At 49.8% G+C, this 48,861-nt stretch carries 48 protein-coding genes, 4 tRNA genes and 1 pseudogene; 45 read left to right on the plus strand and 8 right to left on the minus strand.

The genetic code is table 11. The annotated features are described in order from the left end of the window. Positions 1 to 225: 225 nt before the first annotated feature. Positions 226 to 3,006, minus strand: coding sequence for an AAA family ATPase (locus tag VGK02_00060; protein ID HEY3373448.1), 2,781 nt, complete (start codon positions 3,004 to 3,006; stop codon positions 226 to 228). Positions 3,007 to 3,243: 237 nt separating this feature from the next. Between VGK02_00060 and VGK02_00065 the strand changes: the two genes are divergently transcribed. From VGK02_00065 to VGK02_00135, 15 genes are all read left to right on the plus strand, one after another. Then, positions 3,244 to 4,362 carry a Nif3-like dinuclear metal center hexameric protein gene (locus tag VGK02_00065; protein HEY3373449.1) on the plus strand — a complete coding sequence of 373 codons (1,119 nt, stop codon included), beginning with the start codon at positions 3,244 to 3,246 and terminating at the stop codon, positions 4,360 to 4,362. A 3-nt stretch (positions 4,363 to 4,365) separates the two neighbouring features. Continuing rightward, positions 4,366 to 5,073: a C4-type zinc ribbon domain-containing protein gene (locus VGK02_00070; GenBank protein HEY3373450.1), complete on the plus strand. Its 708-nt coding sequence runs from the start codon at positions 4,366 to 4,368 to the stop codon at positions 5,071 to 5,073. A 16-nt stretch (positions 5,074 to 5,089) separates the two neighbouring features. Continuing rightward, positions 5,090 to 5,572 carry a ribonuclease HI family protein gene (locus VGK02_00075; GenBank protein ID HEY3373451.1) on the plus strand — a complete coding sequence of 161 codons (483 nt, stop codon included), beginning with the start codon at positions 5,090 to 5,092 and terminating at the stop codon, positions 5,570 to 5,572. A 542-nt stretch (positions 5,573 to 6,114) separates the two neighbouring features. Next, complete coding sequence (locus VGK02_00080) at positions 6,115 to 7,566, plus strand: menaquinone biosynthesis decarboxylase (protein HEY3373452.1); 1,452 nt, start codon at positions 6,115 to 6,117, stop codon at positions 7,564 to 7,566. Further along, positions 7,553 to 8,425, plus strand: a complete 873-nt coding sequence (locus tag VGK02_00085; protein ID HEY3373453.1) for a UbiA-like polyprenyltransferase — start codon at positions 7,553 to 7,555, stop codon at positions 8,423 to 8,425. The genes VGK02_00080 and VGK02_00085 overlap by 14 nt, the downstream gene beginning before the upstream one ends. Further along, positions 8,426 to 9,070 carry a flavin prenyltransferase UbiX gene (locus tag VGK02_00090; protein ID HEY3373454.1) on the plus strand — a complete coding sequence of 215 codons (645 nt, stop codon included), beginning with the start codon at positions 8,426 to 8,428 and terminating at the stop codon, positions 9,068 to 9,070. Positions 9,071 to 9,174: 104 nt separating this feature from the next. Then, positions 9,175 to 10,275 (plus strand): aminofutalosine synthase MqnE, encoded by a 1,101-nt coding sequence (mqnE, locus tag VGK02_00095; GenBank protein ID HEY3373455.1) that lies wholly within the window; start codon positions 9,175 to 9,177, stop codon positions 10,273 to 10,275. Between the two features lie 88 nt (positions 10,276 to 10,363). Continuing rightward, on the plus strand, positions 10,364 to 11,197 hold the full coding sequence (locus VGK02_00100; protein ID HEY3373456.1) for a menaquinone biosynthesis protein: 834 nt from the start codon (positions 10,364 to 10,366) through the stop codon (positions 11,195 to 11,197). 4 nt (positions 11,198 to 11,201) lie between these two features. Further along, positions 11,202 to 12,266 (plus strand): cyclic dehypoxanthinyl futalosine synthase, encoded by a 1,065-nt coding sequence (gene mqnC, locus VGK02_00105; protein HEY3373457.1) that lies wholly within the window; start codon positions 11,202 to 11,204, stop codon positions 12,264 to 12,266. After that, positions 12,266 to 13,090, plus strand: a complete 825-nt coding sequence (locus VGK02_00110; GenBank protein HEY3373458.1) for an MTAP family purine nucleoside phosphorylase — start codon at positions 12,266 to 12,268, stop codon at positions 13,088 to 13,090. Before mqnC ends, VGK02_00110 begins: the two co-directional genes overlap by 1 nt. Next, positions 13,091 to 14,365, plus strand: a complete 1,275-nt coding sequence (locus VGK02_00115; GenBank protein ID HEY3373459.1) for an amidohydrolase family protein — start codon at positions 13,091 to 13,093, stop codon at positions 14,363 to 14,365. 169 nt (positions 14,366 to 14,534) lie between these two features. Beyond that, entirely contained in the window at positions 14,535 to 15,311 is a 777-nt protein-coding gene (locus VGK02_00120; protein HEY3373460.1) for a hypothetical protein, read from the plus strand. A gap of 421 nt (positions 15,312 to 15,732) precedes the next feature. Then, on the plus strand, positions 15,733 to 16,404 hold the full coding sequence (locus VGK02_00125) for a BON domain-containing protein (GenBank protein HEY3373461.1): 672 nt from the start codon (positions 15,733 to 15,735) through the stop codon (positions 16,402 to 16,404). Positions 16,405 to 16,471: 67 nt separating this feature from the next. Beyond that, on the plus strand, positions 16,472 to 16,657 hold the full coding sequence (locus tag VGK02_00130) for a glutaredoxin family protein (protein HEY3373462.1): 186 nt from the start codon (positions 16,472 to 16,474) through the stop codon (positions 16,655 to 16,657). Between the two features lie 19 nt (positions 16,658 to 16,676). Beyond that, the gene (locus VGK02_00135; protein ID HEY3373463.1) at positions 16,677 to 17,588 is read left to right on the plus strand and encodes an FAD-dependent oxidoreductase; all 912 of its coding nucleotides are present in this window, start codon (positions 16,677 to 16,679) and stop codon (positions 17,586 to 17,588) included. Between the two features lie 59 nt (positions 17,589 to 17,647). On the opposite strand, the gene VGK02_00140 is transcribed toward VGK02_00135, so the two are convergent. Then, positions 17,648 to 17,773: a hypothetical protein gene (locus tag VGK02_00140; GenBank protein HEY3373464.1), complete on the minus strand. Its 126-nt coding sequence runs from the start codon at positions 17,771 to 17,773 to the stop codon at positions 17,648 to 17,650. Between the two features lie 228 nt (positions 17,774 to 18,001). Here VGK02_00140 and VGK02_00145 point away from each other — a divergent pair, with 228 nt between their 5' ends. The 4 genes from VGK02_00145 to VGK02_00160 all read left to right on the plus strand — a co-directional run bounded on the left by VGK02_00145 (position 18,002) and on the right by VGK02_00160 (position 22,294). Beyond that, on the plus strand, positions 18,002 to 18,280 hold the full coding sequence (locus tag VGK02_00145) for a J domain-containing protein (protein HEY3373465.1): 279 nt from the start codon (positions 18,002 to 18,004) through the stop codon (positions 18,278 to 18,280). Between the two features lie 68 nt (positions 18,281 to 18,348). Next, entirely contained in the window at positions 18,349 to 19,200 is an 852-nt protein-coding gene (locus tag VGK02_00150; GenBank protein ID HEY3373466.1) for a Cof-type HAD-IIB family hydrolase, read from the plus strand. A 162-nt stretch (positions 19,201 to 19,362) separates the two neighbouring features. Continuing rightward, on the plus strand, positions 19,363 to 19,629 hold the full coding sequence (locus tag VGK02_00155; protein ID HEY3373467.1) for a hypothetical protein: 267 nt from the start codon (positions 19,363 to 19,365) through the stop codon (positions 19,627 to 19,629). 328 nt (positions 19,630 to 19,957) lie between these two features. Beyond that, a complete protein-coding gene (locus VGK02_00160) occupies positions 19,958 to 22,294 on the plus strand; it encodes a SpoIIE family protein phosphatase (protein ID HEY3373468.1) in 2,337 nt (778 codons plus the stop codon). 126 nt (positions 22,295 to 22,420) lie between these two features. Here the strand turns inward: VGK02_00160 and VGK02_00165 are convergent, their stop codons facing one another. Together VGK02_00165 and VGK02_00170 are read right to left on the minus strand one after the other, a co-directional pair. Next, complete coding sequence (locus tag VGK02_00165; GenBank protein ID HEY3373469.1) at positions 22,421 to 23,305, minus strand: hypothetical protein; 885 nt, start codon at positions 23,303 to 23,305, stop codon at positions 22,421 to 22,423. 563 nt (positions 23,306 to 23,868) lie between these two features. After that, positions 23,869 to 23,952 (minus strand) — tRNA-Leu (locus VGK02_00170). 217 nt (positions 23,953 to 24,169) lie between these two features. Between VGK02_00170 and VGK02_00175 the strand changes: the two genes are divergently transcribed. From VGK02_00175 to VGK02_00190, 4 genes are all read left to right on the plus strand, one after another. Continuing rightward, positions 24,170 to 25,255: an N-acetylmuramoyl-L-alanine amidase gene (locus VGK02_00175; protein HEY3373470.1), complete on the plus strand. Its 1,086-nt coding sequence runs from the start codon at positions 24,170 to 24,172 to the stop codon at positions 25,253 to 25,255. Between the two features lie 100 nt (positions 25,256 to 25,355). Next, entirely contained in the window at positions 25,356 to 28,187 is a 2,832-nt protein-coding gene (locus VGK02_00180; protein ID HEY3373471.1) for a cation-transporting P-type ATPase, read from the plus strand. A 33-nt stretch (positions 28,188 to 28,220) separates the two neighbouring features. After that, on the plus strand, positions 28,221 to 28,883 hold the full coding sequence (locus VGK02_00185) for a TrkA family potassium uptake protein (GenBank protein HEY3373472.1): 663 nt from the start codon (positions 28,221 to 28,223) through the stop codon (positions 28,881 to 28,883). Between the two features lie 12 nt (positions 28,884 to 28,895). Further along, positions 28,896 to 29,552, plus strand: coding sequence for an NAD-binding protein (locus VGK02_00190; protein HEY3373473.1), 657 nt, complete (start codon positions 28,896 to 28,898; stop codon positions 29,550 to 29,552). 27 nt (positions 29,553 to 29,579) lie between these two features. Here VGK02_00190 and VGK02_00195 read toward each other — a convergent pair whose 3' ends face one another. Next, positions 29,580 to 30,236, minus strand: a complete 657-nt coding sequence (locus VGK02_00195) for a GDSL-type esterase/lipase family protein (GenBank protein HEY3373474.1) — start codon at positions 30,234 to 30,236, stop codon at positions 29,580 to 29,582. A 14-nt stretch (positions 30,237 to 30,250) separates the two neighbouring features. Next, positions 30,251 to 30,718 carry a hypothetical protein gene (locus VGK02_00200; protein ID HEY3373475.1) on the minus strand — a complete coding sequence of 156 codons (468 nt, stop codon included), beginning with the start codon at positions 30,716 to 30,718 and terminating at the stop codon, positions 30,251 to 30,253. Positions 30,719 to 31,067: 349 nt separating this feature from the next. On the opposite strand from VGK02_00200, the gene VGK02_00205 reads away from it, so the two are divergent. The 17 genes and pseudogenes from VGK02_00205 (at position 31,068) to VGK02_00285 (ending at position 40,551) form a co-directional block, all read left to right on the plus strand. Then, positions 31,068 to 31,301 carry a sulfite exporter TauE/SafE family protein gene (locus VGK02_00205; protein ID HEY3373476.1) on the plus strand — a complete coding sequence of 78 codons (234 nt, stop codon included), beginning with the start codon at positions 31,068 to 31,070 and terminating at the stop codon, positions 31,299 to 31,301. Between the two features lie 128 nt (positions 31,302 to 31,429). Further along, the gene (locus VGK02_00210; GenBank protein HEY3373477.1) at positions 31,430 to 32,245 is read left to right on the plus strand and encodes an energy-coupling factor ABC transporter permease; all 816 of its coding nucleotides are present in this window, start codon (positions 31,430 to 31,432) and stop codon (positions 32,243 to 32,245) included. After that, complete coding sequence (locus tag VGK02_00215) at positions 32,217 to 32,666, plus strand: hypothetical protein (GenBank protein ID HEY3373478.1); 450 nt, start codon at positions 32,217 to 32,219, stop codon at positions 32,664 to 32,666. The genes VGK02_00210 and VGK02_00215 overlap by 29 nt, the downstream gene beginning before the upstream one ends. Beyond that, a complete protein-coding gene (gene cbiQ / locus VGK02_00220) occupies positions 32,653 to 33,438 on the plus strand; it encodes a cobalt ECF transporter T component CbiQ (GenBank protein HEY3373479.1) in 786 nt (261 codons plus the stop codon). The genes VGK02_00215 and cbiQ overlap by 14 nt, the downstream gene beginning before the upstream one ends. A gap of 1 nt (position 33,439) precedes the next feature. After that, on the plus strand, positions 33,440 to 34,288 hold the full coding sequence (locus VGK02_00225; protein ID HEY3373480.1) for an ATP-binding cassette domain-containing protein: 849 nt from the start codon (positions 33,440 to 33,442) through the stop codon (positions 34,286 to 34,288). 143 nt (positions 34,289 to 34,431) lie between these two features. After that, on the plus strand, positions 34,432 to 34,893 hold the full coding sequence (locus VGK02_00230; protein HEY3373481.1) for a cytochrome c: 462 nt from the start codon (positions 34,432 to 34,434) through the stop codon (positions 34,891 to 34,893). Positions 34,894 to 35,089: 196 nt separating this feature from the next. Further along, the gene (locus VGK02_00235; GenBank protein HEY3373482.1) at positions 35,090 to 35,644 is read left to right on the plus strand and encodes a flavin reductase family protein; all 555 of its coding nucleotides are present in this window, start codon (positions 35,090 to 35,092) and stop codon (positions 35,642 to 35,644) included. 69 nt (positions 35,645 to 35,713) lie between these two features. Continuing rightward, positions 35,714 to 36,037, plus strand: a complete 324-nt coding sequence (gene trxA, locus VGK02_00240; GenBank protein ID HEY3373483.1) for a thioredoxin — start codon at positions 35,714 to 35,716, stop codon at positions 36,035 to 36,037. A 449-nt stretch (positions 36,038 to 36,486) separates the two neighbouring features. After that, on the plus strand, positions 36,487 to 36,729 hold the full coding sequence (locus VGK02_00245; GenBank protein HEY3373484.1) for a hypothetical protein: 243 nt from the start codon (positions 36,487 to 36,489) through the stop codon (positions 36,727 to 36,729). A 15-nt stretch (positions 36,730 to 36,744) separates the two neighbouring features. Further along, positions 36,745 to 36,975: pseudogene (locus VGK02_00250) on the plus strand (thioredoxin domain-containing protein). Positions 36,976 to 36,995: 20 nt separating this feature from the next. Then, positions 36,996 to 37,286 carry a metal-sensitive transcriptional regulator gene (locus tag VGK02_00255; GenBank protein HEY3373485.1) on the plus strand — a complete coding sequence of 97 codons (291 nt, stop codon included), beginning with the start codon at positions 36,996 to 36,998 and terminating at the stop codon, positions 37,284 to 37,286. Between the two features lie 58 nt (positions 37,287 to 37,344). Next, positions 37,345 to 37,420 (plus strand) — tRNA-Gly (locus VGK02_00260). Between the two features lie 54 nt (positions 37,421 to 37,474). Then, a tRNA-Cys gene (locus VGK02_00265) sits at positions 37,475 to 37,549 on the plus strand. A gap of 58 nt (positions 37,550 to 37,607) precedes the next feature. Further along, positions 37,608 to 38,831, plus strand: a complete 1,224-nt coding sequence (locus tag VGK02_00270; GenBank protein ID HEY3373486.1) for an MFS transporter — start codon at positions 37,608 to 37,610, stop codon at positions 38,829 to 38,831. Positions 38,832 to 38,969: 138 nt separating this feature from the next. After that, positions 38,970 to 39,044: transfer RNA gene (locus tag VGK02_00275), tRNA-Val, on the plus strand. A 387-nt stretch (positions 39,045 to 39,431) separates the two neighbouring features. Further along, entirely contained in the window at positions 39,432 to 40,064 is a 633-nt protein-coding gene (locus tag VGK02_00280) for a hypothetical protein (GenBank protein ID HEY3373487.1), read from the plus strand. A gap of 235 nt (positions 40,065 to 40,299) precedes the next feature. Beyond that, positions 40,300 to 40,551 carry a hypothetical protein gene (locus VGK02_00285; protein HEY3373488.1) on the plus strand — a complete coding sequence of 84 codons (252 nt, stop codon included), beginning with the start codon at positions 40,300 to 40,302 and terminating at the stop codon, positions 40,549 to 40,551. On the opposite strand, the gene VGK02_00290 is transcribed toward VGK02_00285, so the two are convergent. Then, positions 40,502 to 41,386, minus strand: coding sequence for a sugar phosphate isomerase/epimerase (locus VGK02_00290; GenBank protein ID HEY3373489.1), 885 nt, complete (start codon positions 41,384 to 41,386; stop codon positions 40,502 to 40,504). The two genes, VGK02_00285 and VGK02_00290, sit on opposite strands and share 50 nt — an antisense overlap. Positions 41,387 to 41,539: 153 nt before the next feature. Between VGK02_00290 and VGK02_00295 the strand changes: the two genes are divergently transcribed. From VGK02_00295 to VGK02_00305, 3 genes are all read left to right on the plus strand, one after another. Continuing rightward, a complete protein-coding gene (locus VGK02_00295) occupies positions 41,540 to 42,253 on the plus strand; it encodes a response regulator transcription factor (GenBank protein ID HEY3373490.1) in 714 nt (237 codons plus the stop codon). After that, complete coding sequence (locus tag VGK02_00300) at positions 42,234 to 43,625, plus strand: HAMP domain-containing sensor histidine kinase (GenBank protein ID HEY3373491.1); 1,392 nt, start codon at positions 42,234 to 42,236, stop codon at positions 43,623 to 43,625. Before VGK02_00295 ends, VGK02_00300 begins: the two co-directional genes overlap by 20 nt. A 70-nt stretch (positions 43,626 to 43,695) precedes the next feature. Continuing rightward, complete coding sequence (locus VGK02_00305; protein ID HEY3373492.1) at positions 43,696 to 43,980, plus strand: hypothetical protein; 285 nt, start codon at positions 43,696 to 43,698, stop codon at positions 43,978 to 43,980. Positions 43,981 to 44,006: 26 nt separating this feature from the next. On the opposite strand, the gene VGK02_00310 is transcribed toward VGK02_00305, so the two are convergent. Then, complete coding sequence (locus VGK02_00310) at positions 44,007 to 45,155, minus strand: DUF362 domain-containing protein (protein HEY3373493.1); 1,149 nt, start codon at positions 45,153 to 45,155, stop codon at positions 44,007 to 44,009. A gap of 471 nt (positions 45,156 to 45,626) precedes the next feature. On the opposite strand from VGK02_00310, the gene thrS reads away from it, so the two are divergent. Both thrS and VGK02_00320 read left to right on the plus strand, forming a co-directional pair. Beyond that, the gene (gene thrS, locus VGK02_00315) at positions 45,627 to 47,534 is read left to right on the plus strand and encodes a threonine--tRNA ligase (protein ID HEY3373494.1); all 1,908 of its coding nucleotides are present in this window, start codon (positions 45,627 to 45,629) and stop codon (positions 47,532 to 47,534) included. Between the two features lie 431 nt (positions 47,535 to 47,965). Beyond that, positions 47,966 to 48,358, plus strand: coding sequence for a LuxR C-terminal-related transcriptional regulator (locus VGK02_00320; GenBank protein ID HEY3373495.1), 393 nt, complete (start codon positions 47,966 to 47,968; stop codon positions 48,356 to 48,358). Positions 48,359 to 48,861 lie beyond the last annotated feature (503 nt).

The raw sequence follows: 48,861 nt of genomic DNA on the forward strand, positions 1-48,861 counted from the left end.
AAGCTCTTTTCCTCTAGCCAATCAGATCCATTCGTTGTAAGATGCAACATAAAAGCGTGCTCCTTTCGTTTGATTGGTCTCAAAAGGAAGGGTACGCTTTTTTGCTTAAAAAGCCAATCCACAACTTTTAGTTATAACTCAGCAGAAAAAAGAAACAAGTGAATAAAAAAGAGCGGAGAGAAAGCCTCTCCGCTCTTTACATTGCTAGTCGTTACGTATGGCCTGCTATTCAGGCGTGCCGCCGTCAGCGGCTTCTTCCGGGCCTGCTTCCTTCGGCCTAGGCTCCTGAGCCTTAGCCTCCTCGATGGCTTTTTCCAGCTCGCCGACAGGCGTTGTCGCAGTTGCCGTGACGCCTTCCAGTTTCTTGAACGCGATTTTGCCGTCCGTATCAACGTCGGCGACAATAACGTCGCCCTCGCCGTACGCACCGCGCAGCAACTTGGAAGCGAGCGGGTTTTCAATCCGTCGCTGGATGGTCCTGCGAAGCGGGCGCGCCCCGAGAAGCGGGTCAAAGCCTTCTTTCGCGAGCACGTCTTTCACCGCATCGGTAAGCCGCAGCGCAATCTGCTGGCCCTTAAGCTCCTGCTCGACACGGATCATCAAGATATCGACGATCTCTCGGATCTGAACCTCGGTCAGCGGGTGGAAGACGATAATCTCGTCGACACGGTTTAAGAATTCAGGCCTGAAGCTGCGCTCAAGGGCGCGCAGCACCTCGTCCTTGACGTTCTCGAACCGTTTTTCGTCTTCCGCCGCCGCCGGTCTAAACCCGAGCGCCGCGCCTTGCTTGATGAACTGACTGCCGATGTTCGAGGTCATGATAATCACGGTGTTCTTAAAGTTCACCGCGCGACCCTTCGAATCGGTGATGCGGCCGTCGTCCATAATTTGCAGCAGGACATTGAGCACGTCCGGGTGCGCTTTTTCGATCTCATCGAAAAGCACGACCGAATACGGGCGACGTCGTACAGGCTCCGTTAACTGGCCGGCTTCTTCGTAGCCCACATAACCGGGAGGCGCACCGATCAACCGTGAAACCGTATGCTTCTCCATGTACTCGCTCATGTCGATGCGAATCAGCGCTTCTTCTTCACCGAAGAGGTGTTCAGCAAGCGCACGGGCGAGCTCGGTTTTACCGACACCGGTCGGCCCGAGGAAGATAAAGCTTCCGATCGGGCGCTTTGGGTCTTTCAGGCCCGCGCGAGCCCTTCGAATCGCCTCCGAGACCGCAACAATTGCTTCTTGCTGCCCGACGACTCTATCATGTAATGCCGCTTCCATGGTGAGCAGCCGCTCGCGTTCTTCCTGGACGAGCTTCTGCGCGGGCACCCCGGTCCAGCTGGACACGATTTCGGCGATATCCTCGGTCGTAACCGTGGCATCGGCCATGCCCCGCACCCGAGCCCAATCGCGCGAAGCTTTATCGAGCTCATCTTGAAGCTCGCTTTCTTTTTCGCGAAGCTTCATGGCGCGCTCGTAATCCTCGGCTTTTACAGCGCTTTCTTTCTCGCGCTGAATTGCTTCGAGCTGCTCTTCGATACCCTTAACATCGACCGGTGGCACGGTCGATTGCAGCCGTACTTTCGCGCCGGCTTCATCGATCAGATCGATTGCCTTGTCGGGCAGGAACCTGTCGGTTATGTACATATCAGAAAGCTCGGCAGCCGCGAGAATAGCCTCATCGCTGATCTTCACGCGATGGTGCGCTTCGTAGCGATCACGCAAACCCTTAAGGATCTCTATCGTATCTTCAACGGACGGCTCGCTGACCATAATCGGCTGGAACCTGCGCTCTAGCGCCGGATCGTTCTCGATATGCTTGCGATACTCGTCAAGCGTTGTTGCGCCGACAACCTGCAACTCGCCACGGGCGAGCGCCGGTTTAATCATGTTCGCGGCATCGATTGCACCTTCGGCCGCACCCGCACCGGAGATTGTATGTAGCTCATCGATAAAGACGATGATCTGCCCGCTCTGCTGGCGGAGTTCGTCCATAATGCGTTTCAGGCGCTCTTCAAACTCACCACGGTACCGTGTACCGGCTACCATACCGGCAAGGTCGAGCGCTACGACTCTTTTATCCCTAAGGATATCCGGAACTTCACCGGCTTCGATTTTCTGGGCAAGCCCATCGGCGATTGCGGTCTTTCCAACACCCGCTTCACCGATCAACGCCGGGTTATTTTTTGTCCGGCGGCTTAAGATTCGGATAATGCGCTCGATCTCCTTATCGCGACCGATAATCGGGTCGAGCTTGCCCTCACGCGCAAGCCTGTTGAGATCGCGGCTGTACTGGTCGAGCACCGGCGTTTTACTGCGCGCTTGCGCGCCCGGTGCCGTCGGCGGCATTTCACCACCGGGGCGATTTGTACCGGCCATGCTTAAAACCACCTCGCGAACGCGGTCGATAGTAACACCGCGCCGCTTTAATACCTGTGCGCCGATTCCTTCGTCTTCGCGGATTAATCCGAGAAGCAAATGCTCGGGGCCGATAAACCGTTCACCCATGGAGCGTGCTTCATCGAGAGCCAGCTCTAGCGCACGCTTACTGCGCGGGCTGAGTGGAATCTCTTTTTCGGCGGCTCCTTTGCCTCTGCCGATAAGATCTTCGACCTCATAGCGCAGGTCACCAAGGTTAACACCAAGGTTCATCAATATTTTAGACCCGACCGATTCGCGGCTTAAGCCAAGAATCAAGTGCTCGGTGCCTACATAATCGAAATCAAGCCTAACTGCCTCGTTAGCGGCAAGGTTAAGCGCTTCTTGGGCGTTCGCCGACAGCATGTCCAGAATGTCCTGGCGATGCTGTTGTTTAAACAGCTCGGAGAACATATTGGTCATATCCGGCATTCCGAAAAGTCCGCCGAACGCGTCTGACGGCGGCGACGGGAGAATCCCTACCTCGCGAGCACACTGCTCGCAGACGTACGTAACATCTTTATGGTCGCCCTTGACCTGCGTGTACGTCACGCTGGCGGGGCGTTCTTTGCATCTTTGACACAGCAACGAATTCGACCTCCTTTGTCTCAATATAATTCTTCCCGTTCACTAAGATAAACATGAACGGGAAGGTCGTAAAATCCTATGTTGTTCTAATAATATTATATCAGACGTTGCAAGAACAATTAGGCAGTTGACCGGCAAGTAAGCATACGGGAGCACCTGTGTTTATACTGTTTATCGCGCCGATAATACAGCGGCACTTCTAAGGAAGCTTCCCATTATGATACGATGGGCGGGGTGATGAAAATGACGGTTGTCTCACAAATTATGGGTATAGTTGAAGATATAGCGCCTGCTTATTACAAATCCGAGCAGGATAAAATCGGTTTGCAGGTGGGAAACCCTGCCGCTGACGTTACAAAAGTTCTGGCTACTTTGGAAATCACCCCCGGCGTCATTCGGGAAGCCCGCGAAAAGGGCGCGCAACTCATATTTTCGCATCATCCGCTCATCTTTCAGAGTCTTGACCGCGTGCTTATAAACGACTATATCGGCGGCATGGTTACAACGCTTATCCAATCAGGTATTTCGGTTCTTGTTGCGCATACCAATCTTGACCGGGCGCGTGATGGTGTAAGCGATGTTTTGGCCGCGGCTCTTGGCCTGGAGGATATCCAGGTTATGCTGCCCGCGGGCGATATCCAGATATTCAAGCTCGTGGTATTTGTACCCGCAGAAAATATTAATGAGATGATAGCGGCAGTTGGAAATGCGGGCGGCGGAATTATCGGCGATTACAGCCATTGCACCTTTAGAGCGCAGGGAACAGGAACGTTTTATCCCATGGTGGGCGCACAGCCGTATCTTGGCAGCGTCGGTGAGCTTAATCAGGTTGATGAATATCGCCTTGAGGTCCTGATTGCGCCTAATAAGGTTGATCGTGTTGTGCAGGCCATGCTAAACACGCATTCTTATGAGGAGCCTGCATTCGATATTTATGAGGTAAAAACGCCGCCGTCGGGCGTCGGCTTTGGACGAATCGGAAATCTTGAGAAGCCGCACAGCTTACGCCAGTGTATAGAAAAGTGGAGCGTAGTGCTCGATAGCGAGCTTAAAGTCGCTGGTGATTGGAAAATAACTGTTAAGCGGGTAGCCGTGTGTGGCGGAAGCGGTGGTGAGCTTATGAGTGTTGCGAAAGCATCGGGCGCCGACGTATATGTGACCGGAGATATAAAACATCATGCCGCCCATGCCGCGCTCGGCATGGGCCTCGCCATTGTCGATGCGGGGCACGCCGAGACGGAGCGCTTGGTTATACCCGAAGTCGCCAAAGAAATTCAGCGCAAAATATATGAGGAGCGCCTTGACGTAAGTGTTATAGTTTCGGAAGTAAATACGATTCCGTGGAATAAAGGGTAGAGTATGGACGATCATCAGAAACTGCTTGAACTGCAGGAGATAGACACGAAGATTGACGCGCTTAATTACCGCGAGAAGAACCCCCCGGAGCGCGACCGTTTCGTATTGCTTTCCGAAGAGGCTAAAAAAATGGGGAGCCTTCATGCGGCATTTGAAAAGAAACTGCATGATGAAGCGGTGATACAAAAACGGCTCGAAGACCAGCTTACGAGTCTCAATGCAAAGATAAAAAAAGAGCAAAAGCTCCTATATGGCGGTACAATCAACAACCCGAAGGAGCTCGCGGGTGTCCAGCAAGAAGTTGAACATCTCACGGGGCATGCCGATGAAAAAGAGCTCGAGCTTCTCGAGCAAATTGACGTCGTTGATAAACTCAAACATGATGAAAAGATAGTTGCCGACCGGTTGAAAGCAAAAAAAGCCGAGGTTGAACAGGCAAAGGCCGCGTTAGATAAAGTACGCTCGGAGATAAATACCGAGCGTGACAAGTTAACAAGTGAGAGAGAGCCAATCGTTGCCGCACTAAGCGAAGATGTACGGGAACTTTACCTGAGAACGCGAACAAAGTATTCGCTTGCCGTGACCGTTATGGAGGAAGGGCTGTGCCGGGGATGCAGGGTTGAAGTCCCGAGTACGGATGCCGAGCGTATCGCCGCAAGCAGCAAGCTCGAAAAGTGCCCGAGTTGCGGTAGAATTATAGTAAAGAAATAGGAGACAAAAAGTACAAATGGCACGTTACGAAAAGATTATCATCTATAGCGATGGCGCGGCCCGGGGGAATCCTGGGCCTGCTGGCGCTGGGGGCCAAATACTGACCCCGTCCGGTAAAACAATAGCCGAAATATCCGAGTATCTTGGTGAAACCACAAATAATGTCGCAGAATATAGTGCGCTCATACTTGCTCTCGAAAAAGCCCGCGAATTTTACCCGAAAGAAATCGAGATTAGAGCTGACAGTGAGCTCATGGTAAAGCAGCTAAACGGCGAATACCGTGTAAAGAACGAGGGGCTAAAGCCGCTCTATGATCGTGTCCGGCAGTTGCTTGTGGGCGTTAAGAAGGTAAATGTGCGTCATATCTACCGAAGCGATAACAAACGTGCTGATGAGTTGGCAAACGAGGCGATAGATTCTCAAGAGCCTAGTGAAACGCGCTTTAATGCACATGAGCAGCCCCCCGGCAACCACCCGGGGCAAGGTATATTGTTTTAACAAAATAAAGACCCCAAGAAACCTTAAGTAATTCTCAGTACTCACGAATCATTCCCGTTTCGTTCCTCTTGGCGTATACCTTCTAATTTGGTCCCTAGACCATCCCATCTGGCACTCCGCCTCAAGGTCGCTACTGGTACATCTCGTTTTCTCGAGCCTTACGTCCAGCCCCTTGGGGTCTGGTTTTAGATTATCAAAATCTATAGATGATGTCAACAACATTTCCAAAATAATTCTGTTGGGATTCTCAGATACAGCAGGTAAGCAAGGGTATGGTTAACAAGCACATGCTATACAACCATACCATATAGTAATACTACATACGAAGCATTTTGTGTGCTGTAAAATTGGCCAAGATGGTTACGGCTTCTGGCCATAGACGTGACGCAGCAGGCCACACATCTGCACGTTTAATCCTTGCAAGGCTGTGCCACGTGTGGAATTGCCCAGCATATCTGACAATTGAATCTTTGCAGAAATTGCAACAATGTCATTCCAAACGATATAATGCGTGATAGTGAATTGAAAGGTGGATAATACTAGTGGCATTTCGCGACTTACGAGAATTTATCGCATTCCTAGAATCAAAAGGGCAACTTAAGCGTGTTGCGGCTGAGGTTGACCCGATCCTGGAGGTTACTGAGATTACGGATCGCATTAGCAAACAGTACGGTCCGGCGATCCTGTTTGAAAATCCCAAAGGGTCTAAAATGCCGATTCTAATGAATGCGTTTGGCACTTACGAGCGTATGAGTTGGGCTCTCGATGCAAATCATCTCGACGAGGTTCCGGAGCGGCTCATGCAGCTTCTTCCTGATGGCGAGCCCGGTACGTTCTGGGAGAAGCTGACTACAGTATTTAAGCTTAAGAACATTGCCGACTACAAACCCAAAGAAGTCAAGACAGCGCCGTGTCAGGAAGTTGTCCTGACCGATGGGTTTTCACTTCACGATATTCCCGTTCTCCAATGTTGGCCGCAGGATGGCGGTAGGTTCGTGACGCTGCCGCTTGTCATTACGAAAGATCCTGAGAGCGCCCGGCAAAACCTTGGCATGTACCGCATGCAGATCTTTGACGACACGACGACCGGTATGCACTGGCACGCCCACCACGACGGGGCAAGCAATCATCGCAAGCATCAAAAGGACGGTAAAAATATTGAGGTTGCGGTTGCGCTCGGCGGCGACCCCGTCACGATTTATTCGGCGACAGCGCCGCTTCCACCCAATGTTGAAGAACTCTTTTTTGCAGGCTTAATCCGCCGGCAAGCGGTCGAAGTTGTCAAGGCTAAGACTGTCGATCTCTTGGTGCCGGCGCATGCCGAGATCATCCTTGAAGGATACGTTGACCCGGAGGAGACCAGGTGGGAGGGACCATTTGGCGACCATACCGGCTATTATTCGTTGGCCGATTACTATCCGGTATTTCACGTGCAGTGTATAACGATGCGCAAGAACCCGATTTATCCGGCAACGATTGTTGGAAAGCCTCCGATGGAGGACTGCTACATGGGCAAAGCGACCGAACGGATTTTCCTTCCGGTGCTTAAAGCCGCACTGCCCGAGATAAAGGATATTAACTTGCCGCTCGAAGGGGTATTTCATAACTGTGCGATTGTTTCCATTAAAAAAAGCTACCCCGCGCACGCTTATAAAGTAATGAGCGCGCTCTGGGGTTTAGGCCAGATGATGTTTACGAAAATGATAATTATCGTTGACGAAACGGTTGATGCACAAAATATGTCTGAGGTACTGTGGAAGGTATTTAATAACGTCGATCCGGCCCGTGATATTATGGTTGTTAAGGGTCCTCTCGATGCACTCGATCACTCGTCCAATACACCAAAGTTTGGTTCCAAGATGGGGATCGACGCTACAAAGAAATGGCCCGAAGAAGGCCATACGCGAGAATGGCCGGATGATATAGAGATGGACGAGGATACAAAACGCATGGTAGATGCAAAATGGAAGGAATACGGTCTTGAGCAAGCTTAAAACCGTCCTCGAGATGATAAAATTTGAGCATTCTATATTTGCGCTGCCCTTTGCCTACATGGGCATGATGCTCGCGGCAAACGGTTTCCCGAGCGTTGCGCAAATAATTTGGATTACGATAGCGATGATCGGCGCCCGAAGCTTCGCGATGGCAGTCAACCGCTATATCGATCGCGAGATCGACGCGCGCAATCCGCGTACGGCCGAAAGGGCGATCCCGGCAGGTAAACTTACCTCTGGCTACGTTCTCGGATTTAGCGTAATTAGCTTGATCATATTCTTTGTCGCGACCTACCAGCTTGCGCCGCTCGCTCGAATTGTCTGGCCCGCAGTCGTTCTCCCGTTTATCATCTACTCGTACACTAAACGATTTACCTGGTTAAACCATGTTGTGCTTGGTATTTCACTCGGTTTAGCCCCCATTGGCGCTTGGGTAGCGATAACGAATGGTCTCAGCTGGCCTGTTGTTGTTCTTGGCGCGGCAGTTACGCTTTGGACGGCGGGCTTCGACATCATCTATGCTTGTCAGGACGTTGATGTTGATAAGCGCGATAAACTTTTTTCAATTCCGGCGACTTTCGGTGTTGAGCGGGCGCTGCTTGTAACCCGCGCGTTTCATGTGCTCACCGTTGCGCTCTTATTCACCGTGGGTGTGACCTTTAAGATGGGCGCGGTTTACTACTTCGGCGTTATGATAACCGCTTTGCTTCTCACGTACGAGAACAGGCTTGTCAAACACAATGATCTGTCGCGCGTAAATATGGCGTTCTTTACGGTAAATGGGCTTATCAGCCTGCAGATATTTGTCTTTACGGGCTTAGATTTTGCCGTCAGATATCTATTTAAGGGGCTGGCGTAATTGCCGCAGGTAGCGAAAAACAAAGAATTTGCGGTCGCCATTACCGGTGCAAGCGGCTCGATTTACGGCAAACGCCTTATCCAAGAACTCCTCAAAGCAGGCCATGATGTTTCCCTTATCATCTCTGATCCCGGCAAGCAGGTTATCGCCCACGAGCTCGGGTTTTCTTTTAGCGGTGACAACGCCGAGGCTGAACTTTTAAAGTGGCTGGGCGTTGATCCTAAGCAACAGTTTGACGCGACTGATACAGAAGGGCGGCTTACATATTATCGCGACGACGATCTAATGGCCCCGATTTGTAGCGGCTCGCATCTTACCGACGGAATGATTATAATCCCGTGCAGTATGGCGACGCTTGCCGCCGTCGCGAACGGCTTATCGTCGAGTTTGATCGAGCGTACCGCCGATGTTGCGCTCAAAGAGTCGCGGCGTCTCGTGCTGGTCCCGAGAGAAACGCCGTTTAATCGCATCCATTTGAAGAATATGCTCGCAGCGGAAGAAGCTGGGGCGAAAATCGTCCCCGCGATGCCCGGGTTTTATACAAATCCAACCATAATCGACCAAATGGTTGATTTTGTTGTCGGCAAAGCACTCGATCAATTAGGCGTAGGGCATAACCTGTTTGAACGCTGGCACGGAGAGTAACGAACATGCAATAGCGCTTATAGCTGTAGCAAGTAGCAAAGTAGCTAATATTTATATCTTTAGCTGCTTCGTTAGCTGTTATAGATCATGAGTTAGGGGGAACAATGGTACCAGCAATAACAAAGATAGATTTGAAAGAGATAGAAGAAAAAGTAATGGCCGGCGGGCGGCTTAGCCGCGAAGACGGTGTTGCATTATACGAGCTAAACGACCTCATCTTTTTAGGTGCTCTTGCACGGTGCGTAAAAGAGAAAAAGACCGGTAACTACACGTATTTTAATGTTAACCGGCATATCAATTTGACGAACGTATGTGTAAACGGCTGCAAGTTCTGCGCGTTTAATGCGAAGAAATCGACCGACCCGCATGCGTACACGATGACGCTCGAAGAGGTACTAAACCGGGCGCTCGAAGCTCCGGGTATCGGAGCAACCGAGCTGCATATAGTAAGCGGCTGTCATCCCGACCTGCCGTTCGATTACTACCTCGGGGCAGTTCGTGAGTGCAGGGAAGCACTGCCGGATATCCACATACAGGCCTTTACGGCTGTCGAGATCGATTATTTTACGCAATTGACCGGGATGTCGATTCGTGAAGTGCTGGAGACGCTTAAAGATGCCGGTCTCGGTTCGATGCCGGGCGGCGGCGCGGAGGTGTTCAGCCCGCGCGTTCGCGGCCAGGTTTGCGCCAACAAAGCAAATGCCGATCGCTGGCTGGAGATAATGAAAACAGCCCACGAGCTCGGCATCCGGTCGAATGCGACAATGCTGTACGGCCACGTCGAGACATATGAAGAGCGTATCGATCACATGATCAGGCTTCGCGAGCTTCAGGACGAGACCGGCGGGTTCCAGAGTTTTATCCCGCTTCCGTTTCTCCCCGACAATACCGAGCTTGAGAATATACAGAAGACGACAGCTTTCGACAACATGAAAACATATACAATTTCGCGTTTGGTGCTCGACAACTTCGATCATATTAAAGCGTTTTGGATCATGGTCGGAATGAAACTCGCCCAGCTCTCGCTCGATTTTGGCGTAGACGATCTCGACGGCACCGTCGTCGAGGAAAAAATTATGCATATGGCCGGCGCGACGACCGACGAGTCGGTTTCAAAAGAAGAGCTCATACATTTAATCAAAGATGCCGGTCGCACACCGGTTGAACGAGACACGCTATATAACGTTATTCGGGTGTTTGAGTAGAATAGAATTAAGTGGGTGCTTTTCGCATATACGGCTTGCGCGAAGGCGATATGCTGCCAGCGCCAAACTAAACATGGAGGGAACAACATTGCTACGACCACGAGTCGGTCATATCCAGTTCTTAAATTGCCTGCCGCTCTATTACGGTTTAGTGCAAAATAACGTTCTACTTGACGTGGAACTTATCAAAGGGACACCGACAGAATTAAATCGCATGATACTTGACGGCAAACTCGATATAAGCCCGATGTCATCAATCGAGTTTTGTCGCAACCATAAAGACCTGATGCTCATGCCGCACTTGGCAGTTGCGGCCGACGGCGAGGTAAAGAGCATTCTCTTCGTAAGCAAAGTGCCGATTGAGGAAATGGACGGTCGTCCGGTAGCGCTAACAAGCTCATCGGCTACCTCGCAAGCGCTCACCAGGATTATCCTTAGGGATAAGTATAAGGTTTCGCCGAAGTATTTCGTATGCCCGCCCGACCTTCCCGAGATGCTCATGGAAGCGGACGGCGCTCTGCTTATCGGCGACGACGCGCTTCGCGTGCTCTACGATCCCCCGAAGGACCTGTATCTCTACGATCTTGGAATAGAATGGAAAGAGATGACCGGGCGTAAAATGGTATTCGCTGTGTGGGGAGTACGCCGCATATTTGCCGCAGAAAACCCGGAGCTGGTAGCGGAAGTGCAAGCGGCGTTTCTAAAATCGATGGAGTATTCGATAAACAAGGTCGATGAAATCGCTCAGGCTGCGGCACGTTGGGAAGCATTCGACGCCGGTTTTCTTAAAGAGTATTTTATGAGTTTGAAGTTCGATCTCGATTCGGCTTATCAGCAAGATCTGATGGCGTATGCGACGAGAGCGTATGAACTCGGCTTTATGCAGGAAATCCCGAAGCTCGAGTTTGTGGAGGGTAGTTAACTACATGGATCAATATCAGATACTCGGCGAGGTCGTGTACGGACGTCGTCTAACTGAAGAAGAGGCAATTTACCTGATCAACGAAGGAGATTTGCTGGCTATCGGTTCTGCGGCCAATAATATCCGCTCGCGCGATTATCCGGATACGGTCACATTTATCATCGACCGCAATATTAACTACACCAACATTTGCACGAGCAAGTGCAAGTTCTGTGCATTTTACCGCGATAAGGCAGACCCGGACGCATATCTCTTAAGCAAAGAAGAGATATTTATGAAGATCGAAGAGACGCTTGCGCTCGAAGGCACGCAGATAATGCTGCAGGGCGGGCTCAATCCCGATCTTACCATTGATTATTTCGAGGACCTCTTCAAAAGCATCAAAGGGCGCTATCCGATTGTCATTCACTCGCTCGGCGCACCGGAGGTCGCCTACATCGCGGAGATTTCAAAGATCGAAGTGGATGAAGCGCTCACACGTTTGCATAAAGCGGGGCTCGATTCATTGCCAGGCGCCGGCGCAGAGATTTTAGTCGATCACTACCGTAGCGCCGTAAGCCCGAATAAGGTATCGGCCAAACGTTGGCTCGAGGTAATGGAGCGGGCGCACCGTCTCGGTATCGAGAGTACGGCGACGATGATGATGGGCGGGCCCGATACGGTCGAGGACCGTGTCGAGCATATGAGTAAAATCCGAAGTTTGCAGGATAAAACCGGTGGTTTTCGGGCGTTTATCGCCTGGACGTACCAGCCGGGTTACACTGAACTCGGCGGTAAAACAATGTCGTCCAGACAGTATTTAAAGACGCTTGCCGTATCGCGGTTGTTCCTGGACAATTTCGATCACATTCAAGGTTCCTGGGTCACTCAGGGCAAAGACATAGGGCAGCTCAGTCTGTCGTTTGGTGCCGACGATCTGGGTAGCATCATGATTGAGGAGAACGTCGTGCGGGCAACCGGGGTGGCGTATGCCATGTCAAAAGAGGAGATCGTAGGCCTTATTCAAAGTACCGGCAAACACGCCGCCAGGCGAAATACAGTGTATGAAGTAATCGAGAGGTTTGATTAATGAACCATATACCGAACGCAAACTTTGCCGTAATCTGTGGGTCGAGCACGTTCTCGATACAGTTTCCTGAAGCGCTCAACGACCCCGGTATAGAAATTCTTGCTGATGGCCTTGTTTTTGAGACGCCGTATGGCGAGAGCCCTGTGTTTACGCTCTTCAAGCTAGATGAGAAGCGTGTGCTCACCTGTAAAATGCACGGTTGGCGTAGCGGGGTTACGCGAGCCGACGCTTCAAAGCAGGTATTTTGGGTGTTCCGTGAAGCCGGCGTTACAAATATTCTTGCCGAGGGCGGCGTCGGCGCAGTAAACCATCTGCTTAATCCGCGAGACGTTATCATACCGACCGATTACATCGACAACTCGATGCGAAAAGATGTAAGCCTCGGCTCCGATTATCTCCTTATCATGCGCAATGCTGTTTGCTCGGACCTGCATGAGGCGTTGTTTGAATCGGCGCAGAAGTACGCGATGGCGCGCATTTTTGAACGCGGTATTTACGCCAACACCGATGGGCGCCACTTTGAGAGCCCGGCTGAGGTTGCGGTACTCAATCAATGGGGCGCCGATGTCGTTGGGCAAAGCATCTGCCCCGAAGTATACCTCGCCCGTGAGATCGGCGCGTGCTATGCAGGTGTTTACCTGGTGGTTAACTATGCCGAGGGCATTGTCGAAGACTGGACGCATGAAGAACTAGCGGAAATATTCTACAGTGAATCCGAAATGGTTGGGAAAATTCTTGTCGACGCGTTACGAGCCGCTTCGCTTGAGCCGTCCTGCGAGTGCAAAGACCTGCGCAAACAAACGCTCCTTGCAGAGGAATCATAGATGATTTACACGTCGGACATCGTTCTTCCCATAACGCAAAACCCTATTAGAAAGGGAGCCGTTCTCGTTGAAAACGGCCTTATTGCAGCAGTTGGCGAGCGTGAATCACTTCTGCAGGCTCATCCCGATGAAAAAATCAAAGATTTTGGTTGTTCGATTCTCATGCCCGGCCTCGTTAACCTGCACGGCCATCTCGAGTGCTCATTATTTGAAGGGCTCGCGCAACCGACGCAATTTATCTCATGGCTGGAGGGAATAATTCAAGCGGGGCGTCGTCTGGACCAAGCAGGCTGGGTTGAAGCGGCGCGCCTCGGTGTAAGAAAGTACTTTGAGGCGGGGATAACCTGCACGGCCGACATAACCAGGTCGGGCGCGGGGGTTCTGGCGATGGCTGAGGTGAAAATGCCCGGTATTGTCTATATGGAGGCCGTGGCCATTGATAATAGCAATTTAGCTGATGCGGTTGTCGATATCCTTGGGCAGCTAAAAAGTGCTGAAATGATGGTCCAAACCGATACGTTTGCAATTGGGCTGTCACCTCATTCACCGTACACTCTCTCAGAGCCGGCGCTTAAGGCATGCATCGAAATAGCAAGCACGGGCAACCTACCGGTTACAACCCACCTCGCCGAAACACAAGCGGAATGTGAGCTGCTTCAGAATGGTTCCGGCGAGCTTGCCGTGTTAATGGGTAAACGCTTAAAGATCGATGCGATCGAGCGTGGGGGGTACGATACAACGCCGGCCCGGTATCTGGACCGGCTCGGAGTGCTGCAGCCCGGCCTAATTGCTGCCCACGGTGTTTGGCTGACCGCTGAAGATCTCGGGCTTTTAAAGGAAAAGGGCGTCTGTATTGCCGCTTGCCCTACATCCAATGAGCTACTCGGCACCGGCAAAGCCTCGATTTCGCAATTCTTCGAACAGGGGCTTGAATTCGGTATCGGTACCGATAGTGCAGCTAGCAATCCGCAGCTCGACCTTTTTGATGAAGCCAGAAAGATGTACCGGCTGTACAAAGAACAAACCGGCGGTGATGAACGGCTTACCGCACAACATATTATCCATAAACTTACAATCAATGCAGCCCAGGCGCTTGGTTTGGCAGATAAGCTCGGCTCCATCGAGCCTGGCAAACGGGCGGATTTCATTGGTGTCGATTGTGCGGGTGCCGTTAACGCCGGCAATGACGTCTACGCATTTATCCTCGAACATACCTCTAAAGCACAGGTTAATAATACGGTACTAGGCGGGAATCTCGTATATACGCGCTCGTAGATAGTGACGTAGCTTATCTGAGACGCCAAAGCCTGTACGATAACTTGAGATAAAAGACCAAACACTATTCAAAACTTCGTAGATTAATTCTATAATAGCAGCAGGGCCTAGAGGAGTAGCAATTGAATTAATTACCGAAGCATAGCTGAAGTTTTAACAGGGGTTAAACATGAGACGGAGTTCTAGCAGCACCGAGGCTTGGTATGCTTTGCTTGCGCTAATATGCGCAATTGCCGGTATCGGGGTCGGCCTTCGCTGGAAGGCTGGTCCGGCAGGCGGTCTTAACATGTTAAAGATTAACACCATAATATTTCCAATCGCCCTCATGTTCCTGTCGTCCCTCGTTACCTGGTTTATTACGGTCAATTATTCCAAAAAGAAACAGATCAGGTACCAGAAAGAGCTCGCCAAAAAAACAGTCCGCAAGACCTTCGAGTTGATGAAAACATCAAAACGCACACTCGATAACCTGGATGTCAAAGCAAATCGTATTATGAGCGCAAGCCCAGGTCCCACAATCGATAAAGCACTCTCATACGAGGTGCTTCAAAATATCCGCAATCAAATCGTCGAAATCTATAACGGGATGCGCATTTGCATTGAAGATTGGCGAGAGGTGCTCTCCGAGGAATTCGACGAGATAGAAAAGAAAGAGCGCATGCTCGACAAGCTTACGTTCGAGCATCTTTTCAAATCTCAGAAGTTAAAAGAGTACGAGCAAACGGGTACTGGTACCGAGAAAGAGATCCTGACGATTAAAGCCGACCTCGCCCGTATTGCCGAGCGGCAGCGAACATCGCAGATCGACATAATCAGCGAGTCGCGCAAACTCGTCGGCGCGCCGATCACCGCTATCACCAGTGTGGCCCAATCAGCTCCGGCCCAAATTATGCTGGAACAGCCGCAAAACCAGACGCTCTTCTTGAACGGCGACGAAAATAGCTAAATCCCCCGATAAAACGCTATAAAAACCCTGATTTTATCTTAATAACTCTAAAGCGAGGTATAAAACTGCCGATATATCTATTACAAGGTTTTGCATATTCCTTACCAGGGAATAAAAAATCGCCGCTCTTAATGCGAAAAAAGACAACCGATTGGTTGTGGGCTGTTCCAGGGGCATTATGAGTGGAAGGGATCAAAACCCGGCTTTTACCTAACTGCGTAGAGTAAAAGCCGGGTATTTCTTTGTCTTCCAGCACGTTTCTTAACATTTCAATTCGGGTAAATATACCCCGCAATCTGCAATTATACGCTTTGGCGATGTGGGCAAGCGGGTGAGCAGTTAGTTAGACGCAAAGCAAAAGGCATGCTCGCCCTATGATTCTACGCTGAATTGGGCTGCTTATTAAAGGGAGGGTATACATATGGTAGGAGAAGGAATTGTCAACGATGTGCTACGGGCGCTAGCTAACGATACTCGCATCGATGAGGCGCTGATTACAGCGGAAAGTGACGAACCCGGCGTCATTATACTCAGCGGCCAGGTAGATACATATAACGAGAAAATAATTGCCGAAGAAATTGCCGGCCGGGTGCGAGGTGTGCGCGATGTTATCGATAACATCGCCGTGGTACCGCCGGTAGTGCGCTCTGATTCCGAGATTGCCGAGAGCATCCGCACCAATCTAAAGTTGGATGCGTGGGTTGAGTGGCCCAGAGTCGACGTCGAGGTTATCGACGGAGTCGCCTTCTTGCGCGGCACGACTATTTCGCCGGTAGAGAAGCAGGAAGCGGAAAATGATGCCCGCTGGGCTGCCGGGGTCATAGACGTTGTTAATCATCTCATCGTAAAGCCCGAGATGAAAATCGCCGACGCTGAAGTCGCACGTGATGTCAGGGCTGCCCTCATAAAAAATACCAGGCTCGACTTGACCGAGATGGAAGTAGACGTGTCGGATGGCGTGGTTACACTCACCGGCGAAGTCCCGAACTTTACACAAAAACGGATTGCCGAATTCGTTGCGTTCTCGGTACCCGGCGTTGTTGATGTGGTCAACGAATTGCATGCGCACGGGATTCAAAGAAGGGTCGCTTAAGAGAAAGGACAGGCGTATGGTAGACTCGGTAAAGGTGTACTCGACGCCTACCTGAGCGTTTTGCACAATGCTCAAGAGGTATCTTGATGAAAGAGGCGTAAAGTACGAAGAGATCGATTTAGCGGCCGATCCGGAAAAGGTAAGCGAGCTCGTGGAAGTATCAGGACAGCTTGGAGTGCCTGTGACGGTCATCAACCGCCAAGTGATTGTCGGATTCGATCGCGGTAGCATAGACTCGGCGCTTGCGGCGTAACCGGCTACGGGAGGCTTCTATGCGAGATTTAGCAATAATTGGCGCCGGGCCAGCGGGAATGACGGCTGCGGTCTATGCGGCCCGCAAAAAGATCGACGTTGTTCTCACAACAAAAGACATCGGCGGCATGGCAGCCTGGAGTTCAGGGATAGAAAACTATATGGGCTATAATCTGATTTCCGGCCCTGAGCTTATGGCGAAGTTCGAAGATCAGGTTGCCGAGTTCGGTATACCGATTGAATACAAGCAGGTCGATAAAATCACAAAAGAGGATAATTTCTTTAATATCCATACGATTGAGGGTGATGCTCTAGAAGCAAAGAGCATCATTATAGCCACCGGCCGGACGCCGAGGCGAAGCGGTGCTCCCGGAGAGCGTGAGTTTGTTGGGCGGGGGGTTTCATATTGTGCGACGTGCGACGCCCCATTGTTTGCGAACCTGGATGTGGCGGTAATCGGCGGCGGCAACTCCGCACTGCACGCTATCGAGCAATTGGTTAAGATTGCAAATCATGCCTATGCGATTTCATCTGCGGGGTGGAGCGGCGATCCCGTTCTACAGGAACGCGTTTTAAAGGCGACAAACCTACAGGTCTACAAAGGATATAACCTGGTCGCAATAGAAGGACATGATTTCGTTGAGAAGATAAGAATTAAGTCGAAAAAAACGGAAGAGGAGATCGAGCTGCCGGTCCGGGGTGTCTTCTTTGAAATCGGATCGGAGCCGACATCGATGATAGTTCAAGGTCTTGTTGATGTAGACGATAAACAAGAGATTATCGTAGATTGTAGCAACCGCACAAATGTCGAGGGCCTTTTTGCAGCCGGGGATGTAACGAATGCACCGCAAAAACAAATAATTGTCGCCGCAGGCGAGGGCGCAAAAGCGGCGCTGTCTGCGTATGAATACCTGGTAAGGCTATCTGATTGATCAATGTCACCCATCGACCAAACCGATAGCCTTATGCAAAAATTCTTATGCTGCTTTGGTTACCTCGTGTATACGAGCACGAAGATGTAGAATGCCAGCGTAATGGCAGCTGCTACAAGCAGACTTTTCCAAACAATCGGGTCTTCACGTCGTACAAAGCCCTTAAATCCATCAACAATGCGCATAATATCCATCCTTACCGGAAAGTTACTCAAGTACTCCATTATTATAGCGGTAATGGCAAGCTTTTTGTAGAGTGCTTTATATTGTTCACCATCACATATATAATCTTTTAGCAGGTATGCCATGGTGTATGCATCTGGTATGCTTAGTTGAAGACAGCCGATGCACGCGCTGTGCTTATGTCACACATGCGGATTTCTTAAAAGTAAAATTGTTTTGGAGTTGTTATTGTGTCCGATTATTATAAAACATTGCAGGTTGATCCGGAGGCCTCACCGGAGGTTATAGAAAAAGCGTACAAGGCGCTGTCGCTAAAATACCATCCGGACAAGCAGCCATCCGAAAAGAAAGAAGAGGCGACTCACCGATGGATGCAAATCAGAGAGGCATTTGAGATTCTCTCCGATGCCAAGCGCAGAAGCGAATACGACGTTTCGCGCCGCGAAGAAGCTATCGGCACGTTTCTAAACGAAGGCCTTATCGGATTGTATAAGCGGTATGTAAAATAAGCGTAGGGGAATTAAAGCCCGGAATCGGGGGCTCGGTTTCCGATAAAGCAGACGCGAGAGGACGGAACTTGGGATATAAGCTTGTTGCGCTCGACCTTGACGGAACCCTTCTGGCCAAGGAGAAATATATAGCCGAAAGCACGTCGGAGCGAATTGCCGAAGCGGAAAAACTGGGTGTAAAATTTACGATTGCAACCGGCCGCATGTCGAGGGGCGCATTGCGATACGCCGAACAGCTCGGTATCGATATACCGATTATCACCTATAACGGCGCAGTCACCCGAACAGTCGCCGCTGGTACGGTATGCCGTGAGTACAAAGTGCCGCTTAAAGGCGCCATGCAAGCCATTAATCTGCTAAAAGGTCAGCCGGTCTTACGCTACGCTTTTGTGGACGATGAAGTCTATACCGACACGCCGCATGAATGGACAGACCGCTATGCTGAGCTCCTCGAAGTAGAGATGCAATTCGTCGATGATATTCACGACGCGCTCACAACAGACCCGACCATGCTTGTATTTATGGTGACGGAGCTTAAGGCAGCCGAGCTTACGTATGTGCTGCGAGAACACCTTAACCAAGGTGTGAGAGTTACAAACTCTGCCGAGTGGTTCCTTGATGTCCTGAACGAAGAAGCTTCTAAAGGGTTTGCCCTTAAGTGGCTTGCCGACAGCTTAGGTATTGCTCGTGAAGAAGTCATTGCAATAGGGGACAATAGTAATGACCTCGAGATGATTCAATATGCCGGCCTTGGAGCAGCAGTATCGAACGCAAGCCCGGGGCTGGCCGCAGCCGCCGATTATGTTGCTACCCTTCCAATGTGTGAAGGCGTAGATGAGATTATCGATAAGTTTGTGCTCGGCAGCGCGGCACCTGAAGACGATCGCGGTTCCGCCTTAATACAGAATCCTTTCTTGTAGCCCATCTAAATTTGAACTTCCCGATGCAAGAGTAGAAACATTGATGATTGTCTTAACAGCCAACCCCGCCGCTGTTTATTTGCGCCGGGATAAACCGGGTATAAGAAAAACTGGCCAAGAATAATGACGTGGTGAAATAGTATGCGTGAGGAGGTAATCAGGATGGCTGAGCCCGAAAAAGATGAAACCAGGGACATGATGGAATCCACTGAAATAGATGAGACTCGCTACATGGGGGAGGGTCCTCCAGGCCGAAACCCTGGCGGAACCGAGGTTACTGAAACAGCTTATATGGGAGAACCGCCGGAGCGGCACGACGGGGTACATGAGACGGAATACAACAAAGGCCGGCAGGGACCGCGCATCGGAAAAGCGACTATTGAGCCGACGAAGGGTCAAAACAAAGGCGAAGAGAAAAAGACCGCATAAGTACTGAGCAGAACAGAGGCGGGCGTCAAACGAACCCGCCTCTACCTCTATCGTTCGAGCATACTACCTGTAAAATAACCTCTTGGTGTTTTGAACGAACTAGTCGTTTTATACTTCCATAGCAATCATGCTATAGTGTATATTAGTTACAAATAACCGGAAAACGATATCATTAATTCACCATCACACCCGCACAAAGAGTAAGGTATCCAATACGCAAGCGTGTGCCCTGTCTTGCAGAGGTAACCATAGGATCGACGCTCTTTTATATACTTACAAGAATCGCCGAAGGATGCATGAAGGCCTGGATATTCATCAAGGGTGCGTTATGGTCGTCGAGAAAAGCCTCGAATTCGGTCGCGAGCAAACATACATAGATATCCTGTCACAGCTTCTCGATACAGGTTGCCTGCTTTCAAGCAAGCTGACATCGCGCGAGCTCAACGAATGTATTATCTCGGAAGCCAAGCGGGTTTTTGATGCAATAGCCTTTTGGATTGTACTGTATGATGTCAGAAGCGATCGTCTTAAGATGCATTCCTACTGGGGGCCAAACAGCAACGAATTAGCATGGTCAACGCTCCGACCCGATCAAGGGGTAGTCGGGAGAGTATTTTTAATGCACAGACCGACTGTGGCACTTGTTGCCAAATCTCCCAGCAATCCTATTAACGCCTCACTCTTATCTGATGATAAGCCGCTGATTGCGGCATTTCCGCTATCGGTTGCCGGCAAGAAGCTCGGTGTGCTGGGCTTTGTCTCCGAATCGCTCACGAAGTGCGCTCTATCAACCTCGGAGATTGAAGTCGTCGGCCAAGCATTTGCGAACCAGGTTGCGGTAGCGCTTGAAATGGTGCGGATTATTGAGACCAAGGACAAAATCGAGAACGAACTCAAGCAGAGCCTGCGAAACGTTGAGACGCTTAACAAGATAGGCATCGATCTTATCAAAGACCTCGATTTATCGATAATTATCAGAAAAGTTGCGCGATACACCACACAAATATTAAATGCAGACGCGGCTGCGGTTAATATTGGAAGCGCAGACGCGACACCCGCCGAAACGGCCTACTTTTATAACATGCCGGCAGGCGCCGAGAATCTGCTGAGAGCAAAACACACCATCTGCAGTACCGTGTTCGAGCGACCGCGCAGAGTTGTTATCAACGATTACCCGAGTTCGTCGTGGGCTACGACGGAGTTCATCAAGGCAGGAATAAGCTGTATTGCCATGGTGCCGGTGATATCTCGCGGTCATGTGCTTGCAACGATTTCGGCTATTAGCCTTAATCCCGAGCGGGAATTTACAGACGAAAATGTCAATGAACTTGAGTTTCTTGCGAATGAGATGGCGGTTGCTATAGAGAACGCATCCCTTTATCACGCGCAAGTCGAAACGCGCGAAAAGATAGAGGCGTATGCCGGCCAGCTGCAGCTGCTTAACGATCTCTCGCAGAATATTATTAAAGAAGAGGACTCTGAAAAGATGTCGGCGCTACTAGCCGACGCGGCTCGCAAACTGCTAAATTGCTCGGTTTCAATCGTCTCGCTGGGGAGCCGGTACGGGTCGTCAATACAGCGGTATTCTTGGTCAACCGATGAACTCAACGCCTGCATGCTCGACATCGAAGAGCGTGATTTATCACTGCACGGAGGGCTAGGCGGCGAGATGTATCGTACAAAGCGCACGTTGCGTTTTAACGCTATTGCAGACTATCCGCACTGCACAAGCTTGCCGGAAGGACACCCCAACGTACGCGGCATACTCGGGTCACCGCTTTTAGACTCAAAAAATAATTTTATCGGGCAGATAGTGGTTACCAGCAAGAACGACGGTTCCGGTTTCAACCAGACCGACGAGGAGTTGCTTGTCGCATTATGCGCACAAGTTGCGATCGGTATCGAGAAAGCGGAAGCGTATAAGCAAGAGCACGGCATCGCGGAAGCCCTGCAGCAAGCGATCCTGGCGATACCGGATAGTTTGCCCGGTCTCGAGGTAGGTAGCACGTATGAAGCCGCCGGTGAAGTCGCCAAGGTAGGCGGGGATTTCTACGACCTATTTGAGCTCGGCGATGGAAGGATAGGCATTGTTATCGGCGATGTTTCGGGAAAAGGCTTAAAAGCGGCAACAATTACTTCGATGGTCAAGAGCACGGTAAGAGCATTTGCCTATACCGGTCTTAGCCCATCCCGGGTTATCACCGAAGCCAACAAGGTTATTTGCCGGCAGCTCGGGCTTAATCAGTTCATAACGATGCTATTCGGTGTTCTGGAACCGGAATCAGGCGCACTTAACGTGTGTCGTGCGGGCCACCCCGAAATGGTCATCCTGGAAGAGAACTCGTGCCGCTACTGCCACATGGAAAGCAATATGCCCATTGGCATATTTGAAGACGTGGTTTACGAAGAGAATGAAGTAAGCATTACACCCGGCCAAGGGATTATTTTGTATACCGATGGGTTGACGGAGGCACGGCAGGAGAAAAAGATTCTAGGTGACGACGGCTTGATAGAAGCGGTAAGCTTGATGGCTCCCGGCCTGAGCGCACAAAAAGTTGCTAATGACCTGGTGGCGTTGGCACGTCACGTTAGCGGTGGTAAACAGCAAGATGATATCGCGATTATCGTTATCCGGTTGTTAGGGCAGGAGAGTGTACTCGTATAAGATATTCGAAAATATCTAAAAAATATTTAAAAAAGTGCTAAAGTTTTTATAAAGTTCCGCCGATAATATACAATTAGAGCAAAGCACCTAATAATTAGTTATCGGGTGCTTTATTTTTTACTACTCTTACGCCGGTTCTTGATTGATAAGCTCGAGAAGCAGCCATATGATCTCAAAAGCTGCTCCGATAGCCTGCGAAGCTTCTTCTTTGGTTGTAGCCTCTCCCTGGTGGACGATACGATTGCGCTTATCCGCAACATCGCGCGCCCAGTTGCGGTAAATGGCAGGGCTTATGTCGGAAACCGCTTTTCCTATTGCAAGTTCCATGACGCGCTTGAGCCGCTCGCTCGCGGCTTGGACTTTACTTAATATCCATTCGACGACATCCGGGTCGATGCTCTTCTTGCGAACAAGAATCTCCCACAATACCGAGGCGATCGTCACCTCGACGGCGATTTCAGCTTCTACAATCGCGCCTTGATAATCTTCGCTTACAAGGCTTTCTTTTGACCGTTGCAGGTACTCCCGCCACGGCTCCTTATAATCACTTTTTACATTGGCGTAGAGTACCCAACGCACCTCACACTCTGCACCCAGCATGTCCGGGTTGCCGGAACTTACGATGAGAAAGTGCTCCGGTAGAATGACTACCGGCCTATAATAGATTACCGATTCATCACACGCATTTTGTTGAATAATAAAGATTTTCTTTGAAGCTTTTATCGGGGTTTTAAGCTTAATCTCTTTTACCGTGCCGATAGAGATAGTCTCCGTACCGGTAATCATAGTGTCGCTGATAAAGCTCCATGCAAGAAAATCATTATCCGAGACTATGGCGTGCTTGATGCCTTCTTTTACTGAATACGTATTGCTGCAATCCGACCCCGCGCATGCAACATGCAGGCCTTTAATCTCTTCAGGGTCGATGTACTGCGCGTGCCCGCAATTCTTGCAGTTTACATAGAGCTGGTCTTGCGTTGAGGTTACTTGTTGCTTGGAAGTCTCTTGCATACATCCCCCTGTACGCTTCCGGTATTACGACATTAAGTGTACGATTATTTACCCAATGATTCAAATGAACAGTGATAATATAGTTGCCGTATAACAATTGCAGATACGTACATGTTTCTACCATACCTTACGTGCATTTAATGGGGAAACTTCTGTGAGCTGCACATAGGAGGATTATCGTATTAAATATTTAACAAATTGTTTCCAGCCCGCAAGTGTTGTGGGTAAAGAAACTTCCGCGTGCGAATATCTGTGAATTGGCTGGGAGAGATTATGGGCATCATCTTTTTAATTCTTGCCTTATCCTCTTTTAGGGCGCTTATTGTGGGATTGAGTAAACCGTGACGTGTAATAAAGTGGGATTGGAATCTCACGCGTACAAATGTGGTATTGGTCTACGGATCGGCAACGCTGGGCTTTCTTACACTCACGGCGGTTACCGCGCAATCTACTATAAGAATGCTGGAACCACTCCTTGAATGGCTGCCATAAGCGATGTGTCTCACAGGCACTATGCCTGCTCCAGTAATAAAAAAAGCAGGGACTTTCATCCCTGCTTTTTGTGTCCGAGACTGGACTTGAACCAGCACGGTATTGCTACCACTAGGCCCTCAACCTAGCGCGTCTACCAATTCCGCCACTCGGACGAGACAGCGCACTAATAGGAGCGTTCGCCTATCAATTGCGCAAAAGTAATTATATCATGTCGCGTTTTAGTGTCAACGTGCCTGGGCACGGCAAAATCGCTAAAATTGTATTATTTTTCATAATTGCGGAATTAGCGGCAAGAGCGCACAATAAAGTGTAGAAAAGCACGTAAAAGTGCCGATACATTATGTAGTATATGTATGGAAGGCATACGTAATGCAGGGGTTTGATCTGAAAACCAATCGGGCGTTGAGAGTTGCTCTTTTCAGTACAGCGATGTTGATACTATTCGGCGTTGTCTTCGCGGGTACGTACGCGCTTATGCGCGATCGCGATACCGTGACGAGCGGTGATCGTGTCACCGTACCTGCTTTCGTCGGCCGCAATCTCGAACAGGTGAAGCATGATGCCGCAGCCGCCGGCTTAAATCTGAAAATCGATGAATGGGTGGCCAGCAAGGTATATTCAAAAAATCAGGTAGTCGCCCAAAAACCGCTGCCAAACGCAACCATAGAACCGGGCAAAACTGTTGTAATCAAAGTAAGCGCGGGCAAATCGTATCAATCCGAAGAAAGTACAACCGCGGCAACGATGGCAAAAGATGAGGATCTGAGACCCCTTCCAAACCCACCAATACAGCCGCCGTCAAATCTTGCTCAGAATGTACCGGCCGGGAAGGTTGTAGTCATCGACCCTGGTCATCAGCAGCGCGTTGATTTAAGCAAAGAACCTATCGGGCCCGGTTCGTCGGAGCTCAAAGTGAAGAATCCGGGGGGCGCTCAGGGTGTTCGCACTCGAACCCCCGAATACGTGGTAGCGCTTGAAATTGCAGAGAAGCTCGAGCGCAAACTGCGAGCACAGGGCATCAAAGTGATTATGACGAGAGAATCTAACAACGTTACGATCGGCAACGTTCAGCGCGCTCAAGTCGCAAATAACGCGCATGCCGATCTTTTCGTCCGCGTCCATCAAGACAGCAGCACGGATAGGTCGAAGCACGGCATATCCACTCTATATCCGGCAAAGAATAAGTGGACCGCACCGATCTATTCACAAAGCTTAGAGGCCGCTAAGATGATCGAGCAAACTTTGTTATCGGTTACGAAGGCCACCGCTTCAGGCATTGTTCCACGCAACGATTTAACGGGTTTTAACTGGGCGCAAGTGCCGTCAGTGCTCGTTGAAGCCGGGTTTCTTTCAAATCCGCAAGAAGATCTTTTGCTCAACAGCGATTCGTATCAGGACCTAATCGCTGATGGGCTTAGCAAAGGAATCATCAGCTACCTCCAATCCGCCCAATAGGTGTGTTCCGACCGTTCATTTGTTAAACTTCGCTTTTACCATTCTCGGGTCTGGGTAAATAGATGCAAACAAGCATATACGGGCATCTAAGGATGGTTCTATGCAACCGTATCAAATGACCGCAGAGGATGCGTATCGAGAGCTCAAGACATCGCCTAAGGGTTTAAACGATGAGGAAGCGCAGGTACGGTTAGAGGCTTATGGGCAGAACAAGCTTCCGGAGCCCAAGCGAAGACCGCTCATTTATAAATTTCTGGCGAACCTTTACAATCTCCTGGCGATACTTCTCTGGGTTGGCGGCATTCTGGCACTCATCGGCGGTCTGCCGCAGCTCGCGTATGCCATATTCTTCGTCATCATCGTAAATGCGATATTTAGCTTCTTTCAGGAGTTTAAGGCTGAAAAGGCAACTGAAGCGCTGAGGCAATTATTGCCGAGTTACGCCAAGGTATCGCGGGATGGGGAGATAAAACAAGTACTGGCGGAGGATGTTGTACCGGGAGATTTACTGGTGCTGGATGAGGGTGATAATATCCCTGCCGATGGGCGTCTCGTTGATGCGTTTGAAATGAGAACCATCAACGCGGCGTTTACCGGTGAATCGGCGCCGTCTCGCCGCACGAAAGATGCTGTTTTACGCGAAAACCTGCATATTACCGAAGCGCCGAACCTGGTTTTTGCCGGCACAAGTGTTGCGAGCGGCAACGGACGGGCAGTCGTCTACGCGACAGGGCAGAATACCGAATTCGGAAAAATCGCCCAGCTTACTCAGACCATCAGCGATGAACTCAGCCCGCTTGAAAAAGAAGTCGCCAGGGCGGCGCAGGTCGTCGCGCTTCTCGCCATCGGCATCGGCGTTGTACTCTTTGCTGTATCGATATTCTTAACGCCCCTCGGCATTACCAATAGCCTGCTATTTGCCATCGGCATTATCACGGCTAATGTCCCCGAAGGGCTTCTGCCCACCCTATCGCTGGCGTTGGCAATCGGTGTACAGCGAATGGTGCGGCGGCACGCGCTAATAAAGAAGCTGTCGAGCGTGGAGACGCTTGGCTCGACCACCGTTATTTGTACCGATAAAACCGGTACCCTTACGCAAAACGAAATGACCGTTCGCGAAGTCTGGGTTGATGAAAAAGTCCTGGATGTTTCCGGTGTCGGTTATGAACCTGTGGGTGATTATTACTATGAAGAGCGCAAATTACCCAAAGAGGAGCTTCAAAGATATGAGCAATTCTGGCGCTCGGCCGCATTCTGCAACACTTCGAGGCTTCTCCCGCCCGGCGATGGGAGGCGTAACTGGGCGATCGTCGGTGACCCGACGGAAGCCGCTCTTATAGTTGCCGCTCGCAAGGCGGGACTTGATCTCGACGCCGAACTCAAGAAGTTTCCACGGGTGTACCTCATCCCGTTTGAATCGGCCCGTAAGCGCATGTCGAGCATACATGAAGAAAACAGCGTCGATATCGCTTGTGTAAAGGGAGCGCCTAAAGAAACGCTGGACCTGAGCACCCGCATATGGCTTAACGGCCAAGTCGTCCCGCTTGCCGACGAAATCCGCGATCAGATAATTAAGGCTAACGATGATTTTGCGCGGCAGGGCTTACGCGTGCTTGCCGTCGCGTACCGAGAAGTCAGCTCCAATATAGGATTTACTGCGCAAACCGTTGAGAAAGACCTGGTGTTTCTGGGTTTAATGGCCATGCAAGACCCGCCACGCCCTGAAGTAGAGCATGCGGTCGCAGTCGCCCAGCGGGCCGGTATCCGAATTATCATGATCACGGGTGATTACGGGCTTACCGCGGAATCGATTGCACGGAAAATCGGGATCATTACGAGTGAGAGCCCGCGAATTATGACAGGCACCGAGCTTGATACGCTGTCCGATGCCGACCTTGAAACTATCCTCTACACGGGTGAGGTGATTTTCGCGCGTGTTGCTCCCGAGCACAAGCTTAAAATTGTCTCCGCATTCAAAGACAAAAGTGAGATTGTTGCGGTAACGGGTGACGGCGTTAATGACGCACCAGCTTTAAAGAGGGCCGATATCGGGGTTGCTATGGGCATTACGGGAACCGACGTAGCAAAAGAAGCATCCGAGATGATTCTCACCGATGATAATTTTGCGAGCATCGTCGCTGCAATCGAGGAAGGGCGAAGCGTATTCGATAATATTAAGAAGTTCGTGACGTATATTTTTGCGCACCTCACCCCGGAAGCGGTACCGTTTATCGTTTTTGTTCTTTCGGGCGGCTCGATCCCTCTTGCAATTACGGTACTGCAGATTCTTGCAATCGACCTCGGAACCGAGACGTTACCGGCACTTGCGCTCGGTGTCGAGCCGGCGGAACCGGGGATTATGGAACGCCCACCTCGCAAACGGGGCGAAGGCATAATCGATAGGTCACTCCTGTTCAGAGCATATGGTTTTATGGGAATCATTGAATCGGTTCTCGTTATGGCCGGTTTCTTCTTTATCTTGTATTCGGGCGGTTGGCACCTGGGAACCCCGGATATAACCAGGTCGTCAAGCCCGCTGCACGGCTTATACCTGGCAGCTACAACCATGACATTTCTAGGTATTGTCGGGACACAGGTCGGAACGGTGTTTGCTTCGCGTACCAACCGGGCATCCGTATTTACAATCGGCATATTTTCGAACATGTGGGTTGCATACGGAATTATCTTTGAATTGCTAATCGTAGCGGCGATCATATACATTCCGTTTTTACAGGATATTTTCGGAACGACGTCTGTCGGTGTTGTCGAGTGGTCATTGGCGCTTGTTTTTGGTGTCATCATATTTCTTGCCGACGAAGCACGCAAAGCGTATGTGCGCAGGAATATCCCGCCTTCCGAGCGGACATACTATGAGCGGGAGCCCAAGACGAAGGCTGAAATTATAGCTGTACGCAAAGGTGAGGCCGCATAAAGCGAGTACAGAATTGGTATATAAGAGGTAGGGGTGATAGCCTTGCGCATAATAATTGTAGGATGTGGGCGTTTAGGGTCCGAGCTTGCGAACTCACTATGGCTCGACCGTCATGACATCGCTGTTATCGATGAAGATCCTGAGGCGTTTAAGCGGCTGGTAAAAACGTTTACGGGTGAGCGAATCACCGGTCACGCGCTCGATCAGGAGACACTGCTTGCAGCAAAAACCACCGAAGCCGATGCATTTGTTTCGGTGACGGGCGATGACAACTTAAATATTATCTCCGCTCGCATCGCGCGCGAGATATATTTCGTACCTCGAGTTGTGACCAGGATATACGATCCGATTCGCGCCAATATCTACGAGCGGCTGGGCGTGTCGACGGTTTCAACGACGGCGTGGGCTGTCAGTAAGATCGAAGACCTCATATTCCACCGTGCGCTCGATACCCAGCTGAGTTTTGGAAACGGGGAAGTCGAGCTTGTCCGTGTTGCAATACCGGTAGGTTTGTTCGGGAAGACAGTCGACAGCATAACGATACCGGGGGAGCTGCAGGTGGCTGTTATTACCAGGCACGGAAGACCGTTCATTCCGACGCTCGGCACCGTATTCGAATCGGGCGATGTAGCTCGCATAGTAGTCTCACGCGCTGCGACAGACCGCCTGGAAGAGTTTATTAGCGCCGTCGCGTAAGGGGGGCAGATAATGTATATCTTAATAGCCGGAGCCGGAAAAGTTGGCCGCTATCTCGCGCTTCATTTAAGCGAGGCGCATCAAATCGGTTCCATTGATCTTAACGATGAGCATTTATCGCAACTTCAAGGGAAGCCTAATATATCACTCTATAAGGGTGATGCGACCGACCCGAGAACGCTCGAAGAAGCCGGGATTCAACGCGCCGACTTGGTGGCGTCGGTTACCGGTGATGACGAGGATAATCTTGTTATCGCACAGTTGGCAAAACAAGTGTATGAAGTGCCGCGCGTGATCGGCAGGGTGAATGATCCGAGAAACCAGTGGTTGTTTACAAAGCGGTGGGGCGTCGATATTGCGGTTAGCAGCCCCCAGATAATACTCCAGCTCATTTCCGAGGAAGTAACACTAGGAGAAGTCATAACCTTGTTGAAGCTTAAGGTCGGCGAGCTGTCACTCGTTGAGGTTACCGTGCCGGAGGCATCACCAGCGGTTAAGAGAACGCTAATGGATATAAGTTTACCTGAGAATGTTGTTGCAGTTGCCATTTTGCGCGGCACGGACATAATGGTGCCGCGCGGAAACACAGTTGTCGAGTCGGGCGACACCGTGTTATTGGTAACACGACCTGAGTTGGAAAAAGATATCAGAATGCGGTTAGCCGGTTAGAAAAACGCCGGGTGCTTTTTTGTGCCATTATTCTTGCGTGAAGAATTCAAAGAGGCAGTGTGCTACTACATCAGCGCCTTGCGAGCCGAGATGAACGCCGTCGATCGTTAGCATATATTCTTCTTGATGACCTGCCGCTCGCAGTTCGGCGGTTCGCTCCCGAAACGCTGGTGCGACATCGATTAGATTACAGTGTTTTTGGTAGGCGAGCGTTCTGATGCGGTCGTTTATAATCGCTAAACGCTCCGTCAGTTCAAACCCGACATCACCCTCCAGCCCCGTTGTAGTGCAGACCGCTATGTTATCGGTAGCAGAGCGCATTGAGTCGATGAGTGTGCTGTAATTGCCGCTGAAGTGATCTATTAGATGCCGCGTAGCGGATTGCTGCCCGGAACCTGCGCTCAATGCCGGATCGGCCATGAATATCGATTCGTAATAGACATCGTTGATACCGACCAGCACAACCACCCAATCCGGTTTGCGCATAACAACATCGCGGTCTACCCGGCTGATTAAATCGCCGACCATATCGCCATCCCGGCCCGCGTTCACAAACTTCAGCGCGTCCATAATGCCGTTTTCTCGAAAGAGTTGCATTAGCGCCGCTATGTAGTTGCTGCCAAAATTAGCCTTGGTAATGCTATCGCCAAAAAAGACTACTGTATCGCCATTTTTTAATCTCATCTTTTGTTAGCGGCTTATATGCCTATCGCCAGTCGATATTGCCGCATATACTCCTTTGTAATAGTCTCGAGTCGCTCAAGTCGCCCGCTGGAAAGGTCCTCATCGGGGTTATATCGACGCAGCCTAACGGTGCGTCCGAATATTTTAACATTCCACGGGCCTATCCAATGGTAGCCGTATACCGGCCAGGCCCCGTGGCCTATCCAATCTTGCACGCTGTGGAGGCTCGTGCCCAGGTCTTCCAGGTTTGAAGACCGTATTGCTTGGCCGAGGTAGTAGCTTGCGTACCAGAGTTGGGTAGGCAATCCGCCCAGTAAAGCAAGCCAGTTCGTGTTGAGATGCCGGCCGCGCTGGTAACGCTCATCCGGCTTAAGGATATCTACCTGCCAATCGGCAAGCGCAATTGCCTTGGCGTCGGCTTCAGAGAAACCGGCTTCAAGCGCCCATGTGTAGGTTTTGTAGTAATGTATCAGTTTACCCATAGCATATATACCGATAGATCTGTTTAACCATAGCATTTACGCCGGTGACTCAGCTTGCCCTTGGCTTTAGCAGTAATATATCAATTTACCTATTGTTTATATAGTAATACATCGATTAGACACAATCTTACGCTGAGAGTGCCGTGTAAACCATAGACTGCTTCAAAAGCCGTTGCCTGTTACGATTCGTAATTTGTACAGTTTACGGTCATTTTTTAATACCGCAGAGGGTCGCTATTGTAAACGGTTTCAAAATCCCGAACATGGATATATTAGGTATGACTGGAAAGTAAGCGAAGCCTTTATTAATAAACGCTGTTCAGTGAGGTATCTATGGGTTTATTACCCTGTGGAATGCTTGCACTGGTTGAGCTGCGCGCTGGCAACAGGTTCCCCTGTTATCGGGGCGGTGGTGATGATAGCGTTTGGAATTGGCACAATCCCTGGGCTTGCCGGATTCGGAGTAGCTACCAGGCTGATCGGTATGCGAGCACAAGGCATGTTGCTCAAGGCAGGGGCCGTCATCATTATTGCGGCAGGCGCTTCATTGCTGATACGCAGCATTCCGCTCTTACACGGCTAAACGATGCTGATAATATGCCGCAGAGCGGGTGTTTGGCCAGGTCTAAATCAGGCGCGGCAAGGCTTACGATGCCTCAGTTAGTATGATATACTGACGCATGCCGGCTCCGTAGTGAAGAGGGAATCCATATGCATCGCGCACGCACCAATATTACTATCAGCAAATTTGTATTGGTCATTATTTTGGCTCCGCTTGTGACTTTGCTAACGGCAACCCCCGCTTACGCTATGCATATTTCGGAAGGGATATTGCCGCTGCCATGGGCACTTTTCTGGTATGTAGTCGCGATACCGTTTGTTATAAAGGGCACCATCGCGATGCGCAAGAACAGCCGCAATATACCGGCGTTTATGCCGTTTGTCGGTATGGTGTCGGCCGCCGTCTTTATTATCTCAGCCTTGCCAATACCCGTGCCGGTCGCGGGCACATGTTCTCATCCCGCAGGTACGGGGCTTGCCGCAATGTTGATCGGGCCGTTTCCAACAATTGTATCCGCCTCGATTGCGCTGCTCATACAGGCGCTGTTTTTAGCACACGGCGGCATATCAACGTGGGGCGCGGACGTTGTTTCAATGGGAGTAGTAGGGGCGATATCGGGTTATATTACATATAAGGTATCTGTTAAACTGAAACTACCGCTTACGGTAGCGGCCTTTTTGACAGGCGTTGTATCCGATTGGGCGACATATACAACAACATCATTAGAATTAGCACTCGGACTTAGCAACCGGCAATCATTTCTTGCCTTATTTAAAGCGATATTTATCGCGTTTATTCCTACGCAGCTTCCAATCGGGATTCTCGAAGGCTTTGCCGCCGCAGGCTTGTTTGCTTTTGTTCTTAAGCGGAGACCCGATATCTTTATAGCGCTCGGGATAATAACTGAAAGCCAAATTGTGGTTAAGGGTGGTGAGCATGAAAATCCAGCTTTTCAAACAGATTAGTACAGCTATAAGAAGCATCGGGTTAGCCTGCATGCTTGCTATTACGGCCTTGCATACAACCGCCGGCGTCTCATGGGCTGCTAGCTGGGAGGGCGTTGATAAAACAGTCATAGAAAAGATCGCCGCGCAGAACGGGCAACCCGTGGCAAAGCCGCTTATCGATATCGGCCAAGGCGACATCTTACTGTTTGTATTTCTGGTTGCCGGTGTTATCAGCGGTTTTGTTCTGGGATACTTTTGGCGGGCACTGTTTGTTGATAGCAGGGTTAGCAGGAAACAACGAGAGATTTACGTTGCCAATATCCGGCAGGCATATGAAGATGCCGCCAAGATTCACATAAAGACCGAGGAGCCGTCCGCTGCCAAGAAGCCCCGATTACACCTTGTCCACCAGGAGAAGGATACGGATGGCAAAGGGTAGCATAGAGCTTTTTTCGGACTATTTTGCCCACGAAACCAATCCGGCAAGCATCACGGATGCTCGCATAAAGCTCGTATTTACGCTGATTATGCTGGTTCTCGTGCTTATTAATGGCAACATCGTGATCGCTCTTGCCGTGGCAATAACGAGTATTTGTGCGCTTTGCGCCATACGGATTCCCCTGAAGCTCGTTTTTGGCCGCTTTATCGCGCCCCTGCTTATAGCATGCATGCTTGTTGTTTTGCAGAGCCTTGTCACCGGTTCGACGGCATTGTTTGAACTGCGGTTTGCCGGATATCACATAGACTTTTACTACGAGGGGCTCATCAAGGGCAGTGTTATTGCCGGAAGAGTTATTGCAGGCGTTGCATTAATGGTGTTCCTGAGCATGACGACGCCCGTATATTCAATCCTTGGCGCACTGCGTTTCTTTAGAGTGCCGGACGGATGGCTTGAAGTCATGGCGTTTGCATATCGCTATATCTTTGTTTTTGTTGAGGAAGTCCAGGCGATAATGGATTCGCAGCGCTTACGGCTAGGTTATAGCGGTCTGGCTACGAGCCTGCGCTCGTGGGGAATTCTTACCGGCTCGTTATTCATTAGGGCATACGACCAGGCGCAAGCAACACATGAGGCTATGTTGCTTCGAGGCTATGATGGTTCACTGCATCTACAGGCGCCGGATAGACTGGTAGCCCGCGACATATACACAGCGTGTATTATGGCAGGGATTATCGTAATTCTGCTTCTAGCGCAAGTATTCGGAGGGTAATGTGGCGTATCTCGAAATCAACGGTCTCTCATACACATTTGAAGACGGCACCAAAGCGCTCGATAGTATAACGGTGTCCGTAAAGAAGGGTGAATTCGTAGGGCTGCTCGCTTCCAACGGTGGCGGAAAAACCACCCTCTTAAAAGCGCTGGTCGGTCTTTATCCCGCGAAACCGGGGGCTATTAAAATCGATGACGTCTCGCTCTCCAGCATGAGCCGCCGCGATATATCGCGAATGGTCGGCCTGGTATTTCAGAACCCAAACGATCAACTCTTCGCAGCTACCGTCGCGGAAGATGTTGCGTTTGGCCCGCGCAATTTGAAACTAGATGAGAGTTCGGTCGCAGAGCGGGTCCAACGGGCGCTTGAACTTGTCGGCATCGCTCATTTGGCTAAGAAACCGGTGCACAGGCTGAGCTTCGGGCAGCAAAAAAAAGCAAGTATCGCGGGTATCCTGGCGATGGAGCCGGAGTTGTTGTTGCTTGACGAGCCCACGGCGGGTCTTGATCCAAAAAGCGAAGCAAGCCTTCTGCAAATGCTGGAGAGGCTCAATAAAGAAAATGGCGTGACGATAATCGTCGCTACTCACATGGTAGATCTTATGCCGCTTTTCGTCGATCGCATTTTCGTCCTTAAGGAAGGTCGGCTAACGCTTGAAGGCACGCCGGAAGAAGTATTCTCAAGCACGCAGGTCATGGAAGAGGTCGATTTGCGCCTGCCGTACATCGCCCATCTTGTCGAAGAATTAAAGCATAAGGATAATGTCCAGGTGGATGAGCTGCCGCTCACAATTAAAGACGCACGGAAGAAACTCATATCGATAATTTCCGAGGGGGCGTCGCGCGTATAATTTTAGGGAATTATTACCACGGCAACGAAAGACATTTTTTGCACAAGCATGTCAATTCTGTATCAAATACTGGTAAAGTTAGGCATAATAAGGTAATTTAGAGAACGTAAGGTCTAACGTGAGCTAGGCGGGGAGGGAGTCGCTTGACGCAAGGCAGGAATAGTAACAAGAGATGGATTAGTATACTTGTATGTATGCTCGTTCTGGCTCTCACGGCGTTTGTGGTAGCTGGCTGCTCTGGAGGCGGCTCGGAGAAGGGCACACAGAACGAAGGAGTTAAGAGCGAGTCGAACACAACAGCAGAAAAAGCAGGAGCCGGAGGAGAAAAAAGCCCGATCTCGGAGCAAGAGAAAGCACAGGAATCGAGCGTACGCGATGTAAAAGATCCGCAGCAGCTCTTTATCGATAATTGCGGCCCGTGCCACGGCCACGACGGCACCGGTCTGGTTGGCCCGTCTATTAAGGCAACCGATTTATCGACCGTGCAAGTCAAGGATGTAACCGACAACGGAAAGGGTAGCGGCATGCCGAAGTTTAAAGGCGGCGAGCTCTCTGACGACCAGATTGCTGCAATTGCGCAATATGTAAAAGATAAGCTGAAATAAAGAAGACCACGAGGGCTTATATACAAGCTGTTTACGCGCCATTTAGCGTGGCGTACAATTAAAAAACATTTCGAAAGGCCGGCTTCAAAACCGGCCTTTTCTTTTGCCGTTATCCTATCACGTGTTTTTGGGAATAGATTGAATAGAGCTGGCGGTGGTTAGAGTTGTTTTCCTATTTTGCACGAGGAGTGATTGTATGGGCAAAAAGCTTGTGACAGGTGTTGAGGGGTTGCTGCCGCTTCCATTAGCATTGGTAACCGTTGCAAATAATGAAAATATCCCGGATATTTTTAGTGCTTCATGGCTTGGCGTTATGTGTCCCGATCCGCTCTATATCGGTGTCGGCATTGATGCCGTGAGCTACGCGCACGAACTCATAGAAGATAATGCTGAATTTGCGATTAATATTATGGAAGAGGGTTTTGTCAAAGAGATAGACGAGCTTAGCCGTCTATCGGGACATGAAACCGATAAATTTGAAGAAGCGCGGCTCACGGCTCAACCTGCAAAAGAAATAAAAGCCCCAATCATTCTCGAATCTGCAATCAGCATCGAATGTAAGGTGCAACATGTGTTGCGTCTCGGCACCCACGACCTCTATATCGGGCGCGTGCTTGCCACCCACGTGGAAGAATCGGTTTTGGACGGCAACAGCATTAACGTCGAAGTATTGAGACCGGTTGTATATGCAGTCGATTGGTACTGGTCTATCGGACGGAGGATCGGCCAAGTAGGACGCATGGCGGCATAATCAAACACTAATCTTGACATTAATACCCCCTAGGGGTATAAATGTATTCAAAGGAGTGAGTGTTTGATTATGGCTTCAGAAAAAATCACCAACATAAGCGATGCAGAGTTCGATGCCGAGGTATTGAAGGCCGATAAACCCGTCATCGTCGATTTCTGGGCTCCCTGGTGCGGCCCTTGTAAACTAGTTGCACCAAGGCTTGAGGAAATCGCGGATGAGTATGATGGCAAGCTAAAGGTTATTAAGGTAAATGTCGATGATAATCAAGAGTGGGCTGGTAAGCTCGGTGTTATGAGCATACCGACGCTACTTTTTTTCAAAGACGGGGATGTTGCGGGTAAAATTGTTGGCGCAGTTCCAAAAGAAGAAATTATAAAACGCTTTGGATTATAAGCGAACGAATTTTACTGTGTTTATGTAAGACAATGGAGGAGATATGCCAACATACCAGTTTATATGTGAGAGCTGTGGCAAAGACTTCGAGTTCTTCCTCACACGAATGTTGCGTGATGAAGATAAAATTTGCCCTAGCTGTGGTAGCAGCAAAATAAAGCGCGCATACCGGGACTTCTTGGGATTTGCAGGCTCGAAAAGCAACAGTTGCGGCAACACCGGATGTGGTACCGGCAGCTTTGGTTGAGGATAAATAATACAGGCTGGAAGCCTGAATAAGGAACAGGAATTAGGCCCTCTGTTTAAGGGGGCCTAATCTTTCTTCCGGGGATACGAATATGCCCTAGGGTGGTATTGACTTACGTCAAATAGTTGTTATCGTCTATCATGGTATACTAGAGTCAGCAAAGATTTGAATGATCTATTGCTGCACGTGAAAGGAGTACAGTATGCCGGAACCAAGAGTTTCGCTTAAAATACTAGGAATTTTTGCCTGTATCGTACTAATCGTATCACTCTCGATAGGATGCCGGAGCAGCAACCGGGTACAAACAAGCCAACCTCAGACACAAGATCAAGCACAAACTCAACCTCAAACGCAGCCCGGAGCCGTACAACAAAATCAGGGCACAAGCGTTTCATCAAGCGAAGTGAGCGGCCCGAAAGTGCTGTACTTTGGGGCACAATGGTGACCGACCTGTAAGGAAACAAAACCGCTGGTCGAGCAGGTTAAAAGAGAGTATAATAATAAGATACCGGTTGTTATGTATGACGTTGATGATACGGCAGGTTCACAGATGGCCGACAAGTACGGTGTTGGGGGATTACCGACGACAGTGTTCATCGGTAAAGATGAAAAAACTGTCAGTCGCTTAGAGGGAGCTGTAACTAAGGAGATTATGGTTAAGGGCATTAACCAGGCCCTAGGAAATAACTAGAAGAGGAGATCAAAAAGCCAATGGTTGCAATGTATGACCGCGACGGAGAATCCAAACGAGTGATAACTCGACTGAAGCGGCTCGAAGGCCAGCTGAGAGGCCTACAGCGTTTGGTCGAAATGGGTGAAGACTGCGAGAGCATTCTTACCCAGTTTGCTGCGGCAAAAGGAGCGTTCCAGAGAGTTGGAGAGCTTATTTTGGCCAGCGTAATTCGCAACTGTGTCGAAAAGGAAACAGCCGACAAATCGCCGAGCGAAAGCATAGAGTCGGCTATTGCCCTTTTCGAGCAATATGTGAGGCATTTGCAGTAAGACCACCTATAAGGTATTTGCAGAATTTAAAAAGACATGATAAAATCGTTTCTGCAATGCGGATGTAGCTCAGTTGGTAGAGCACGACCTTGCCAAGGTCGGGGTCGCGAGTTCGAGTCTCGTCATCCGCTCCAAAAGTGGGAGGGAACTGCTATAATTATGCAGTGTTCTCTCCCATATTTGTAAGTGGCGACGTGGCCGAGTGGCTTAGGCATTGGTCTGCAAAACCAAGTACACCGGTTCGACTCCGGTCGTCGCCTCCAATATGAGTTTGGGCATGTTTACATGCCCTTTTTTATTTACCAGGAGTTGTTGAGGACTATGTCGCAGAAAGATGCAGCAAGCAGAGACGAACAGCAAGAAAAGCGCGTTTTAGGGGTATCTAAGAACGTCTTCTTCTTAGGCTTAACCAGCCTGTTTAATGATATTAGCTCTGAGATGATCTATCCTTTGATACCAATATTCTTGACGACTGTCCTGGGTACACCGGTAGCTTTTGTCGGGCTCATAGAAGGCATAGCGGAATCAACCGCTAGCTTAATGAAGCTCGTATCGGGTAGGCTTTCCGATAGGTTTAACCAGCGAAAATTGCCGGCCGTAATCGGTTATGCGTTAGGAGCGGTAGGAAAGCCCCTTCTCGCGGTATCATTCGTCTGGTGGCAGGCGTTATTCGCGAGATTCACGGATCGACTCGGGAAGGGTATTCGAACAGCCCCGCGAGACGCCCTCATTGCCGACTCAAGCAGCCCGGACGCCTATGGCAGATCGTTCGGCTTTCACCGGACAATGGATACGGTAGGCGCCGCCATAGGGCCCTTAATGGCATTATTCTTGTTTCCTGCCCTTAATCAGAATTTCCGCACATACTTTGCTATCGCTATAATCCCGGCGATTATCAGTATATTTGTGCTCGTAAAGTACGTTACCGAGCCTCGTCGAAGCGATGTTAGCAAGAAGATTGTTCTGGAGCGATTTAGCTTGGCACCGTTCAATCGCAGCTTTAAGATATTTTTACTGATCGCACTGGTGTTTACGCTTGGCAACTCAAGCGATGCGTTCTTAGTGCTTCGAGCGCAGAATGTGGGTATAAGCGTAGCGCTTATCCCGCTAGTTTATCTCATATTTAACCTGGTTAGCGCATCTATAGCGACACCAGCGGGAATTATATCCGATAAAATCGGGCGCAAACGGGTAATAGCTGTCGGGTTTGCAACGTTTTCAGCTGTCTATTTAGGATTCGCGTTAGCAAAGACGACAACGGCGGTTTGGCTGTTGTTTGCAGCATACGGGTTGTACGCGGGGTTTACAGAGAGCATTTTTAAGGCGTATGCTGCCGATCTAGCGCCGGCGAATTTGCGAGGCACAGCATACGGATTGCTCAATCTTGTTCTGGGGATCGCATTGCTTCCTGCAAGTTTTGTAGCAGGGTTGCTATGGCAATACGTAAACCCGGCGGCGACGTTTTATTACGGCAGCGCAATGTCGCTATTTGCCTTAATTCTGTTTGTGCTATTCTCTTTGATGTCAAATAGAGCGCGTGTTTAACGAGGAATAGCCTGGGGTAGTATCTATACGGTTCGCGTCTTGGGGCCTAAAGCGTAAGCTGTCGATTCAAGCATGTAAGGCAGCAAAATTGCAAAAAATGGCGTTTTTCTGTATAATCCATGAAGTGAAAAACGTTTAGGGCGCTTAGCTCAGGGGGAGAGCACTTCCTTGACGCGGAAGGGGTCAGAGGTTCAAATCCTCTAGCGCCCACCAAGAAAGACCAGTTAAACGCTGGCCTTTTGAATTATATGGAAGCCAAAAAGCTGAAAAGCTAAAAACATAGAGTTAAAAATCCCATATCGATACCAATTAGACCAATGAACTATGTTACCGCACTATAAAACCAGCCTAAAAGCAGCATCAAACCAGCATTAAGTAATCTATTCATGCAGAGACTGCGCATTTTGCGTGGTCGCGCACAATGAAGCCATTGCGTGTTCTGCTAACACGGGGCGGGCATTTTTATGTCACAAGCCCAATGTCAGTAGTACTACATAGGCACGGTTGAGCGTAGACTCGCAAAAACCGGCAAAGGTAAGCCGGCAAAAGTGACCGAAGCTGGTTATTTGTACCATAAACCGGCGCAACAGCGAAAGGTAGGTGTGTGTTATTAACGGTAGGAATAAGATAACAATCATCGGGTTCGTAATAGTTTTAATGACACTGTCGATCGCGCTCTATACAGTGAATACGCAAAAGAGTGCGACGGTCGCGAAGCTACAGAAAAAAAATGCTTCGCTAAAATTAGAGGTCTCCAGAAAGATCGACCAACTCAAGATCGAGCAATCAAGAGTCGACGCGCTCATGAGCAGGAATGCGGAAGCGCGCAAGGCTTCCAGCATTAGTAAGCCCGCTCAACCACAGCTTGTATCAAGCAAAAAGAAGGTAAAAGCCAAAGCAAGAAAACGTAAAACACGCAGTCGCGTGCGGGTATCAAGAGGAGCAGTGCGGACGTTTCCCGCCGAACCGACCGTCAGGCAGGTGGGAGTAACCTATTGGTCGGACGAAGCGCAACTAGATGCATTGGTTTGGATTTGCTGCCACGAGTCTATCAGGCCGGGCGCGGTAAGTGCGAACGGATGTAAGGGCTTATTCCAATTGATTAATCCGCCCCGTTGGATGAAGCTCGGCGATGCTGCGAGTGAAACAAAAGCAGGGTGCGAATATATACAGCGCCGTTACGGGACGCCGTCGAAGGCAAAATCATTTTGGCTTGGGCACGGATGGTATTAAACTATCGCAGTTGTTAAGCTTGAAAGCATGAAAATAAGCGAATAACTTCGTATATAAATGCGCCGTGCAAGCGGCGCATTCTTTTATTTACCGGAATAATTAAAGAATTTCTTATTATGAAAAATCCTATTACACGTTTGTTTGTACGTTAAAACGGGAATATAGTGCCTATATGGGTAGCTAGCAAGCGCAATATTGCCGGGCAACGGGCAATATTAGTAAGAAAGGACGAAGAATGAAGACGCTATACTCTAACTTTAGTATCGACAAAAAGCATCCGGGATCAGGCAAAGCCGGCTTTCGCAGGGCGATCGACGCCGAAGGAAAAGTCTATATGCTCGATTTTACCGCGGGGAGATCGCCGCTCGAGCAGAATAGGGCTGAGAACCGCAGTATTTATGACCGTAAAGCCGTTGGCTTTTGGAATCAAGAACGCTTTACGCGGAGCGAGTCTGCGGTTGGTGAGCGCGTTCGACGCCGTGCATGATGTTGGTCAAATAATAGTATGATCGTTTGATGGCGTAATCGGGCATGTCTTTGTACGATGATAGGTCTACGGTTACAAATCCCCCGTATTGAACCCTGTGCAGTGTTTTAAAAAACGAGATCCACTCAATGGTTCCGGCACCCGGAATAAGATAATCACGCCCACCGTATCCTGTGTCTGCAACAGTAATATGCTTGATATAATTACGATACGTATCCATAATGCTGCATGGCGTTTCACACGAGCTGCTTGATCGGCCCACATGAAACGCGATGTTGATGTTGCGGTGCTGCGAGAATACCGCTCGCATAGCATCCGCCGTGGGGAAGAAAAGACCGGGGCCGTACATGAGGCCTACCGACACGCCAAGGTTTTGCGCATACTCGCCAAGCTCCTCGATTTTGGTAATCATGGCGATCAGCAGTCGTCTAGCATCGATGGTTGGATCGGCGACGCCGGGAGTAATCGTTACCGACGGGCAATTCAGCGTTCGTGCTACGCTCACATAGTATTTTATCCGCTCGAGGTAGTGGCGGTTCTGCCAGATCGTACGTTGTAGCGCCTTTACGTGCGCGCTCCTTATAAGGTTATGCACATCGCTGTTCAGGTGGCAGTGTTGTATAGCTATATTTGAAACTTCAAGATCGTGAAAGATTAAAGCATCTTTAACTGCCTGCGTGCAGCCCGAATGGCCGTCGCTCTGGTGAAGACGCTCATGACCGGCCACAATCTCGATACCCTGGTAACCGATCGCGGCGAGCTTTCGTATCGCTTCGGTGAGAGCTATGCCGGTGTATACATTTGAGCTACAGGCAAGTTTAATACGATTCATCATTTCTGGTTGTACCCAGAATCGCATAAAATAAAGCGTTTTACTGGTCTGCAGGGAAGCTTAACGTAAGAGTTGACAGGTGCGAGTCTGATAGCCAAACTAGGAGGCAATGGTGTTTTAACAAAGACGGGTTACGTTCACGGATAGAGAGTGGAGATGCAGACCTTACAACAGAAAAATGTTCTGATAATCGAAGACGATCGCAACATCGCCGAACTGGTCAGACTTTACCTCGATGATCAGGGTTGGCTTACCAGGATATTTGTCGATGGCGGCGATGCGCTCAATTATTTGAAAGATAATCATGTGCACGTAGGGTTGGTCATCCTTGACCTGATGTTGCCGAGCGTAGACGGGTGGGAAATATGCCGTTGGGTGAAGGAAAACACTCATATCCCGGTTATTATCGTAACCGCGCACGGTGAGATTCAGGATAAGCTGAAAGGATTTGAGTTGGGCACCGACGATTATATTGTAAAGCCCTTCGATCCGCTTGAAGTTGTCGCCCGGGTAAAAGCCGTTCTTCGCCGCACGGGCGATAAACCACAATGCCTTGAGTTCCCTAATCTCAGCATAAATCTTGATAGCTATACGGTATTGGTAGCCGGTGAAAAAATGGAGCTTACGCCTCGTGAAATCGAACTGCTGCATTTTCTTGCCAGCTATCCGGGACGTGTCTTCACGCGTGAGTTGCTCTTGCAGCAACTCTGGGGATTCGATTTTCCAGGCAATACACGAACGGTTGACGTACACGTAAACCGGCTCAGAGAAAAACTAGAGGCGGCATCCGATTCGTGCCGAATTACGACGGTATGGGGTGTCGGCTACAAGTTCGAGGTAGGGGACGAGAATGCGGAGCATATTCGCTAAAATCCTGGTATCCGGGCTCTTTATTGCGCTCGTTACCGCGCTCGCCTTGAGTTTTATCCTCTCTTCATTATTTGGCCGCTACTATGAGAATAGAGCCGACCAAGAGCTTAACGAAGGACTCCATGCTGCCGAGACTCTTACAAAAAACTATTTAGCAGGCCGAATACCTTTAAATGCTTATGCACATGCACTGCAAATGGTCGAAGACCTTGAGGGCAGTCACTTTATCATAATTGATAGCCATGGTAAAACCGTTATCAATACAAGACCGCAGATCGGAGGCGGCCTTAGCGAGTCTATGCTAAGGTTACTGGCTCCTCAATTAAGCGACGATCAAATACTAGAGAAGCAGGTTAAGGATTCTGATAGTCAAACCCTGAAAATAGATACCATGACTTCATCGGTATCGGGCGCTAAAATAATTGCATATAACCATTTAATTGATATACGTGAGCCTGTGGAAGAAATCAGCAGACTTGTATGGATTGCTACAGTGCTAGCGTTTTTCATATCGATAATACCTGCGTTTATAATGTCGAAGCACTTCACGGCTGCGCTTGTTAACATGAATGAAGCGGCAAAAACGATCAGCCAGGGCGATTTTAGCGTTCGCGTGACGTCTAACCGGAACGACGAGATCGGGGAACTCGCATCGACGCTCGATTATATGGCGACGCAACTGGACAAGATTGAGCAAACGCGGCAGGATTTCTTAGCAAACGTTTCGCATGAGCTGCGTACACCACTTACATCAATCCGTGGATTCGTGCAGGGTATGTTGGACGGTACGATTCATCCCGAGCAACAAACGGCTTACCTGGCCAGGGTTTACAGTGAGGCCGGACGCCTCTCAAAAATCGTAGACGATTTATTAACACTTGCAAGATTGCAGAGCGGACGGGTGCAATTCGAATGGAAAGAAGAAGACCCGGCCGCTGTGCTCTCCGAAGTCGTTGAGATACTAGAGCCGCAAGCCACTGAAAAGCAGCTCAAGCTCGAGTTAGTTAGGGTAGGCGAAAACCGGAAGCTTAGAACAGATCGCAACCGGTTGGCGCAGATTTATATGAACGTACTAGCCAACGCGATAAAATTTTCGCCGTCAGGTGGGACTATAACCGTAAATTCTGTTTGGAATACCGACGGTTATTACGTGACCGTTCTCGATGAAGGCTCCGGTATACCGGAAGATGAGCTTCCGAGCATCTTTGAACGGTTCTATACCGGCAGCGGGAAAACCGATCGCGAACTGCCCGGATCAGGGCTCGGCTTGGCTATTAGCAAACTGCTTGTTGAAGAACATGCGGGGACAATTACTGCCGTAAATCGCGCCGAAAAAGGCAGCGAATTTACCATTTTCTTTCCCAGCGTTTAAGATGCCCGGGCTGCGGAAATATTTGCTTCGGATTATATTGGATGGCGGATAGCGAGGCGAGGATATAGTCATGGAAGCGCAGCAATTAATCGATGAAGTCCGAAAGCTCAACCAAGATCTTCACAATGAGCATAATTCGAGAACAGTAAACAGCTACATCGACCGTTTCAGTCAACTTTTAAACGAAGCGAAGGCAAAATGGCCGAACGTAGGGCGGCTCGGTATTATCCCCAGACCGAGAAAAGTCGGAAGTAATGCGCCCAAAATCGAAGCGGATACCCAGATGGGGATATTGAAATCCGCCGCCGAGCAGCTCGATATGATGGTCGATAGAAAGGCCAGACAGGCGGCATAAGCGAAAGAAATACAGTCATATACCTACTATTTTCCAACAAACGGCCGCACCAGCCAATGATTCTTCCTTTTAATGGCGACTTCCGGGCATAATTCTTCGCAGCAATAACAGCGAATGCACTTATCATAATCAAACGTAGGCTTTTTATCGACGTAGGTTATCGCGCCGGCCGGGCAACTCTGTTTGCACGTACCGCAGCCCGAACAAATATCGGGGATGGCTAGGTACGGCATAGATGTAGCCAGGCTTTTCAGCGAACCCACCAGCCAACCCGGCGCCTTTTCGTCCGCAAGCTCGCCTTTGGGGTGCTTGAAATCAGGGTCGATGATTTCGGCAAGCGGCGCCCCGGTAATCTCGATATCGTCGATGTTTGCAATCAAACCGCGCACGACCGCCGCTTTGTTCGTATACACATCAAGAGGATTAAAACCGATAACGCTCGACGCAACGCAATCGAGGGCGATTGAATCGGTGGAGGCGAAGAGCGCGCCGATGTGTTTCGGATCGCCGCCCGACGGGCCGTCGCCTTCCATCGCAATAACGCCGTCCATAATGGAAAGAGCAGGTTTAACCGCGAGATAGATGTCGAGCAGCATATCGGCAAAATCCATTCTGTCGGGCACTTTGAGGTGGAATTGAGCCTTTTCCAGCCCTGGGATGACGCCGAAGAGCACCTTTACCGCGCCGGTAAACTTCATGAGCCCGTGGGTCTTAAGCTTGGGCAGCGTAATGATGACGTCGGCTTCGCTCACAATGTGCCCGGTTGTAAAGCTGGTAAAAAGCTTGGCCTCAGGGCTTTTGATTGTAGTGGTGTCGCGGTCGAAGAGCACGAATTCCGCGCCGGTGCGATCGCACACTTCTTTAACGCCCGTTACCTGCACCAATTTATCGATTTGCCGCTGCATGTTCGGCCCACCGGGGCTGTCACCTGCAACCGGCGTGCCTCCGGCTTCCTGAACGGCCCGTATAACGGCTTCGATGACGGTCGGATGTGTCGTCACCGCTTTATCGGGTTCACAACCGCGAAGCAAGTTGATTTTTATAAGCACCGTATTGCCGGGCTTTACAAAGGCGTTTATACCACCGATCGGCTCTAATACCTCCGTGAGGGATTTGCTTACTTTGGATAGGTCGTATTCGTTGCAGCGAGCAATCGATACAATTGATTTTGGCACTATTTAGTCCACCGCCTAAGTTATCGATTATTTGAATTTAGCCATTTGTCAGCTATTTGTATCTTGCTTGTTACATGAATTCTGCTTACTATTGTCGCGCTTTGTGCTGATTAAGCAAATATTTATTCATGATTGCTTAACGGCGTTATGTTTACATCAAATGTGTCTTACGATAGAATTTCGGTAAAGTGATATGAGCTGCTAAGATGGGGAAGAAACTAGCGGTAGCTTAAGCAGAGAGGCGGGTCGAGGCTGAAAACCCGCTTGAGCGATGGTAGGTACACCACCCCTGAGCAGGCGGTGAGCCGTAACTATTATGGGAAAAGTTACGCTAAGCCGCCCGGAAGCCCACCGTTACAAGGGAAAGAGAGGCAGTCGCAGACTGCAAATAGGGTGGAACCACGGAAGCCTTCGTCCCTTAAAGACGGGGCTTTTTTTATTTTTTTACGTATGTGTACTGGAGGGTTATTAATGGACAAGATTAGCGTTGTTTTACCGGACGGGGCAAAGATCGAGCTTGATAGCGGCGGCTCTGCGTACGACTTGGCGGGGGCAATCGGGCCTCGCCTGCAAAAAGCGGCGATTGCGGCGGTGGTCAACGATGTGCTGGTTGACCTCGATACCAAGCTTAATGACGGCGATATCGTTGCGATTGTCACCGAGACCGGTGAGACCGCTGCGGATATAATCCGGCATAGTACTGCGCACGTTATGGCGCAGGCGGTCATGCGCCTCCATAAAGATGTAAAGCTCGGTATCGGCCCGTCGATAGAGGGCGGTTTCTATTACGACCTCGACCTGAGCGAGCGCATTTCGGTTGAAGACCTGCCGAAAATCGAAGCCGAAATGAAAAAGATCATCGGTGAAAACCTGCCATTCGTAAGAGAAGCCGTCAGCAAAGACGAAGCGCGCGAGATATTTAAAGATCAACCGTACAAGATCGAGCTTATCAATGAGCTCGAGGACGAGACGATTACCGTCTACCGCGACGGCGAGTTCGTCGATCTCTGCCGCGGGCCGCACGTTCCCGGCACCGGAAAGATCAAAGCGTTCAAACTCTTGAGCGTTGCGGGCGCGTACTGGCGGGGCGATGAGAACCGGCCGATGCTGCAGCGCATTTACGGAACCGCGTTTGCAAATGACAAAGACCTCAACGAGCATATCGATCGTTTAGTGGAAGCGGAGCGGCGCGACCACCGCAAGCTCGGCCGCGAACTCGATCTTTTCAGTATCGACGAGGAATTCGGCGCCGGCCTGCCGCTCTGGCATCCCAAAGGTGCGATTCTTCGTAAAGTAATCGAAGACTTTTGGAAGGACGAGCATCTCAAGCGCGACTACGAGCTGCTCATGACGCCACATATTGCCAAAGTCGACCTATGGCGCACCAGCGGTCACTGGGATTTCTACCGCGACAGCATGTTCTCGCCGATGGAAGTCGAGGGCACGGACTACATCGTAAAGCCGATGAATTGCCCCGGCCACATTCGCGTATATAAGACGCATACCAGGAGCTATCGCGACCTGCCGCTTCGCTGGGCCGAGCTCGGCACGGTCTACCGGTTCGAGAAATCGGGTGCTTTGCACGGCCTGCTTCGCGTCCGCGGCTTTACCCAGGACGATGCGCATATCTTCTGCACACCCGAGCAGATTGAAAGCGAAATTTTAAAGGTTATCGATCTTATGGATTTTGTTTTCAAGAAATTCGGATTTGATAAGTACGACGTGTACCTTTCAACGCAGCCGGAGAAATTTGTCGGCGAGCAGGAGAACTGGGATATTGCAACAAACGCGCTCCGCTCGGCGCTTGAAAAGGCGGGCTTGAAATACGAGGTAGATCCGGGCGAAGGCGTTTTCTACGGCCCGAAAATCGACGTAAAAGTACGCGACGCGCTGGGTAGAAGCTGGCAGTGCACCACCATCCAGGTCGATTTTAACCTGACCGAGCGCTTCGACGTAACCTATGTTGGGGCGGATAACCAGGAGCATCGCACCATCATGATTCACCGCGCGATCTTCGGTTCGCTCGAGCGTTTTATCGGCGTGCTCATCGAGCAATACGCCGGTGCGTTCCCGGTATGGATTGCTCCCGAGCAGGTTGTAGTGCTGCCGATTGCCGACCGCCACAACGACTATGCGGCGAGCGTTACCGCAAAGCTTAAGAGCCTCGGAGCCCGTGCGCGCGCCGATTTGCGCACCGAATCGGTCAACAAGAAGATCAGGGATGCTCAGATGATGAAAGTGCCGTATATGCTCGTTGTCGGCGATAAAGAAATCGAGAACAACGAGGTAGCAGTCCGCGACCGCAGCGGCAACCGTGGCGCAGTTGCGCTGAGCGCGTTTATCGAGGAGCTGCAAGGGGAGATGGAGCCTGGGGAATAGGGTTAGAGTGAGGCAGCTAGGGCAGAATCTTAGAACTCTGAATTCAGCAAGGGCTCGTAAAATGTTTTTACGAGCCCTTGCTGCTGTCTAAATAATAGATGGGGAGAGGATTCGAGGTCATGCCTGGTGGTTTACCGGCTAACTACTCTAAGACATGTTGTTTGGCAAACTCGCTCCGCAACTCTTTGACGCTTTATAATTCTAGCAACCTTTTTGGACACGGATTCTTCCTTTTTGGACACGCGCTATTTTCATTATTAATCGTACACTTATAATTAATGATATTACTAATTAGTAGTATATAATTTAAATGTTAGCTAACGAGCGCTTCTTGAGGCAAGTAGTTCTAAAAACCGATTATCGGCTTTTGAAAAGCCTAATTATAAAGCCCAAAACACATGGGTCAGGATTCATATCGTATAGGAGCAGTGATGCCATCGATGAACTTTCAGCTAACAAAGAGACAGCAGGAAATCATGGAGCTGTTGATCCTAGGAAAAAGAGCAGATGGTATTGCCTTAGAACTACATATTTCAATTAATACTGTTCGGCGGCATTTATCTTTGATTTATCGACACTTCGGTGTCACATCACAAGCTCAGGCAATAGCGATTTTCTTTAGCGCTCAAAAGAAGCAGACCCCGCCAGCTAAGTCCTTTGTAGAAGAAACAAAGCTATCAGAACGTGAACAGGGCGTGATGGCTCTCTACCAAAAAGGCTTAGGCCCAAAGCAAATAGCCGCAATCCTTTCCCTAGCACCTTCTACTGTTAGAGAATATGCTCGTCGAGCCAGAAACAAGATAGACGCCAAGACTACCCAATAACCGACGTCGTCAGAATTGATTGATTTAGGTAATTGTAAGTACGATTATTAGGTATTATAAGCATATAATAGCAAGCCAAGTTTAATCGTACCTAAAAGTAGAGGTAAAGCGTTGCTTCGAGTCTAACTACAAAGCATGAACCATCGATGACAAAGCAATTGTGCTATTTATCAACTAGCGACGGAGTCTGGATATTTATAACCATTAACCAAGATTGGAGAGCAAAGCCGTAAATATTCTACAGCCGCTCTCTGCTTAGAAAACGCTAGCGTTGTGTTGTACGTGAACTGGACCAACTATATCCGTTAAGAGAGGTCGTTGAATGTAGGGATACATAGACAATTATCAAGATCGTTGCTACTTAAAGGAGATGCTATGAAAGAGGTAGTCGCTGACCGCTCCAGGGAATATATAGTAGTACAACCTGGAGTAGATAGGCTATAGGCTGGATATTGTTCTGGGGCTTTAAGACCCTGAAAAGGAGATTGGTCTTCGCCTATAGC

The organism is Candidatus Aquicultor sp. (genome assembly GCA_036504445.1).
Classification (GTDB): Bacteria; Actinomycetota; Aquicultoria; order Aquicultorales; family Aquicultoraceae; genus DASXVE01.

Bases quoted from the DNA above. Each gene is read 5' to 3' on its own strand.
- VGK02_00065 (HEY3373449.1), top strand. From the start codon at position 3,244: ATGAAAATGACGGTTGTCTCACAAATTATGGGTATAGTTGAAGATATA.
- VGK02_00070 (HEY3373450.1), top strand. From the start codon at position 4,366: ATGGACGATCATCAGAAACTGCTTGAACTGCAGGAGATAGACACGAAG.
- VGK02_00075 (HEY3373451.1), top strand. From the start codon at position 5,090: ATGGCACGTTACGAAAAGATTATCATCTATAGCGATGGCGCGGCCCGG.
- mqnE (HEY3373455.1), top strand. From the start codon at position 9,175: ATGGTACCAGCAATAACAAAGATAGATTTGAAAGAGATAGAAGAAAAA.
- mqnC (HEY3373457.1), top strand. From the start codon at position 11,202: ATGGATCAATATCAGATACTCGGCGAGGTCGTGTACGGACGTCGTCTA.
- VGK02_00110 (HEY3373458.1), top strand. From the start codon at position 12,266: ATGAACCATATACCGAACGCAAACTTTGCCGTAATCTGTGGGTCGAGC.
- VGK02_00115 (HEY3373459.1), top strand. From the start codon at position 13,091: ATGATTTACACGTCGGACATCGTTCTTCCCATAACGCAAAACCCTATT.
- VGK02_00120 (HEY3373460.1), top strand. From the start codon at position 14,535: ATGAGACGGAGTTCTAGCAGCACCGAGGCTTGGTATGCTTTGCTTGCG.
- VGK02_00125 (HEY3373461.1), top strand. From the start codon at position 15,733: ATGGTAGGAGAAGGAATTGTCAACGATGTGCTACGGGCGCTAGCTAAC.
- VGK02_00130 (HEY3373462.1), top strand. From the start codon at position 16,472: ATGCTCAAGAGGTATCTTGATGAAAGAGGCGTAAAGTACGAAGAGATC.
- VGK02_00135 (HEY3373463.1), top strand. From the start codon at position 16,677: ATGCGAGATTTAGCAATAATTGGCGCCGGGCCAGCGGGAATGACGGCT.
- VGK02_00140 (HEY3373464.1), bottom strand. From the start codon at position 17,773: ATGCGCATTGTTGATGGATTTAAGGGCTTTGTACGACGTGAAGACCCG.
- VGK02_00155 (HEY3373467.1), top strand. From the start codon at position 19,363: ATGGCTGAGCCCGAAAAAGATGAAACCAGGGACATGATGGAATCCACT.
- VGK02_00160 (HEY3373468.1), top strand. From the start codon at position 19,958: ATGGTCGTCGAGAAAAGCCTCGAATTCGGTCGCGAGCAAACATACATA.
- VGK02_00165 (HEY3373469.1), bottom strand. From the start codon at position 23,305: ATGCAAGAGACTTCCAAGCAACAAGTAACCTCAACGCAAGACCAGCTC.
- VGK02_00175 (HEY3373470.1), top strand. From the start codon at position 24,170: ATGCAGGGGTTTGATCTGAAAACCAATCGGGCGTTGAGAGTTGCTCTT.
- VGK02_00180 (HEY3373471.1), top strand. From the start codon at position 25,356: ATGCAACCGTATCAAATGACCGCAGAGGATGCGTATCGAGAGCTCAAG.
- VGK02_00190 (HEY3373473.1), top strand. From the start codon at position 28,896: ATGTATATCTTAATAGCCGGAGCCGGAAAAGTTGGCCGCTATCTCGCG.
- VGK02_00195 (HEY3373474.1), bottom strand. From the start codon at position 30,236: ATGAGATTAAAAAATGGCGATACAGTAGTCTTTTTTGGCGATAGCATT.
- VGK02_00200 (HEY3373475.1), bottom strand. From the start codon at position 30,718: ATGGGTAAACTGATACATTACTACAAAACCTACACATGGGCGCTTGAA.
- VGK02_00210 (HEY3373477.1), top strand. From the start codon at position 31,430: ATGCATCGCGCACGCACCAATATTACTATCAGCAAATTTGTATTGGTC.
- VGK02_00215 (HEY3373478.1), top strand. From the start codon at position 32,217: ATGAAAATCCAGCTTTTCAAACAGATTAGTACAGCTATAAGAAGCATC.
- cbiQ (HEY3373479.1), top strand. From the start codon at position 32,653: ATGGCAAAGGGTAGCATAGAGCTTTTTTCGGACTATTTTGCCCACGAA.
- VGK02_00235 (HEY3373482.1), top strand. From the start codon at position 35,090: ATGGGCAAAAAGCTTGTGACAGGTGTTGAGGGGTTGCTGCCGCTTCCA.
- trxA (HEY3373483.1), top strand. From the start codon at position 35,714: ATGGCTTCAGAAAAAATCACCAACATAAGCGATGCAGAGTTCGATGCC.
- VGK02_00245 (HEY3373484.1), top strand. From the start codon at position 36,487: ATGCCGGAACCAAGAGTTTCGCTTAAAATACTAGGAATTTTTGCCTGT.
- VGK02_00255 (HEY3373485.1), top strand. From the start codon at position 36,996: ATGGTTGCAATGTATGACCGCGACGGAGAATCCAAACGAGTGATAACT.
- VGK02_00270 (HEY3373486.1), top strand. From the start codon at position 37,608: ATGTCGCAGAAAGATGCAGCAAGCAGAGACGAACAGCAAGAAAAGCGC.
- VGK02_00285 (HEY3373488.1), top strand. From the start codon at position 40,300: ATGAAGACGCTATACTCTAACTTTAGTATCGACAAAAAGCATCCGGGA.
- VGK02_00290 (HEY3373489.1), bottom strand. From the start codon at position 41,386: ATGATGAATCGTATTAAACTTGCCTGTAGCTCAAATGTATACACCGGC.
- VGK02_00295 (HEY3373490.1), top strand. From the start codon at position 41,540: ATGCAGACCTTACAACAGAAAAATGTTCTGATAATCGAAGACGATCGC.
- VGK02_00300 (HEY3373491.1), top strand. From the start codon at position 42,234: ATGCGGAGCATATTCGCTAAAATCCTGGTATCCGGGCTCTTTATTGCG.
- VGK02_00305 (HEY3373492.1), top strand. From the start codon at position 43,696: ATGGAAGCGCAGCAATTAATCGATGAAGTCCGAAAGCTCAACCAAGAT.
- thrS (HEY3373494.1), top strand. From the start codon at position 45,627: ATGGACAAGATTAGCGTTGTTTTACCGGACGGGGCAAAGATCGAGCTT.
- VGK02_00320 (HEY3373495.1), top strand. From the start codon at position 47,966: ATGCCATCGATGAACTTTCAGCTAACAAAGAGACAGCAGGAAATCATG.